Source organism: Banduia mediterranea (assembly GCF_031846245.1).
GTDB classification, from domain to species: domain Bacteria; phylum Pseudomonadota; class Gammaproteobacteria; order Nevskiales; family Nevskiaceae; genus Banduia; species Banduia mediterranea.
This window is the reverse complement of sequence record NZ_JAVRIC010000011.1, coordinates 57,672-113,306: the sequence shown is the minus strand read 5'-3', so window position 1 is coordinate 113,306 and position 55,635 is coordinate 57,672. Positions and strand designations below refer to the sequence as shown.

51 protein-coding genes and 1 pseudogene (1 of these 52 cut by a window edge) are annotated in these 55,635 nt (G+C 64.1%); 32 read left to right on the top strand and 20 right to left on the bottom strand.

Going from position 1 to position 55,635, the window contains the following annotated elements:
• Window positions 1-15 precede the first annotated feature (15 nt).
• The 7 genes from RM530_RS09575 to infC form a co-directional block, all read right to left on the bottom strand.
• Window positions 16-432, bottom strand: coding sequence for a MerR family transcriptional regulator (locus RM530_RS09575; protein ID WP_311365001.1), 417 nt, complete (start codon window positions 430-432; stop codon window positions 16-18).
• Window positions 416-712, bottom strand: a complete 297-nt coding sequence (locus tag RM530_RS09570; RefSeq protein ID WP_311365000.1) for an integration host factor subunit alpha — start codon at window positions 710-712, stop codon at window positions 416-418. The genes RM530_RS09575 and RM530_RS09570 overlap by 17 nt, the downstream gene beginning before the upstream one ends.
• Window positions 713-731: 19 nt before the next feature.
• Window positions 732-3,089 (bottom strand): phenylalanine--tRNA ligase subunit beta, encoded by a 2,358-nt coding sequence (gene pheT / locus RM530_RS09565; protein ID WP_311364999.1) that lies wholly within the window; start codon window positions 3,087-3,089, stop codon window positions 732-734.
• Between the two features lie 33 nt (window positions 3,090-3,122).
• On the bottom strand, window positions 3,123-4,124 hold the full coding sequence (pheS, locus tag RM530_RS09560; protein WP_311364998.1) for a phenylalanine--tRNA ligase subunit alpha: 1,002 nt from the start codon (window positions 4,122-4,124) through the stop codon (window positions 3,123-3,125).
• 111 nt (window positions 4,125-4,235) lie between these two features.
• The gene (gene rplT, locus RM530_RS09555) at window positions 4,236-4,595 is read right to left on the bottom strand and encodes a 50S ribosomal protein L20 (protein ID WP_311364997.1); all 360 of its coding nucleotides are present in this window, start codon (window positions 4,593-4,595) and stop codon (window positions 4,236-4,238) included.
• Window positions 4,596-4,611: 16 nt separating this feature from the next.
• Window positions 4,612-4,809 carry a 50S ribosomal protein L35 gene (gene rpmI / locus RM530_RS09550; protein WP_311364996.1) on the bottom strand — a complete coding sequence of 66 codons (198 nt, stop codon included), beginning with the start codon at window positions 4,807-4,809 and terminating at the stop codon, window positions 4,612-4,614.
• Window positions 4,810-4,909: 100 nt separating this feature from the next.
• Window positions 4,910-5,443: a translation initiation factor IF-3 gene (infC, locus tag RM530_RS09545; RefSeq protein ID WP_349256208.1), complete on the bottom strand. Its 534-nt coding sequence runs from the start codon at window positions 5,441-5,443 to the stop codon at window positions 4,910-4,912.
• Between the two features lie 414 nt (window positions 5,444-5,857).
• On the opposite strand from infC, the gene RM530_RS09540 reads away from it, so the two are divergent.
• The 5 genes from RM530_RS09540 (at window position 5,858) to yedA (ending at window position 10,362) form a co-directional block, all read left to right on the top strand.
• On the top strand, window positions 5,858-7,201 hold the full coding sequence (locus RM530_RS09540; protein WP_311364995.1) for an arylsulfotransferase family protein: 1,344 nt from the start codon (window positions 5,858-5,860) through the stop codon (window positions 7,199-7,201).
• 3 nt (window positions 7,202-7,204) lie between these two features.
• Window positions 7,205-7,477, top strand: coding sequence for a hypothetical protein (locus tag RM530_RS09535; RefSeq protein ID WP_311364994.1), 273 nt, complete (start codon window positions 7,205-7,207; stop codon window positions 7,475-7,477).
• 4 nt (window positions 7,478-7,481) lie between these two features.
• On the top strand, window positions 7,482-8,219 hold the full coding sequence (locus RM530_RS09530) for a hypothetical protein (protein ID WP_311364993.1): 738 nt from the start codon (window positions 7,482-7,484) through the stop codon (window positions 8,217-8,219).
• A gap of 19 nt (window positions 8,220-8,238) precedes the next feature.
• A complete protein-coding gene (locus RM530_RS09525; RefSeq protein WP_311364992.1) occupies window positions 8,239-9,375 on the top strand; it encodes a sulfotransferase family protein in 1,137 nt (378 codons plus the stop codon).
• A 93-nt stretch (window positions 9,376-9,468) separates the two neighbouring features.
• Window positions 9,469-10,362: a drug/metabolite exporter YedA gene (yedA, locus tag RM530_RS09520; RefSeq protein WP_311364991.1), complete on the top strand. Its 894-nt coding sequence runs from the start codon at window positions 9,469-9,471 to the stop codon at window positions 10,360-10,362.
• Window position 10,363: 1 nt separating this feature from the next.
• Here the strand turns inward: yedA and RM530_RS09515 are convergent, their stop codons facing one another.
• Entirely contained in the window at window positions 10,364-11,722 is a 1,359-nt protein-coding gene (locus RM530_RS09515) for a class II 3-deoxy-7-phosphoheptulonate synthase (RefSeq protein WP_311364990.1), read from the bottom strand.
• Between the two features lie 155 nt (window positions 11,723-11,877).
• Here RM530_RS09515 and RM530_RS09510 point away from each other — a divergent pair, with 155 nt between their 5' ends.
• On the top strand, window positions 11,878-12,312 hold the full coding sequence (locus RM530_RS09510; RefSeq protein WP_311364989.1) for an Hsp20/alpha crystallin family protein: 435 nt from the start codon (window positions 11,878-11,880) through the stop codon (window positions 12,310-12,312).
• 66 nt (window positions 12,313-12,378) lie between these two features.
• Window positions 12,379-13,293 carry a DnaJ C-terminal domain-containing protein gene (locus RM530_RS09505; protein WP_311364988.1) on the top strand — a complete coding sequence of 305 codons (915 nt, stop codon included), beginning with the start codon at window positions 12,379-12,381 and terminating at the stop codon, window positions 13,291-13,293.
• A gap of 25 nt (window positions 13,294-13,318) precedes the next feature.
• On the opposite strand, the gene RM530_RS09500 is transcribed toward RM530_RS09505, so the two are convergent.
• Together RM530_RS09500 and RM530_RS09495 are read right to left on the bottom strand one after the other, a co-directional pair.
• On the bottom strand, window positions 13,319-15,367 hold the full coding sequence (locus RM530_RS09500) for an oxidoreductase (protein ID WP_311364987.1): 2,049 nt from the start codon (window positions 15,365-15,367) through the stop codon (window positions 13,319-13,321).
• 32 nt (window positions 15,368-15,399) lie between these two features.
• Window positions 15,400-15,921 carry a thioesterase family protein gene (locus RM530_RS09495; protein ID WP_311364986.1) on the bottom strand — a complete coding sequence of 174 codons (522 nt, stop codon included), beginning with the start codon at window positions 15,919-15,921 and terminating at the stop codon, window positions 15,400-15,402.
• A gap of 145 nt (window positions 15,922-16,066) precedes the next feature.
• Between RM530_RS09495 and RM530_RS18980 the strand changes: the two genes are divergently transcribed.
• The 11 genes from RM530_RS18980 to RM530_RS09435 all read left to right on the top strand — a co-directional run bounded on the left by RM530_RS18980 (window position 16,067) and on the right by RM530_RS09435 (window position 27,600).
• On the top strand, window positions 16,067-16,561 hold the full coding sequence (locus RM530_RS18980; protein WP_311364985.1) for a hypothetical protein: 495 nt from the start codon (window positions 16,067-16,069) through the stop codon (window positions 16,559-16,561).
• A gap of 58 nt (window positions 16,562-16,619) precedes the next feature.
• Window positions 16,620-17,255 (top strand): 50S ribosomal protein L25/general stress protein Ctc, encoded by a 636-nt coding sequence (locus tag RM530_RS09485; protein WP_311364984.1) that lies wholly within the window; start codon window positions 16,620-16,622, stop codon window positions 17,253-17,255.
• Window positions 17,256-17,262: 7 nt separating this feature from the next.
• Window positions 17,263-17,844 (top strand): aminoacyl-tRNA hydrolase, encoded by a 582-nt coding sequence (gene pth, locus RM530_RS09480; RefSeq protein ID WP_311364983.1) that lies wholly within the window; start codon window positions 17,263-17,265, stop codon window positions 17,842-17,844.
• A 122-nt stretch (window positions 17,845-17,966) separates the two neighbouring features.
• Window positions 17,967-19,061, top strand: coding sequence for a redox-regulated ATPase YchF (ychF, locus tag RM530_RS09475; protein WP_311364982.1), 1,095 nt, complete (start codon window positions 17,967-17,969; stop codon window positions 19,059-19,061).
• Between the two features lie 447 nt (window positions 19,062-19,508).
• The gene (locus RM530_RS09465) at window positions 19,509-19,697 is read left to right on the top strand and encodes a hypothetical protein (RefSeq protein ID WP_311364981.1); all 189 of its coding nucleotides are present in this window, start codon (window positions 19,509-19,511) and stop codon (window positions 19,695-19,697) included.
• A gap of 113 nt (window positions 19,698-19,810) precedes the next feature.
• Window positions 19,811-21,016: a class I SAM-dependent methyltransferase gene (locus RM530_RS09460; RefSeq protein ID WP_311364980.1), complete on the top strand. Its 1,206-nt coding sequence runs from the start codon at window positions 19,811-19,813 to the stop codon at window positions 21,014-21,016.
• Window positions 21,017-21,101: 85 nt separating this feature from the next.
• Entirely contained in the window at window positions 21,102-22,457 is a 1,356-nt protein-coding gene (locus tag RM530_RS09455; RefSeq protein WP_311364979.1) for a TolC family outer membrane protein, read from the top strand.
• 11 nt (window positions 22,458-22,468) lie between these two features.
• On the top strand, window positions 22,469-24,814 hold the full coding sequence (locus RM530_RS09450) for an HlyD family secretion protein (RefSeq protein ID WP_311364978.1): 2,346 nt from the start codon (window positions 22,469-22,471) through the stop codon (window positions 24,812-24,814).
• The gene (locus tag RM530_RS09445; RefSeq protein WP_311364977.1) at window positions 24,802-26,292 is read left to right on the top strand and encodes a hypothetical protein; all 1,491 of its coding nucleotides are present in this window, start codon (window positions 24,802-24,804) and stop codon (window positions 26,290-26,292) included. The genes RM530_RS09450 and RM530_RS09445 overlap by 13 nt, the downstream gene beginning before the upstream one ends.
• Window positions 26,285-27,181 (top strand): sulfotransferase, encoded by an 897-nt coding sequence (locus tag RM530_RS09440; protein ID WP_311364976.1) that lies wholly within the window; start codon window positions 26,285-26,287, stop codon window positions 27,179-27,181. Before RM530_RS09445 ends, RM530_RS09440 begins: the two co-directional genes overlap by 8 nt.
• A gap of 56 nt (window positions 27,182-27,237) precedes the next feature.
• Window positions 27,238-27,600 (top strand): DUF924 family protein, encoded by a 363-nt coding sequence (locus RM530_RS09435; protein ID WP_311364975.1) that lies wholly within the window; start codon window positions 27,238-27,240, stop codon window positions 27,598-27,600.
• A gap of 106 nt (window positions 27,601-27,706) precedes the next feature.
• Here the strand turns inward: RM530_RS09435 and treF are convergent, their stop codons facing one another.
• Window positions 27,707-29,257, bottom strand: a complete 1,551-nt coding sequence (gene treF, locus RM530_RS09430) for an alpha,alpha-trehalase TreF (protein WP_311364974.1) — start codon at window positions 29,255-29,257, stop codon at window positions 27,707-27,709.
• Between the two features lie 184 nt (window positions 29,258-29,441).
• Here treF and yjgA point away from each other — a divergent pair, with 184 nt between their 5' ends.
• From yjgA to RM530_RS09405, 5 genes are all read left to right on the top strand, one after another.
• Window positions 29,442-29,981 carry a ribosome biogenesis factor YjgA gene (yjgA, locus tag RM530_RS09425; RefSeq protein ID WP_311364973.1) on the top strand — a complete coding sequence of 180 codons (540 nt, stop codon included), beginning with the start codon at window positions 29,442-29,444 and terminating at the stop codon, window positions 29,979-29,981.
• A gap of 268 nt (window positions 29,982-30,249) precedes the next feature.
• Window positions 30,250-30,663: a hypothetical protein gene (locus RM530_RS09420; RefSeq protein WP_311364972.1), complete on the top strand. Its 414-nt coding sequence runs from the start codon at window positions 30,250-30,252 to the stop codon at window positions 30,661-30,663.
• A gap of 125 nt (window positions 30,664-30,788) precedes the next feature.
• Window positions 30,789-32,063 (top strand): TolC family protein, encoded by a 1,275-nt coding sequence (locus RM530_RS09415; RefSeq protein ID WP_311364971.1) that lies wholly within the window; start codon window positions 30,789-30,791, stop codon window positions 32,061-32,063.
• Window positions 32,064-32,095: 32 nt separating this feature from the next.
• Window positions 32,096-33,028, top strand: a complete 933-nt coding sequence (locus tag RM530_RS09410; RefSeq protein ID WP_311364970.1) for an efflux RND transporter periplasmic adaptor subunit — start codon at window positions 32,096-32,098, stop codon at window positions 33,026-33,028.
• A gap of 3 nt (window positions 33,029-33,031) precedes the next feature.
• Complete coding sequence (locus tag RM530_RS09405) at window positions 33,032-36,145, top strand: efflux RND transporter permease subunit (protein ID WP_311364969.1); 3,114 nt, start codon at window positions 33,032-33,034, stop codon at window positions 36,143-36,145.
• A 186-nt stretch (window positions 36,146-36,331) separates the two neighbouring features.
• Here RM530_RS09405 and RM530_RS19135 read toward each other — a convergent pair whose 3' ends face one another.
• Window positions 36,332-36,466 carry an ISAzo13-like element transposase-related protein gene (locus RM530_RS19135; RefSeq protein WP_311365002.1) on the bottom strand — a complete coding sequence of 45 codons (135 nt, stop codon included), beginning with the start codon at window positions 36,464-36,466 and terminating at the stop codon, window positions 36,332-36,334.
• 101 nt (window positions 36,467-36,567) lie between these two features.
• Window positions 36,568-37,407 (bottom strand): annotated as a pseudogene (locus tag RM530_RS09395) (IS3 family transposase); the annotation flags it as partial.
• Window positions 37,408-37,752: 345 nt separating this feature from the next.
• Here RM530_RS09395 and RM530_RS09390 point away from each other — a divergent pair.
• A complete protein-coding gene (locus RM530_RS09390) occupies window positions 37,753-38,073 on the top strand; it encodes a 2Fe-2S iron-sulfur cluster-binding protein (protein ID WP_311364968.1) in 321 nt (106 codons plus the stop codon).
• A gap of 45 nt (window positions 38,074-38,118) precedes the next feature.
• A complete protein-coding gene (locus tag RM530_RS09385; RefSeq protein WP_311364967.1) occupies window positions 38,119-39,501 on the top strand; it encodes a cytochrome P450 in 1,383 nt (460 codons plus the stop codon).
• Between the two features lie 184 nt (window positions 39,502-39,685).
• Here RM530_RS09385 and RM530_RS09380 read toward each other — a convergent pair whose 3' ends face one another.
• Genes RM530_RS09380 through lptF form a run of 3 tightly spaced genes read right to left on the bottom strand, consistent with a single transcriptional unit; the run spans window position 39,686 to window position 42,313 of the window.
• The gene (locus RM530_RS09380; RefSeq protein ID WP_311364966.1) at window positions 39,686-40,156 is read right to left on the bottom strand and encodes a CYTH domain-containing protein; all 471 of its coding nucleotides are present in this window, start codon (window positions 40,154-40,156) and stop codon (window positions 39,686-39,688) included.
• Window positions 40,157-40,163: 7 nt separating this feature from the next.
• Window positions 40,164-41,228: an LPS export ABC transporter permease LptG gene (lptG, locus tag RM530_RS09375; protein ID WP_311364965.1), complete on the bottom strand. Its 1,065-nt coding sequence runs from the start codon at window positions 41,226-41,228 to the stop codon at window positions 40,164-40,166.
• Window positions 41,225-42,313 carry an LPS export ABC transporter permease LptF gene (lptF, locus tag RM530_RS09370; RefSeq protein WP_311364964.1) on the bottom strand — a complete coding sequence of 363 codons (1,089 nt, stop codon included), beginning with the start codon at window positions 42,311-42,313 and terminating at the stop codon, window positions 41,225-41,227. The genes lptG and lptF overlap by 4 nt, the downstream gene beginning before the upstream one ends.
• A 274-nt stretch (window positions 42,314-42,587) precedes the next feature.
• Here lptF and RM530_RS09365 point away from each other — a divergent pair, with 274 nt between their 5' ends.
• From RM530_RS09365 to RM530_RS09340, 6 genes are all read left to right on the top strand, one after another.
• On the top strand, window positions 42,588-44,099 hold the full coding sequence (locus RM530_RS09365) for a leucyl aminopeptidase (RefSeq protein WP_311364963.1): 1,512 nt from the start codon (window positions 42,588-42,590) through the stop codon (window positions 44,097-44,099).
• A gap of 49 nt (window positions 44,100-44,148) precedes the next feature.
• Complete coding sequence (locus tag RM530_RS09360; protein ID WP_311364962.1) at window positions 44,149-44,592, top strand: DNA polymerase III subunit chi; 444 nt, start codon at window positions 44,149-44,151, stop codon at window positions 44,590-44,592.
• Window positions 44,589-44,960, top strand: coding sequence for a hypothetical protein (locus RM530_RS09355; RefSeq protein WP_311364961.1), 372 nt, complete (start codon window positions 44,589-44,591; stop codon window positions 44,958-44,960). The genes RM530_RS09360 and RM530_RS09355 overlap by 4 nt, the downstream gene beginning before the upstream one ends.
• A 214-nt stretch (window positions 44,961-45,174) precedes the next feature.
• Window positions 45,175-46,728, top strand: a complete 1,554-nt coding sequence (locus RM530_RS09350) for a DHA2 family efflux MFS transporter permease subunit (RefSeq protein WP_311364960.1) — start codon at window positions 45,175-45,177, stop codon at window positions 46,726-46,728.
• 43 nt (window positions 46,729-46,771) lie between these two features.
• Window positions 46,772-47,956, top strand: coding sequence for an HlyD family secretion protein (locus tag RM530_RS09345; protein WP_311364959.1), 1,185 nt, complete (start codon window positions 46,772-46,774; stop codon window positions 47,954-47,956).
• A gap of 161 nt (window positions 47,957-48,117) precedes the next feature.
• On the top strand, window positions 48,118-50,925 hold the full coding sequence (locus RM530_RS09340) for a valine--tRNA ligase (protein WP_311364958.1): 2,808 nt from the start codon (window positions 48,118-48,120) through the stop codon (window positions 50,923-50,925).
• An 8-nt stretch (window positions 50,926-50,933) separates the two neighbouring features.
• Here the strand turns inward: RM530_RS09340 and RM530_RS09335 are convergent, their stop codons facing one another.
• Window positions 50,934-52,421, bottom strand: a complete 1,488-nt coding sequence (locus tag RM530_RS09335; RefSeq protein ID WP_311364957.1) for an amidase — start codon at window positions 52,419-52,421, stop codon at window positions 50,934-50,936.
• 34 nt (window positions 52,422-52,455) lie between these two features.
• A complete protein-coding gene (locus tag RM530_RS09330; protein WP_311364956.1) occupies window positions 52,456-53,085 on the bottom strand; it encodes a hypothetical protein in 630 nt (209 codons plus the stop codon).
• Window positions 53,086-53,541: 456 nt separating this feature from the next.
• Here RM530_RS09330 and RM530_RS09325 point away from each other — a divergent pair, with 456 nt between their 5' ends.
• On the top strand, window positions 53,542-54,396 hold the full coding sequence (locus tag RM530_RS09325; protein WP_311364955.1) for a helix-turn-helix transcriptional regulator: 855 nt from the start codon (window positions 53,542-53,544) through the stop codon (window positions 54,394-54,396).
• 11 nt (window positions 54,397-54,407) lie between these two features.
• Here RM530_RS09325 and RM530_RS09320 read toward each other — a convergent pair whose 3' ends face one another.
• Entirely contained in the window at window positions 54,408-55,412 is a 1,005-nt protein-coding gene (locus RM530_RS09320; protein WP_311364954.1) for a diguanylate cyclase domain-containing protein, read from the bottom strand.
• A gap of 8 nt (window positions 55,413-55,420) precedes the next feature.
• Window positions 55,421-55,635 carry the 3' end of a chemotaxis protein CheB gene (locus RM530_RS09315; RefSeq protein WP_311364953.1) on the bottom strand. It continues 367 nt past the right edge of the window, so only the last 215 of its 582 coding nucleotides appear in the window; its start codon lies off the right edge, out of view; the stop codon is at window positions 55,421-55,423.

Sequence of the window (55,635 nt, the reverse complement as noted above, 5' to 3'; positions counted from 1 at the left end):
GCCGTGCGGCTTGCTTCAGTGGTCGAGCAGCTTGAGGATGTTTTCGAGTTCGCTGCGAATCTGGCGAATTTCACGACCGCGCGGAGCCGTTGGCTTGCTCCCGCTCATGGCGCCGTCCGGGCCCAGGGTTTCATCGTTGACCGGCTTGGGCATTTCACGCAGGCGCTGACGCGCACCACCGATGGTGAAACCCTGTTCGTAGAGCAGGCTGCGAATGCGGCGCACCATCAGCACATCGTCAATCTGGTAGTAACGGCGGTTACCGCGACGCTTGACCGGCTTGAGCTGTGGAAATTCCTGCTCCCAATAGCGCAGCACATGCGGTTTGACGGCGCACAATTCACTGACCTCGCCGATCGCGAAATACCGTTTCTGCGGGATTTCGGGCAGGGGTTCGTGTAGACGCTCGGCTCTGTCAGCCGTCGGTGCCATCGGATTCGACTCTCAGCCTCAGTTTCTGCCCGGGACGGAACGTAACCACTCGACGTGCCGAAATTGGTATTTCCTCGCCGGTTTTGGGATTCCGGCCAGGACGCTGGTTCTTGTCTCGCAGCTCGAAATTTCCGAACCCGGACAGCTTGACCTGATCACCTGACTCAAGCGCAGCCCGGACATCCTCGAAGAACAGATCGACGAACTCCTTGGCTTCGCGTTTGTTCAAGCCCAGCTGCGCGAACAGCGCTTCGGCCAGTTCCGCTTTGGTCAACGCCACTTTCTAATCACCCCCAAGATCAACCCCTGACGGAGGCCCCCAAAATCCTGCCGAGATGAGAGACGATCAAGGCAACGGATTCGTCGACATCATGTTCGGTTAGCGTGCGCGAATAGTCCTGAAAAATCAAGCTTAAAGCGACGCTTTTACATCCTTCGGGTAAGCCTGGCCCAACGTAAACATCAAACACCTTGACCGCTTCCAGCGCGGCCGCCCCGGCGGCGCGCGCCTCGGCTACCAGCCTTGCGGACGGAAGGTCCGTCCTCACGCTTAATGCCAAGTCACGGCGTGACGACGGATATTCCGACATTTTCGGTCGGTTCGGCAATGCCCGTGGACTGATTCCGGCCCAGTCGAGTTCGAACAGGATTGGTGCGGACGGCAGATCGAAGTGCGCGACCAGGCGCGGGTGCAGGCTGCCCATCCAGCCTAGCGGGTGGCCGCCGCGCAACACGCGAGCGGTCTGGCCGGGATGCAGCGCGGCATGCTCGTCGCGCTCCCACTCCAGTTCGCCCAGCACGGCGTCGATATCGCCCTTGGCATCGAAGAAGTCGACCAAGCGGCCCGGCGATCCCCATTGCTCGGGCAAAGCCTCGCCCCAGATCAGGCCCGACAGTGACTGGGTTTCGACGATCTCGCCGTCGCGAAGCTCGTAGCGGGCACCGATCTCGAACAGGCGGACGCGCCGCGCCTGACGCTGCAGGTTGTACTGCAAGGCCGGCAGCAGGCCGCTCCAGAGCGTGGTGCGCATCACCGACATGGTCTCGGCAATCGGGTTGTCGAGTTCGATCTCGGCGCCCATCGGCGCCAACAGCGACTGCACGGCGGGATCGACAAAACTGTAGCTCACGGCCTCGTGATAGCCGCGCGCCGCCAGGGCGTGCTTGACGCCGGATTCGCTGCGCCGGGTATCGGTGCTGGCGATCGGCATCAGTTCGGCCGCATAGGGCCGCGCCTCGATCCGGTCGTAGCCGTAGAGGCGAGCGACTTCCTCGATCAGATCGGCCTCGATCTCCAGGTCGTAGCGCCAGCTCGGAATCTGCGCGTTCCAGAGGCCCGGTTCGGATTGGCGGGCTTCGATGCCGAGCCGGCCCAAGGACGACTCCACGGTGGCGGCGTCGATCTCGACGCCGCTGATCATTTCCAGCCGGGACTGTCGCAGCGACACGCGGCGCAAGCCGGGCGCTTCCGAGCCCGCCACCACCACCGCGCCGGCGCGGCCACCGGCCACCTCGATGATCAAACGGCTGGCACGTTCCAGTGCCAGGCGCTGCAAGGCCGGGTCGACGCCGCGCTCGTAGCGGTAGGCGGCATCGGTATGCAGCTTGTGGCGACGCCCGGTTCCGGCAACGGCAGCCGGCGTGAAGCAGGCACTTTCCAGGAACACCCGCGTGGTCGATTCCGAAACTTCCGAATCGCCGCCGCCCATGACCCCGGCCAGCGCCAGCGGCGCCTTGGCATCTGCAATCAACAACTCACTCGATTTCGGCTCGATGGTCTGGCCGTTGAGCAGGCTCAGCTTCTCGCCGGAGCGACCACGCCGCACCGACACCGGCGCCGCCAGGCGATCCGCGTCGAAGGCGTGCATCGGCTGGCCGAGTTCGAACAGCACGTAGTTGGTCACGTCCACCAGCAGGCCCAGACTGCGCACGCCGGTACGACGCAGCCGTTCACGCATCCATTGCGGCGTCTGCGCGTTCGGGTCGATCTCCTCGATGATCCGCCCGGCATAACAGGGACATGCCTGGATATCCTCGATTTCGACCGAGATGCTCGCTTCGCTACCGCTTTCGACCGGCTCGATCGCGGGTCGGGTGTAGCCGATGCCGTAGATCGCCGCCAGTTCCCGCGCCAGGCCGAGAACGCTGAGTGCATCGCCCCGGTTGGGCGTGAATTCGAGTTCGAGTATCCAGTCGTCGAGTTGCAAGGCCGACTCGATCGGCTGACCGGGTTCGAGCGAAGCATCGAGTTCGAACAGGCCGTCGGACTGTTCCGACAGGCTCAGCTCCTTGGCCGAGCACAACATGCCGCCGGATTCTACGCCCCGCAGCCTGGCGCGACCGATCTTCATGCCGCCCGGCAGCACCGCACCGGGCAGCGCCAGCGGTGCCAGCAGGCCCGCGCGTGCATTCGATGCACCGCACACGATCTGGTGCGACCCGCCATCGCCGGCATCGACCCGGCAAACCCGAAGCCGGTCGGCGTCGGGATGCTGTACGGCTTCGACGATGCGGCCCACGACCACGCCGTGCAGCGGTTCGGCCAGCAGCGGCACGGCTTCACATTCGATGCCCGCCATCGTCAGGCGGTGCGCGATATCGTGCGCGTGGTCGGGCAGGTCCACCCATTCGCGCAGCCAATTGAGGCTGATTTTCATGATTCAGGTTCCAGATTTCAGGTGCACGGGCGTTCAGGCGAACTGACGCAGAAAGCGCAGATCGTTGTTGAAGAACAGACGCAGATCGTCGATGCCGTAACGCCGCATCGCGAGCCGCTCCACACCCATACCAAAGGCATAGCCGGTATAGCGTTCGGAATCGATACCGACGGCTTCGAGCACCTTGGGGTTGACGATGCCGCAGCCCAGAACCTCCAGCCAGCGGTCGCCGAGTCGCACGTGCATGTCCGCGCCCGGTTCCACGAACGGAAAATACGAGGGCCGGAACATCACCTCCACATCGGACTCGAACAGGCCGCGCGCAAAGTTCATGAGGTCGTACTTGAGATCGGCCAGCGATACCCGCTCGGCCACATACAGGCCCTCCACCTGATGAAACATCGGGCTGTGCGTGCGATCGAAATCGACGCGGTAAACACGGCCCGGACAGATCATGCGAATCGGCGGCTTGCCGCCGGCGGCCACCAGATGCTTCATCGTCCTGATCTGGACCGGCGAGGTGTGGGTGCGCAGCAGCCGTTCGCCGCCCTGGACGTAGAAGGTGTCCTGCATCGCGCGCGCCGGATGCGCTGGCGGAATATTGAGGGCCTCGAAATTGTGGTAATCGTCCTCGATTTCCGGACCGGCCACGGATTCAAAGCCCATGTCGGCGAACAGGCGCTCGATGCGCTCGATGGTCAAGGAGATCGGATGCAGACCACCGCTGCCCTCACCGCGTCCCGGCAGACTGACATCGATCGTCTCCTCGGCCAGACGGCGCGACATCTCGATGTCCTCCAGCGTGCGACGGCGCGTATCGAGCTGCGCCTGCACGGCTTCCTTGGCACGATTGACCCGGTCGCCGAAGGCCTTGCGCTGTTCCGGCGGCATGCCGCCGAGCTGCTTGAGCAGGCCGGTCAGGCTGCCCTTCTTGCCCAGCAACTCCACGCGCAGGGCATCGAGGGCACGCAGCTCCGTGCAGGCGGCGATGTCGGTTTGGGCCTGTAGGGCCAGGTCTTCTGGGCTGTCGCTCATGATGATTTGTCTTGGCAAATGAAAAAGGGACCGGCATCCGCCAGTCCCTTTGAATGAAGCTACGTCTGCGACGTGCTGGCCCCGTGAACCAGGACCGGTACGCCGGCTTGCTCAGGCGGCGAGCTGGGCTTGTGCCTGGACCGCCAGAGCAGCGAACGCAGCCTTGTCATGAATCGCCAGGTCAGCCAGCACCTTGCGATCAAGGACCACGCCGGCCTTGGCGAGTCCGTTGATAAATCGGCTGTAGTTGAGGCCATGTTCACGCGCGCCGGCGTTGATGCGCTGAATCCACAAGGCGCGGATTTCACGCTTTTTGACGCGACGGTCGCGGTAGGCGTACTGCCCGGCCTTGATCGTGGCCTGCTTGGCGGCGCGGAATACCCGGCTCTTGCCGCCGTAGTAACCCTTGGCCTTCTTCAGGACTTTCTTGTGCTTGGCGTGTGCGGTAACGCCGCGCTTGACTCGTGCCATCGTTCAGCCCTCCCTTTCAGGCGTACGGCAGGAGCTGACGCACTTCACGCACGTCGGACTCATGCACCATGGTCGGGCCACGCAGCTGACGAATGCGCTTCGCCGGCTTCTTGGTCAGGATGTGGCGCTTGTGCGAGAACGAGCGCTTGAAACCACCCTTGCCGGTGCGCGAAAAACGCTTCGCGGCACCGCGGTTGGTCTTGATCTTCGGCATTGAAAACTCCTTTCACTTCTCTTTAATGCTCCATCCGGCAGCGTCATGGACGCATTTTGAAGGCCGTATGCAGCTTGTTGGAAAATCCACCTGCGCAAGCTCAGTGCTTGCGCGGCGTCACCACCATCACCATCTGGCGGCCTTCCATCTTCGGGAACTGCTCGACCTGTCCGATTTCGTCCAGATCGGCGCGGATGCGTTCCAGCAGATCGCGCCCGAGTTCCTGATGCGCCATTTCGCGACCGCGGAAGCGAACCGTGATCTTGGCCTTGTCACCTTCTTCGATGAATCGCTGCAGATTGCGAAGTTTGACCTGGTAGTCACCAACATCGGTGCCGGGCCGAAATTTCACTTCCTTGATCTGCACCTGCTTCTGCTTGCGCCGCGCCGCCTGCTGGGCCTTGTCCTTCTGAAAAACGTACTTGCCGTAATCCATGATCTTGCAGACTGGAGGATCTGCATTCGGCGACACTTCCACCAGATCCAATCCCAGCTCTTCGGCCTTCGCGAGTGCGTCGCGAGTCATCATGACTCCGACCTGATCTCCCTCGGGGCCAACCACACGTACACGTGGCACGGTGATCTGTTCGTTACGGCGGTCACTCTTTTCCTGCGCGATGCTGAATTCCTCCAAGTTTCATCGATCCGTCGTCGTCACGACGGCCCTGCCAACGCCACGCGATTCCGGTGAGGACGCGAAGCCCGCGAATTCTATAGACCTCACCGCCCGGACTCAAGCGGGACGCCAGCAACAGCGTCCCGACATGGCGACAATGACCCCATGCGACAAGGGAAAATGTTAACAGTCGGTTCAGGCATTCAAGCTTAACGTACGATCCACATTCAGGTTCCGCCACGGGCCGCTTGCATTTTGCGAACGGCTCGGGCGCCCCGGAAGCCGCGGCTCCCACGCCGGTCTGAAGCACAGATACTCAAAATTTCAAGAATTTAAAATTTACATTTCGCTACACGGGGCAGTCGGAAGGGCGCAGTCGCTTGTCGTCGACCACTCTCCGCAGTACACCCCATGCCTATGAGGAGCTCAGGGATGCTGGACCGTGTTGGTGATGCGCTCTACAAACTTGTACTGATCCTGTGTGTCGCCTTCCTGGCGTTTTGCGCCGGTAGCTTCGTGGTGCTCGGCAAGGTCTTTCCTTACGAGCTTTTCCGGGACGCCTACCTCGCCGGCAACGCGCTGATCCACCAGCGCACCGACTATATCGATCCGGTCAAGACCGACCTCTACGGGAAAGCCAGCACGCCGCAACGTGGTGTCGTGAGTTTTGACCCGGACCTGGTCCAGAGCGGCCTGACCCTATACACCTCCGGCCATACCCAGAAAGCGTTCCTGATCGACTTCCAGGGCAATGTGGTTCACGAGTGGTACATGCCCTACAGCAAGGTGTGGGACAAGAGTTCGGCCGTCACCGATCCGGTCGACGACGTCAACACCTATTTCCGCAAGGCGCTGATGTATCCGAATGGTGACCTGCTGGTGGTCTACGACGGTGTCGGCGACACCCCGCACGGCTATGGCCTGGTCAAGATGGATCGCGATTCCAAGCTGATCTGGAAGTACCTGGAACGCGGCCACCACGATATCGACATCGCACCGGACGGTCGGGTGTTCACCCTGACCCATGCGATCACGCACCACGTGATCGAAAAAGCGACCTTCCTGCAGCCGCCACGCATCGACGACTATCTGGTGGAACTGTCGCCCGAAGGCAAGCAGCTCAAGAAGATTCCGCTGCTGGAGACCTTCGTCAATTCGCCGTTCCGCGGCATGCTCGACATCGTGCCCTGGTACCTGCTCGACGCCGGCGATTTCCTGCACACCAACGGCGTGGACTACGTTACCGCCGAGATGGCCGCAGTCTTCGACTTCGCCAAGGAAGGTCAGGTGCTGATCTCCATGCGCGAACCGGGCGCACTTGCCCTGATCGATCTCGAACAGGAAAAGATGAGTTGGGCGATCCGTGGCCCGTGGATCGGCCAGCACGATCCCGACATGCTGCCGAACGGCCACTTCCTGCTGTTCGACAACAACGGGCACTTCGGTCCCGGCGGCCGTTCCAAGATCCTGGAGTTCGACCCCAAGACCTATGAAGTGAGCTGGAGCTATACCGGCACCGAGGACAAGCCGTTCCACAGCGTCATTCGCGGTGTACAGGAACGTCTCGCCAACGGCAACACCCTGATCAGCGACGCCCAGAATGGGCGCATGCTCGAAGTCACCCCGGACAATCGCATCGCCTGGGAGTACATGAATCCCGAACGGCGCGGCGACAAGGATGCCTATATCCCGATCATCTCCGGCGCCCATCGGGTAGACCCGACGATGCTGGATGCCGATTTCCGGAATACCCTGAAGACCCCCCAAGGAGGCTAGATCATGAAAGCCCAAAATCCGAACCTGAGCCGTCGTGTCGCCCAACTCGCCCCGCTGGCCCTGGCCCTCGCCGTGGTTGCCGTTCCGGCCCAGGCCTACGTCGGCCCCGGCGCCGGCCTGAGCCTGCTCAGCGCCCTGTGGGCGTTGGTCGCCGCGATCTTCGCGGCCGTGGCGTTCATCGTGATGTGGCCGGTGCGCAAGATGCTCAAGCAGCGCAAGGCGGCCGCCAACAACGGCAAGGACAACAGCGCCACCAACGACAAACAGGCGCCGTAAGCCGGTGAGCATGGGCCTTCTCGACCTGCCGGCACCGCTGTTCTACTGGATCGATGGCGCCAGCAGTGGTGCCGTTCCGGCCACGCTCCGACTCTGGATCTGGGGCGTGGTCGGCGGTGTCGCCTCGATGGGACTGTACTGGTTGCTGTCTCCGCAGAAGCGTATTTCCGCGACCAAACGCGAGCTGGCCGAAGCGCAGCGGGCGCTGAACAGCTTCGACGGCGAATTCTCCGAAGCCACGCCGATGATGCGGCGCATGCTCGGGCTCGCGTTCAAGCAGGCCGGCATCGTGGTGATACCGGCCGTGATCGCGATGGCACCGGTGCTGTGCCTGCTGGCCTGGATGAGCACGGCCTACGGCTATTCGTGGCCGGCGCCCGGCGCCACCGTCGAAACCCGCACGCACCCGCAACAGGGCTACAGCGCGCAATGGGCCTCGGTGCCGGGTTCGGACAAGACGGCCCATGTCCTGATCACCGACGAATCCGGCAGCACGCTGGAAGACCATGCCATGGACAAGCCCGTGCCGGTGCTGCACAAACGTGCCTGGTGGAATGCCCTGATCGGTAATCCGGCCGGCTATCTGCCAGAGGATCTGGCCGTGGATGCCGTCGAGATCGAATTGCCGGAAAGGCACTACCTCGGCTTCGGTCCGGGCTGGCTGCGCGGCTGGGAGTTCAGCTTCATCCTGGCGGTCACCATCGGCGCGCTCGGGCTCAAGCTCGGCTTCCGCATCGAATAAAACACGCGAGGGCGATCGCATGAGCGAAGCCGGCAGGACATCCGAATTCGAAGTTCCGGGCTGGGTCGACTGGCTCGGAAAATCGGTCAACCAGCACCCGGGTTTCTGGGTGCGCATGGGCAATCTCGAAAGCTCGGTACTCGACGACAGGATTTCCGGCATCAAGGCCGAGGCGCCGATCTACGTCAGCGGACTGGCCCGCTCCGGCAGCACCATCCTTCTGGAAATCCTGGCCGAACACGAACAGTGTGCGACGCACGCCTACAAGGACTTCCCGCTGGTGCTGACGCCGTTCTTCTGGAACTGGTTTCTCGACCGCTCGCGCAGCGGACAGGAGCAGAAGATCGAGCGTGCCCATGGCGACGGCATCGAGGTCTCGCCGGACAGCCCCGAGGCGGTGGAAGAACCGGTGTGGATGGCCTTCTTCCCGGAGCTGCACAGCGCGCTGCGCAGCAATGTGCTGGATGCCAGCACCGAGGCACCGAAGTTCGAGCACTTCTACCGCAACCATCTGCGCAAGATGCTGTGGCTGCGTCGAGGTTCACGCTATCTGGCCAAGGGCAACTACAACATCACGCGCCTGGAATACCTGCTCAGGCTGTTTCCGGACGCGCGCTTCGTGATTCCGGTGCGCGAGCCGGCAGCGCATATCGCCTCGCTCAAAAGTCAGCACACACGCTTCTGCAAACTGCACCGCGAAGACCCGCGCGCCCTGCGCTACATGCAGCGTGTCGGTCACTACGAATTCGGGCTTGATCGCCGCCCCGTCAACATCGGTGAAGGCTCACAGGCCGCGTCCATCCTGCAGGCCTGGGTCGAAGGGCGTGAGGTCGAAGGTCTGGCGCGTCTGTGGGACGACGTACACCGCTTCATCGCACAACGGCTGGACGCCTCACCGGCCCTGCGTGAGGCCTGCATCGTGGTCCGTCACGAGGACCTCTGCGCAGCGCCGCGCGAAACCCTGGGCAAACTGTTTTCGCACTGCCGGCTCGATCCCGGCAGCAAGCTGCTGGAGAGCGCCGCGGCGCGCCTGCGGCCCTCGTCCTCGGCCACGCCGCTGGCGGACGAGGACATGCAGACCGTCGCCCGGCTCACCGGCGAAACGGCCGGTCATTTCGGCTACGGCGACCACGCGCGGACGCAACAAGCGGTGTAGAAATTCCCGAGCGCCGCTCGGCGCGCGTAGCTGCGGGCCGTATACAAGGCTCCGCTACAATGCGCCGCCTTTCCGCCGCGCAGAGCCTCATCCATGAGCACGCAGGCACCGTCGCGCCGCAATGAGCCGAGCGCCACCGCCATCCTGGCGATGGCGACCGTCTACTTCGTCTGGGGCTCGACCTATCTCGCGATCCACTTCGCGCTGCAAGGCTTTCCGCCCCTGTTTTTCCCGGGCCTGCGCTTTTCGATCGCCGGCGCGATTCTCTACACGGTGCTGCGCCTGCGCGGCCGTCCCGCTCCGAGCGCCCGACAATGGGCCGGCACTGCCTTGATCGGCCTGCTGATGCTGTGCTTCGGCAATGGCGGGGTGGTGCTGGCACAGCAGTCCGTGGGCTCCGGCCTGGCCGCCACGGCGGTGGCCACCGTGCCGCTGTGGGCCAGCCTGATCGCCGGCCTGGGGGGCGAATGGCCCGGTCGGTTTCAATGGATCGGGCTGGCGCTGGGCTTCGGCGGCATCGTGCTGCTCAACCTGGGCGGCGACTTCGCCGCCAATCCGGTATCGGCCGGCCTGCTGATGTTTGCCTCGGTGAGCTGGGCCTTCGGTACGGTCTATTCCCGTCGCCTGGCGCTGCCGGGCGGACTGATGAACAGCGCCTGCCAGATGCTGTGCGCCGGCCTGCTGTTCTTCATCGGCAGCGCCGCACGCGGCGAAAGCTGGCGCCTGGACGTGTCGCCGCAGGCCTTGCTCGCGCTTGCCTATCTGACGGTGTTCGGCAGCCTCGTCGCCTACAGCGCCTACGTCTATCTGATGCAGAATGTGGCGCCGGCACTGACCACCAGCTACGCTTACGTCAATCCGGTGGTTGCAGTGCTGTTGGGCGTGAGCTTCGCTGGCGAAGTGATCCTGCCGAACGAATGGATCGCGATCGGCTGCGTGCTGTCCGGCGTGGTGATGATCGTGCTCGGGTGGCGGCGCAGCACCTGACTCAGGTACCGCAGCGGTCCACGATCGTCAGCGCCATTTCCAGGGCCTGTTCGTAGTTGAGCCGTGGATCGACATTCGAGCGGTAGGCGCGTTCCAGATCGGTTTCCGATAACTGCCGAGCACCGCCGGTGCATTCGGTCACGTCTTCTCCGGTCAGCTCCAGATGCACACCGCCGAGACGCGAGCCGTGCGCCTGATGCACCTCGAAGGCCGACAGCAACTCGGCCTGTATGCGCTCGAACGGACGCGTCTTGAGACCGTTTCCGGTTGAGATCGTGTTGCCGTGCATGGGGTCGGCCATCCACAGCACCGGGCGATCGCGCACCGCCTCGATCAGCGGTGGCAGGCCTTCGGCGATCTTGTCGGAACCCATGCGGCTGATCAGCGTGAGTCGACCCGGTTCGTGCGTCGGATCGAGGCGATCGCACAGCGCGCGCAACCCGTCCGGCGACACGCCCGGGCCGACCTTGACGCCCACGGGGTTGCGGATGCCGCGCATGTATTCGACATGCGCACCGTCCAGATCGGCGGTACGCAGTCCGATCCAGGGAAAATGCGTGGACAGGTTGTAATGGCCCGGCTTGCGCGGCACCAGCCGGGTCTGCGCCTGTTCGTAGTAGAGCAGCAGCGCCTCGTGTGAAGTGTAGAAATCCACCCGATTGAATTCGTGAATCTCCTGTCCGGCCAGGGTCTCCATGAAGCGCAGCGAACGGCCGATGGACTCCACGCGTTCGCGATAGGCCTTGGCCAGCGGCGAATGCGGCATCCACGACAGGTTCCAGTATTCCGGGTGGTGCAGGTCGGCAAAGCCGCCGTCGACCAGACCGCGCACGAAGTTGATCGTCATCGCCGAATTGGCGTGACCTTCGATCAGTCGCCGCGGATCAGGTATGCGTGCTTCCGGCGTGAACTCGGGCGCGTTGACCAGATCGCCGCGATAGGACGGCAAGGTGACGCCGTCGCGGGTTTCCAGATCGGCCGAGCGCGGCTTGGCGTACTGGCCGGCGAATCGTCCCAGTCGAACCACACGCGTCGACAGTCCATGCACCAGCACCAGGGACATCTGCAGCAAGACCTTGAGACGGTTGGTGATGATGTCCGGCGTGCAATCGGCGAAGGACTCGGCGCAGTCGCCGCCCTGCAGCACGAAGGCGCGCCCGGCCTGGGCATCGGCGAGATGCGTGCGCAGGGCGTCGACTTCCCAGGACGTGACCAGCGGCGGCAGCCGGCTCAGCTTGCCCAGCGTCGCCTGGAGGGCGGAGGCATCCGGATAGTTCGGCTGCTGCGTGGCGACACGCGACTGCCACGAATCAATGCGCCAATCGGCGGCTTCGGACCTGCGCGGGGCGTCAGTAGTCACGGCGGGGCGGGCAAAAACAAAAAAGGGGCGCAAGTATAGCGACAAGCGCCAGCCAGACCGGCACGCCGGCTCTTGAAAAAGATGCCCTCAGCCCCATCTTCTGTGACGTAATCAACCGCTGCTTCGATTGGCAGCATCAATTGGAGGCAACAGCCATGAACGTCGCACGATATGAACCCTGGTCCCTGCACCGTGACCTGTGGCAGGAAGTGAACAAAATGTTTGACCGTGCCGCCACCAACGACACCAGTGGCGCCACCGCCGACTGGGTTCCGCCGGTCGACATCGAGGAATATGCCGACCGTTTTGCGCTGTACATCGACGTGCCCGGCGTGGACCCGACCAGCATCGAAGTGACCCTTGAGAAGGGTGTACTGACGATTGCCGGCTCGCGCGCCGAAGCTGAGAAACCCGAAGGCGCGGAACGTCGCCGCATGGAACGTGCATCGGGCCGCTTCCACCGCCGATTCACCTTGCCGGACACGGCCGACGCCGAAGGCGTCACCGCCAACGGCCGGAACGGTGTGCTGGAGATCGGCATTCCCAAGCGCGCCGCCTCCCAGCCCCGCCGGATTGCGGTCAGCGCCTGAGCAAGGGAAGATGGTGTGATTAAGCGGGGCGCGTGAAGCGCCCCGCTTTTTTTGGAGAGCGTGTCTGTGGAGTACAAGGATTACTACAAGATTCTCGGCGTGGAACGCGGCGCGCCAGCCGGCGAGATCAAGCGTGCCTATCGAAAGCTCGCGGGCGAATTCCACCCTGACAAGAACAAGGCCGCCGGCGCCGAAAACCGGTTCAAGGAAGTCAGCGAAGCCTACGAAGTCCTGTCGGATGACAAGAAACGTCGCGCCTACGATCAGCTCGGTCCAAACTGGAAGGCCGGCCAGAACTTCACGCCCCCGCCAGGCTGGCAACCCAATTTCGGCGGCGGTGCCGGCCGCGCCCGGCCTGAAGACATGGGCGGATTCTCGGACTTCTTCTCGGACCTGTTCGGCGGCGGCATGGGCGGCGGCATGGGCGGCGGCGCCGGCTTCGGCGGTTCACGCAGTTTCGAGGACTTCGGCGGTGGCTTCGCCGGCCGTGAGGATCAACGCGCCAAGGTCCAGATTCAGCTGGAAGATTCGTTCAACGGCGCGCAGAAGAGCATCGGCGTCAACGGCAAGACCTTGTCGGTGCGGATACCCAAGGGCGTGACCGCCGGCCAGACGATCCGCCTGAATGGCCAGGGTCTGCGCGGCGGCGACCTGCTGCTTGAAATCGACTTCAGGGCCGATCCGCAGTTCAGTGCACAGGGACGAGACATCCACGTCACCGTACCGATCGCGCCCTGGGAAGCGGCCCTGGGTCAGAGCGTGCCTGTGCCCACGCTGGGCGGCAGTGTGCAACTCAAGATTCCCGCCAACGCCCAGAACGGGCGCAAGCTGCGCCTCAAGGGACGAGGCCTGCCCGGCACGCCGGCCGGCGACCAGATCGTGACGCTGTCGGTGGTATTGCCGCCGGCCGAACTCGACGAACAAAAACAGTTCTATCGGGACATGGCCGAACGCTTCAAGGACTTCGATCCGCGCGCCTGAGCAACGCCACGGCGACACGTAAGCCTCACAAGCGCGCGGCGAGCCGGCTGCCCTGATCGATCGCACGCTTGGCGTCGAGTTCGGCGGCGACATCGGCCCCGCCGATGCGATGCAGCTTGATGCCGGCCTGCATCAGCGGCGTCTCCAGTTCGCGCAGTGGCTCCTGCCCTGCGCAGATCACCACGGTATCCACGTCCAGGCGCTTCAGGCCCTCGCGGCTTTCGCCGAAGCTGATCCACAGGCCGTCCTCGTCGACCTTCTCGTAGTTGACGCCAACGATGGTTTCGACACGCTTCATCTTGATCGAGGCGCGATGTATCCAGCCGGTGGTCTTGCCCAGCCCGCCGCCCGCCTTGCCGGTCTTGCGTTGCAGCAGAAACACCTGCCGCGCCGGCGCACCGGGGTTCGGTGCGACCACGCCACCGACCGCCTGTGCCGGATCCATCACACCCCATTCGCGCCGCCAGGCCTCGGGGTCCAAGGCCGGCGAATGCCCTTCGTCGACCAGGAACTCCGCCATGTCGAAACCAATGCCACCGGCGCCGATGATGGCCGCGCGCGGCCCCACCGGCGCGTTCTTCGACAGCACATCCAGATAGGACACGACGCGACCGGGCGGCAACGACTCGGCGCCCGGCAGATGCACCTCGCGGGGCGTCACGCCGCTGGCCAGCACCACATCGTCGAAATTGCCGCCGACCAGTTCCTCGACGCTGACGCGGTGCTGCAAATGCAGGCGAACATCGGTGGCGACGATGCGCCGCTTAAAGTAGCGCAAGGTTTCATGGAACTCTTCCTTGCCCGGTATGCGCTTGGCCATGTTGAACTGCCCGCCGATCTCGGACGCGGACTCGAACAGATCGACCTGATGCCCACGTTCCGCCAGCACCGTGGCACAGGCCAGGCCGGCCGGACCGGCCCCGACCACGGCGATGCGCCTGGCCTGCGCCGTCGGCGCATAAACCAGTTCGGTTTCATGGCCGGCGCGCGGATTCACCAGACAGGAAATCCGCTTGGCCTTGAACACATGATCCAGGCAGGCCTGATTGCAGGCAATACAGGTGTTGATGTCCCGTGGCTGCCCGGCCGCACTCTTGTTGACGAAGGCCGCGTCCGCGAGCAGCGGCCGCGCCATCGACACCAGATCGATCCCGTCGGCCAGCACCTGCTCCGCGACCTCGGGCGTATTGATGCGGTTGGCCGCGCAGATCGGAATCGCCACGTGTTCACGAAGCTTCTGCGTGACCCAGACAAACGCGGCGCGCGGCACGCTGGTGGCGATCGTCGGCACTCGGGCCTCGTGCCAGCCGATGCCGCTGTTGATGATGCTGGCGCCCGCCGCCTCGATCGCCTGGGCCAGCATCACCACCTGCTCCCAGCTCTGACCGTCCGGAACCAGATCGATCAGTGACAAACGGTAGATGATGATGAAGTCCGGCCCCACCGCTTCCCGGATACGGCGCACGATCTCCACCGGAAAGCGCATGCGGTTTTCGAAGGCTCCGCCCCATTCGTCGGTGCGCGGATTGGTGTGCTCGGCCAGGAACTGATTGATCAGATAACCTTCCGAACCCATCACCTCCACGCCGTCATAACCCGCTTCGCGGGCATATTTCGCGCAGCGCACGAAGGCCGCGATCTGGCGTTCCACGCCGCGTGACGACAATGCGTGCGGCGTGAAGCGCGAGATCGGCGAGCGCAGACGCGCGGCACTCACCGCGAACGGGTGATGCGCATAACGCCCGGCGTGCAGAATCTGCAGGGCGATCTTGCCGCCTTCGGCATGCACCGCCCCGGTGATCTTGTGATGACGGCGCGCCGCCGAAGGCGTGGCCAGCATGCCGCTGAATGGATAGACCCAGCCCGCCACGTTCGGCGAGAAGCCGCCGGTGACGATCAGGCCCACGCCACCGGCCGCACGCTCGGCGTAGAAGGCCGCCAGCTTCGAAAAATCCCGCGAGCTTTCGAGCCCGCTGTGCATCGATCCCATGATCACGCGGTTGCGCAGCGTGGTGTGGCCGAGATCGAGCGGCGCGAGCAAACGCGGATAGGGAAGGGTTTCAGCCTGGGTCATGGAACACCTGGGTCATTTTGGCAGGAATGGGCTCAACGCGAGCGGATGCTGCGGGTCAGGCGCGTCTGGGCATCGTCCCAGAGCTGTATCCAGTCCGGCAGCGCTGGCGATGGCTCGGTGTGCCCGACCAGGGCCAGCACCTCGGCCGGCGTGGGTCGCGGCCCCTTGGCCACGAACAGGTAGCGCACATTGATCACCGCCCAGACCTGCCCCTTGCACACGAAGCGATGCTCGGCGAAGAACCATTTGTCGTTCCAGCCCAGCATCCGCGTCTGCAAGCGGTACGCCTGGAACGGTTGCAGGGATTTGAGAAAGCGAGCGTCCGCGCCGCCGGCCACCGGCCGCCAGCCACGCCGGATCGCTGGCCACCACACACCGGTCTCCAGCCACCAGTCGAGCCGGCCGAGATCGGCCACCCTGAAGTAGCGGCCGTTGTTCATGTGCAGGTTGAGATCGATCTCCTGCGGCCAGACCCGCATCCGCAGTTCGGATGTGCCGCCGACCGGCATGTGCACGCGCCGTGGTCGCGCCCACAGCTTCAGGGTTCTCAGCATCGGTGGTCCGTGATTGACTCGCGGGACGGCGTCAATACCGTCGCGTATGGTGCAAGCTTGCCGCGCCCGGCCGCCGCCGTCCATGCTCGGCGCCGATCCCCATCCTGATCGCGATCCCGCCAATCTTCCAAAAGGCACAGTCAAGATGAGTGATTCGACGCCGGTCACCTTCGGCGCCCTGGCGCGGCAGAGCCTGCGCATCCTGCCGGAATGGCCGCAACTGCGGCGCGGTGCCAGGAATCTCGCCACGCTGAGCCGCGACCAGCACCGGTCGGTGGGCGCGAGGCTGGCATCCCTCGCCCGTTCCCAGCCGCAGCGGCCGTTCCTGCGTTTCGAGGACCGCGCATGGACCTATGCCGAGTTCGCGCGCCTGCCCAAGTACGCCGTGCCACTGTTCATCCGTCTGCGCACGGAACAGGAAGTCACATCCACCTTCAAGTACCGCAAGGTCGATCTCAAGCGCCAGGGCTTCGACCCGGCCGAGGTCGGCGAACCGCTGAACGCGCTGTTCGACCGTGAGCGCGGCTACGAACCACTCGATGGCGCCGCTCATATCGGCATCCTCCAGCCTCCAGGGACAACGGCGCCCGGCCTGATCGGGAAGGCACCGCAATCCAAGCAAAGTCCGCGATTCGTGTAGAATCCCGCGCCCCCGTGGCTGGTCGCGGCCGCGGGCACTATCCAACAGGAGTTTTTCCATGTCAGAAAATTTCATCGTGAACGCCGAAGTTCGCGACGCGCAGGGCACGAGTGCGAGCCGCCGCCTGCGTCGCGCAGGCCGTGTCCCGGCCATCATCTATGGTGGCGATCTCAGCGTACAACAGCTGTCCGTCGAGCATCGTGAGCTTGCCAAGCACCTCGAGACCGAAGCCTTTTACTCACACGTCCTGACCATCAAGGTCGGCGACAAGGAAGAGCAGGCGGTCCTCAAGGATCTGCAGCGTCACCCCGCCAAGCCGATCATCATGCACGCTGACTTCCTGCGCGTGCGCAACGACCAGACGATCCGCATGCACGTGCCGGTTCACTTCAAGGGTGCCGAGATTGCAGTGGGCGTCAAGACCGGTGGCGGTCTGCTTGAGCATCTGGTCAACGAAATCGAAGTCGAATGCCTGCCACAGAACCTGCCGGAATTCATCGAGATCGACGTGACCCAGCTCAACGTGGGCGAATCGGTCCACATGTCCGAGCTGACGCTGCCCGAAGGTGTGGAACTGGTTGAACTCAAGCACGGCAACGATGCCGCCGTGGCCGCCATCCACCTGCCGCGCATCAGCGCCGCCGATGACGCGGGCGATCCCGCCGAAGGCGGTGAAGAAGGCGAGGCCAGCTGATTCCGGCGTGTCTTCGGATATCCGGCTGATCGCCGGTCTCGGCAACCCCGGGGCCGGCTATGCGCAGACCCGGCACAACGCCGGATTCTGGTTTGCGGACCGACTGGCCGCCGTCTTCGGCGGCCAGTTCCGTTCCGAATCGCGCTATCACGGCGAAGTCGCGCAACTCGACATCGCCGGCAATCGCCTGTGGGTGATCAAGCCGGATACCTTCATGAACCGCAGCGGGCTCGCGGTTCAGGCATTGGCCGCGTTTTACAAGCTGGCGCCGCAACAGGTTCTGGTTGCGCATGACGAACTCGATCTGCCGGCCGGCACCGTGCGCCTCAAGCGCGGTGGCGGGCATGGTGGACACAACGGTCTGCGCGACCTGCACCGCTGCCTCGGCCCCGACTATGCCCGCCTGCGCATCGGTATCGGCCACCCCGGACACAAGGACATGGTGCTCGACTACGTGCTCGGCAAGCCGATCGCCGCCGACGCACGCGCCATCGAGGATGCGATCGAAGACAGCGTTGCGGCCATGCGTGTGCTCTACGACGGCGGCTGGGATCGTGCCACCCAGGGACTGCACCGGCGCGGCACCTGAGACCGCGACATTGCTCCGCACAGCCCAGGCGCATGTGAGAAAATGCGCGCCCCGTGCCGCCCCGGCCCCGCGCCCGAGCTGCACGATTTCCAGACCTTCCACCCCTCTCGCGGATTCACGCCATGGGCATCAAATGCGGCATCGTCGGCCTGCCGAACGTCGGCAAGTCCACCCTGTTCAACGCCTTGACCAAGGCCCAGATCGCGGCTGAGAACTATCCGTTCTGCACGATCGACCCGAACGTCGGCGTGGTCGGCGTACCCGATCCGCGCCTTGATGCGCTGGCCGAGATCGTCAAACCGCAGAAGATCCTGCCGACCACGGTGGAGTTCGTGGATATCGCCGGCCTCGTCGCCGGCGCCTCCAAGGGTGAGGGTCTCGGCAATCAGTTTCTCGCGCACATCCGCGAAACCGATGCCATCGTCCAGGTCGCACGCTGCTTCGTCAATGACGATGTGATTCACGTATCCGGCTCGGTCGACCCGCTGCGCGACATCGAGGTGATCAACACCGAACTCGCGCTTGCTGACATGGACACCGTCTCCAAGGCCCTGGAGCGGACCGCGCGCCAGACCAAGTCCGGCGACAAGGCGGCCGTTGCCCGCCAGACCGTGCTGCAGAAGGTCTTCGCCCAGCTCGACCAGGGCAAGCCGGTGCGCAGCCTGGAGCTGGACGCCGAAGAAAAGCTGGCGATCCGCGAACTGCATCTGATCACCGCCAAGCCGGCGCTGTACATCGCCAACGTCGACGAAGACGGGCTCAAGAACGGCAACCAATTGGTCGACCGGGTTCGGGCCTTTGCCGCCGCCGACAATGCTGAAGTCGTCCCTGTGTGCGCCGGCATCGAAGCCGAACTGGCCCTGCTGGACGAAGAAGACAAGGAAATGTTCCTGGCCGATCTCGGTCTGGAAGAACCGGGACTCAATCGCGTGATCCGCGGCGCCTACAGCCTGCTCGGCCTGATGACCTATTTCACCGCCGGCGAAAAGGAAGTGCGCGCCTGGACCGTACGCGCCGGCTCCACCGCCCCGCAGGCAGCCGGCGTGATCCACACCGATTTCGAACGCGGCTTCATTCGCGCCGAGGTCATCGGTTACGACGACTACATCCAGTACAAGGGCGAGTCCGGCGCGCGCGAAGCCGGCAAGTGGCGGCTCGAAGGCAAGGAATACCTCGTGCAGGAAGGCGATGTGATGCACTTCCGCTTCAACGTCTGACGGTTTTTTCTGATCTCAGGATCGTTCAGTAGCGCTCGGTGGACTGTGCGATTCTTTTGAAATCAATGGCTTGATGAACAATACGGTCTACTGAGCGTTCCTTATTGTTCATCGGGGTCTGAAAATTTCGCGGGCTGCGTCGAGGGTACTCGTGTTCAACCGTGAGGGTACTTCCCCGCAGTGGAGTCCAACGATGCCCGAGAATCCACTCACTGACGCCAAGCTCAAGTCGGTCAAACCTGCTGGTCGAGACTGCGGTGCGTGTCAAGATAGTTGTCGCCTGAATCAGGCAGCGATTTGAGTGTTGATCGCCGGCGCCGAAGCACGCTGGCGGGCTGCGGCGGTGGGACGTTCGGGATGGAGCGTCACGGCACTGATCGGCGTCCAGTTACGCGTATGTCGTGTCCATCGTCGCGGGTTTTGCGCTCGGGCTTCGACGTAGAGCGCATGGCGCTGCGCGAGGACGCGGTGATCGTCAACGCCATCCGCTCTGAACTACCGGCTGCCATTACACGCGAGCAGGATATCTGGGCCGACTTCGACGCTTTCCGCAACGATCCGCTATCCATCTGGGTGGAATTGAACCTGGGCATCGAGCTATCCGCTGACGAGCCCCCCGCCGCGCGCGGCCCATGATGTTGGGAGAAACCAGCCGCCACCTTGCCGAAGACGCGGGTTGCCAGCCTGAATCTGCCCGAGCCGCTCTACGCAGACATTGCCTGCACAAAGCTTGACGCTATACTCAATGCATGCAAGCACTGCTTGATCTATTGGGGCGCGGTCTGCAGAACGCGCAGCTTGAGTTCGTCGCTCCCGAAGGAAAGCGCTGGCATCTTGGCTATGGCGAGCCCAAGGCCAGCGTCTGGCTGAAGGATTCCGACGCGCTGCGCTGGATGCTGCGCAATCCCGGTCTGCGCTTCGGTGAAGCGTACGTCGACGGACGCTGGGAGCCCGCAGACGACGATCTGCTGGCGGTGCTCGGCGCCGGCCTGCGCATCACCGGGCATTGGGAATCACGTCCCATCAGCCGGCGGCTCAAAGGCCTGCGCTCGCGCCTGCACGAGTTCAACGACGTGCGCAGCGCGCAGCGCAATATCCATCACCACTACGACCTGCAACCGGACTTCTACGCGAGCTTTCTCGACGAGGATCTGCACTATTCCTGCGCCTACTTCGCCAAGGACAGTTTCACGCTGGAGCAGGCACAACAGGCCAAATGCGAAATCATCGCACGCAAGCTCAGGCTGCAGCCGGGTGCACGCGTGCTCGATATCGGTTGCGGATTCGGCAGCATGGCGCTGTATCTGGCGGAGCACCATGGCGCCCAGATCACCGGCATCACGTTGGCCGAGGAACAGCTGCGTGTGGCGCGCCGGCGCGCGACCGAACGCGGGCTCAAAGGGCAGGTCGAGTTCCGGCTGGAGGATTACCGCAAGACGCTGGGCAGCTTCGACGCCATCGTCAGCGTCGGCATGTTCGAGCATGTCGGCCGACCCAACTACGGAACCTATTTCCGGCGCATTCATGAACTGCTGCGACCGGGCGGTCATGCGCTGGTCCATACCATCGGACGCTCCACACCGCCCGGCGGAACCAACCGCTGGATCCAGAAGTACATCTTTCCCGGCGGGGCGATTCCGGCCGCGTCCGAAATGATCGCGGCCATCGAACCGACCGGCTTGGTATTGAGCGACTTCGAAGTCTGGCGACAGCACTATGCGAAGACGCTGGCCGTCTGGCACACGCGATTCCAGCGCGAACAGCGGCGCTGGTCCGAACACTTCGACGAGGCCTTCTGTCGCATGTGGCGCTTCTACCTGCAGGCGTCCGAAGCGAGTTTCCGCTGGGGTGATCTGGTGGTGTTTCACGCCCAGCTGGCCAAGCCGCCGGTCGACCTGCCGCTGACGCGCGATTATCTGCTGCGCGCAGCTGCAAGACGACGCAAATCGTCATGATCAGTGGTCCCGCATGACGGTATGATGCGGCAACATCCGTGGCGGGGCGCGGATTCATTCATAGAAAGCGGAAGGAGCCGGTCGTATGGGGGTCATGAGGCTGCGGCACACGATGCGCCGCACCTGCGTGTTGGGTGCCTTGCTACTTTGTGGTGTCTCGAACGCACAGTCGCAAGCTGCGGATCTGGTGACGGTCTACGTCAACGCGATCGAGAACAATGCCGCCTACCGTTCCGCGGTGATGCAATACAACGCAGCGCTGGAAGCGCGGCCGGCCGCTCGTGGCAAGCTCCTGCCACAGCTTGGCGTGCAGGCAGACTACGACTGGATTCGCCAGGAAGTGGACGGCACCTACTACGGCTTCCCGGCCATCAACAGCAGTGACAATTTCGAGCGCTATCTCTACGGTGCGGCGCTGTCACAGACGATTTTCAGGATGGATCAGTTCATTGACCTGAAGAAGGCCGACAGCCAGATCGGCCAGGCGCGGCTTGCGCTCGCCACAGCCAAGGACGAACTGCAGGTTGGCGTCGCCAAGGCCTATTTCGCGCTCCTGGGTGCCCAGGAGACGCTGATTTCGGTACGTGCCGAAAAAGAGGCCGTGGGACGTCAGCTCGACCAGATGCAGGGCCGTTTCGATTCCGGCATGGTCGCAGACGCCGACCTCAAGGCGGCGCAATCGCGCCAGGATCTGGTCCTGGCACAGGAGATCTCCGCCGAGAACGAGGTCGAGATCGCCAGAACGCAGATCGAACTGGTTTCGGGCCGTCTGTTCGCCGACGTCGAAACGCTTCCGGCCGATGTCCCGCTGCCGGCGCTGGAATACGACCGTGTCGAGAACTGGATCGATCGCGCGATGCAGCACAATCTGCCGCTGCTCGAGCAGACCCTGGTCGCTCACATCGCCGGGCTGGAATACGATAAGGCACGTTCCAAACGCTTGCCGCAAATCGATCTGCTTGGCACGTATGCCTTCTTCGACCAGGACGGCAGCATCTCCGGCGCCCGTGAGGACCTCGACGAGCGCATCGGCGTCAGCGTGACCCTGCCGATCTACAGCGGCGGACAAATCTCCACCGGCATTCGTTACGCCGACAAGTTGTGGAAAAGCGAGCAGGCGCTGCTGGAAAATGCGCGCGCGCAAGCGCTCCAGAGCACGCGCAGCGGATTCCTCAATGCCCGCTCCGCGCTGGCCCGTTCCCATGCGCTCGAAAACGCCGTGCAATCCGCGATCGCCGCCGAGGAAGCGGCCCAGGTCGGTTTCGACGTGGGCACGCGCACGCAGGCTGAACTGCTGAACGCGGTTCGTGAGCGCTACGCCGCGCAGCGAGACTTCGCCCTGGCCCGCTACGCCTATCTGCTGTCGACACTCGAACTCAAGCAGGCCGCAGGCAAACTGACCGCCGCCGATCTCGACGAGATCAACAGCATGCTGCGCTGATCGTCCGGCGCATGAGCTCCGACACCGCCAAGCCGGACCGCCGGCCGCGTCCGCCGTTTCGCCGTCTCGCGGCGGCCGGCGTCGAGCGCAAGCTCAAGGGAAAACACGAACTCGTGGTGCTGCGCAACGAAGCTGGCGCCGAACTGCGTCTGAATGCTTCGGAGTTCGCGCTGGCACAGCTGTTTGACGGACAGCGCAATGCCGCGGCTCGGGTCGATGCGAGCAATGGCCGCGCCGACGAAGCTGCAATGGAGTGGCTGGCGCTGCGCCTGGCCGAAGCCGGACTGCTCAAATCGGGGCGCCGCGAACCACTGCCGGTGCCACCACAGACCGATGCGGAAGCCGCCTGGGCGCACGGCGGCGGCGCCAGCGCACCGTCCGGCTTCCCGCCGTCCACCGCTGCCGGCTCTTTGGCTTCACCCGGTGGGCCGGGCGCGATCTCCGGTCTAATCGGCGTGCGCGGCGCGGCCAATCCGCTGAAGATCGAACTCGATCCCAGACCGTGGATGCCGATCGGCGCGGCCGTGAACCTCACACTGACCCATCCGACACTGCGCTGGATCATGTGGGTGCTGGCGGTGATCGCGCTGTTCGCGTTCTGGAGCCACCGAAACGAAGCCACGCTGGACGCGTTGCCATTGCTGGGCCCGTTCCGGCTGCTGATCCTCGGCCTATTCTGCAGCACTGTGGTCAACGTGCTGGGCCAGAGCGCCCGAGCCCACGCGGTGCGGCGCAGTACCCATGAGACACCCCGCTTCGGTCTCAATTTTCGCTGGGGCTTCCTGCCGCAGCTGTACTGCGACACCGAAGGCCCGGCCGAACGGGCCCCGACACGGGCGCGCGTGCGCATCATCGGCAGCGCGCTCAATGCCAGCCTGGTGGTGTTCGTGGTGGCGATCTACGGCTGGCTGATTCTGCGCCGACACCCCAGCGCCCTGCCAACGGTGATGCTGGGTTTGGCCGGTATCTCAATGATCTCGCTGCTGTTCCGTGCCAATCCATTGGCGAGCCACGAAGGCTACTACCTGCTGGCCCACCGACTCGGTATGCCTGACCTGCGCGACCGCGCACGCGCCGCGCTGCTCGGCTACGGCAAGCCGTGGGATGACCGGCCCAAAGTCGCGCGCGCACCTCTAATCCTCTATCTGGCGACCGTTGTGCTGTATTGGGCGGCCGTACTGACACTTTTGGTGATATATCCAGCGGCTTGGCTGGAACGCCTGTTCGGCGGCACCGGTGTATTGATTTTCCTTGGGGTCATGGCATATGTCTTTTTTGAGCAATACCGACGCAACCGGTCGGGACGGGGACGGATCGGATCAATGAAACTGAGTAAATTCCTGCCATCCAGGACCGGATGGATCGTCATCGGCATCGTGATCGTGGTGGGGCTGATTCCGTATCCGTACGAGCCCAGCGGCTCGCTCGTCATCCTGCCGAAGGACCGTGCCGACACGCGGGCGCTGATCGCCGGCGACGTACGCGAAGTGTTCGTGTCCGAAGGTGTGCATGTCGACAAAGGCCAGGAAATCGCGCGTCTCAGCGATGCCGCGCAGAAGGCACTGGTCGCGACCTCCGAGGCCAAGCTCAAGCGGCTCGAAGCCGAGCTGGCATTGGCACACCTCGGCGCGCGCGGCGAGGAAATCGCGCTCGCCGAGCAGCACGTCAAGACCGCGCGCGTGCGTGCGAACTTCGCCGATGCCGAAGAGCGGCGCATGAACTCCGCCTACCAGCGCAGGGCCGTAGCGATCCAGGACTACGAGCGCGCCAAGGGCACGGCCGACGTGCAGCAGGAAGAGCTGGCGGAGGCCCAGAGCAACCTGACATTGGTCAAGGCGCCGACGCGCGAGGAATCGATCACCGCGCTCGAAGCGGAGATCGAGGCCGAGAAGGCGCAGCTCGAATACGCCCGGCTGCAGCTTGAGTACACCCGCATCCGCGCACCGATCGCGGGCACCGTGGTGTCGGACGAATTGATGTTCGCGATTGGTCAGTACTATGAAGTGGGCGGTTTGATCGCGACCATCGAGGAGACCGGCACACTGATGGCCGAGGTGAGATTGCCGGAATCCTCGGTCGGTTCGATCGAGACCGACACCTCGGCCGAGGTCAAGGTCTGGGCCTTTCCGGGCACCACGTTCAAGGGCACGGTCACGGCCATTGCGCCGAACGCCGAACAGGGCGAATACGGCAAGGTTGTACGCGTGCTGATGACTCTGGACGATCCGGACCATCGCCTGCGCCCGGAAATGACCGGCCAGGCCAAGATCTATAGTGGCTGGTACCCCTCGGCCTACGTGTTCACGCGGGCGATTGTCCGCTTCCTGTTGATCGAAGTGTGGTCGTGGCTGCCGTAATCGGCCCGCATCGTGGCACCTCTGGCTATGGTCTCTCAGAAGACGACTTCTGGCTGACCAACGAAAGCGGCTTCGGCGACGGACTGAACAACTACGCCCATTCGATGGCGTGGTTCGAAGACAGGCTCTACGTCGGTACCACGCGCGGCACCTTCGCAATGATTAAATCGGTCAAGCCGCTGCCGAATCTCGTGCCGTGGCCCGTCGAGTGCCCGGACGATCTTTACGACCTGGACCGGCGCGCCGAGATCTGGCGCTACGATCCACCCCTGGACCAATGGGTGCGCGTTTACCAGGCGGCCTGGGTACCGGGCAGCAACAATCGCGAGGTGCCGCGCTACGTCGGCTTTCGCGGAATGACGGTGTTCCGGGGCAAGGGCGACAGCAAGCCTTGCCTGTATGTCTCGACCTGGGCGCCGGCGATGGCCGAGCCACCGGACATCCTGCGTTGCGAGAACGGCAGCGACTTCGAATCGATGCCGCGTCCGCCCTGGGACGCCTCGGTTCGCAGCTTCCGCAGCCTGCAGGTGTTCAAGGGCCGGGTCCACACCTCGCCAACGGGTTCCAGAAGCGCGAGCGGGCAGGCTCAGGAAGTCGTCGGCTCGGAAGCCACGATCTACTGTACCGACGATGTCCACAGCGCACAGTGGACGGCGGCCGGACCGGAGGGTTTCGGCCAGCGTGGCAACGTCACGGTTTTCGAGATGGCCGAGTTCAACGGCCATCTCTACGCCGCGACGGTCAACCCGACCGGCATGCAGATATGGAAGACCGATGGCGAAGGCGGACCACCCTATCATTGGCGCAAGGTCATCGATCGCGGCGCCTGGCGCGGCCCGTACAACGAAGTCGGCGCATCCATGTACGAATTCCGTGGAGCGCTCTACATCGGCACCGGAATCGCCAATGGCGGCTATCACCGGGCCTTTCAAATCGGCCCCGCGTCCTGCGAATTGATCCGTCTCTGGCCGGACGATAGCTGGGATCTTTGCATGGGGTCATCGAGGCTCACGCCGGATGGCGCCAAGGTGCCGCTGTCCGGCTACTCTCCCGGTTTCGACAACCTGTTCAACGGCTATCTGTGGCGGCTGATGGCGCACGACGGCCATCTTTACGCTGGCACGCTGTGCTGGGCCAACATGCTGCCCTACCTGCCGATCAACGGCTGGCCCGACGAAGTGCTGGTGATGATGCGGCGCTGGGGCAAGGAAGAACTGAACAGTCGCTACGGCGGCTTCAACCTGTGGCGCAGTCCCGACGGAGTCCGCTGGGACTGCGTCACCCGATCCGGTTTCGGCAACAAGTACAACTGGGGCGTGCGCAACATGGCGTCCACGCCATACGGTCTGTTCGTGGGCTCGGCCAATGTGTTCGGACCCAAGGTCGCGATTCAGCGCGAGGGTCGGTGGCAGTATGTGCACAATCCGCGCGGCGGCACCGAAATCTTCCTCGGCAGCCCGCCCGAAGCCGATGCCTGATCCGGTCGTCATACTGGCGATGCCGCACTGTGGCGCAGCGCGCGTCGCCGCCATGCTGGGCATGCATACCCAGGCCTATGCGCTACCGGAACTGAACCTGTTCATGACCGACCGGCTCGGCGATCTGCTGTCCACGTTCCGCCGGTCGGAATCGCGGCTGGAGGACGGCTTGCTGCGGCTGGTCGCACAACTGCAGTTCGGCGGCCAGACGCGGAACACGGTCGAGCAGGCGCGCCAGTGGCTGGAATCGCGCGGCCAGATTCCGGTGGCCACTCTGACGCGGGAACTACTGCAGAAAGTGGCACCCCTACACCCCGTACTGCCGGACACCTCGGCCGGCTGGCGCCCGCAGGAGCTGGACGCGCTGCTGGAACGGCATCCGCAAGCCCGATACATTCACCTGGTGCGCCATCCGCGCGCGCACGGGGACGCCGCCATCGAGGCCCTGGCCGGTCGCCTGTTCATCGCCCCGGACTGGAAGGACCATTTCGGCGGTGTTTCACGGGTGGACCCGCAACTGGCCTGGCTACGTGTACAGGCCAATCTGCAGGGGCTGGCAGCGATGGGCGAGCAGCGCTATCACCTGCTGCGCCTCGAAGACCTGCGCATCGATACGCAGCAGACCCTGGCGAATCTGTGTGACTGGCTCGGCTGGTCCACGGACGAGGCCGAGATCGAGGCGATGCAGCATCCCGAGAGCAGCGACTATGCGGGATTCGGCCCGGACAACGCCCCCTTTGGCGCCGAGCCGGAAGTCCTGGAACGCCCTCGTTTCATTCAGGATCTCGAGGAAGTTCCGCCGCTGAGCGAACCGCCGCCCTGGCGCGCCGACGCCCGTCCCTTCGCCGTGGAGGTGGTCGCCCTGGCGCAGGCATTCGGTTATGACTGAGCCTGCGGTGAATATTCGGGCACAGGATGTCCTCGAATTCTGGTTCGGCCGCTCGAATGACGACACCGAAATCCTGCGGATACAGGCTCCGATGTGGTTTCGCAAGAGCGCCTCTGTGGACGCTCGAGATCGCCAGCCGTTTCGGCCGCGCGGTCGAAGAAGCCAGCCGCGGCGGGCTCGCCGCCTGGGCCGCGACGGCACCGGGCGCGCTGGCGCGGATCATCCTGGTGGATCAGTTTCGACGCAATATTCTCCGCGACAGCTCGGCGGCGTTCGGCGCCGATGCCCTGGCCCGGCAGTGGGCGCTGGACGGCCTCGCACCCGGGGGCTCGACCAGCAATTGCGTCCGATCGAACGTGCGTTCTTCTATCTTCCGCTGGACCAAGCCGAGGACCGTAGCCTGCAGGCGCGCAGCGTGAACCCGTTCGAGCGCTGCCCGGTCGCGGCTCCACGCCCGAAGAAATCGCGTTCCTGAAGCAGCCCGGCTCCTCGTTCTGATCCGGCACCGATACCGCGCCACGATTCTCAGCGCGCGCGACGATCCGGCGGCGAGTGCTCGGCCGATGTCTCATCGGCGCCGTATTTTCCGTAGAGATCAAGCAAGCGTCGCGTCACACCGTTGGTCCAACCGAAACCGTCCTGCAGGGGATACTCGCCGCCTCCCCCGCCGCCGCCTTCGGATTCAGCGCCGATGTCATATTTCTCGACCAGCTTCGCCTCATGGCGATAGTGGCGGGACACCGTGCGCAACCAGCGCGATGCGATGGATTCCGCCAACTCGATCTCGCCATAGCGGCTGAAACCCATCACCGCCATCCACTGCAGTGGCGCCCAGCCATTGGGTACGTCCCACTGCTGGCCGCTGCGCACCATCGTGGTGGCCAGACCACCGGGTTCGAGCAGGGATTCACGCACCGTCACGGCCACGTCGCGCGCCTGCGGCACCGTGGCAAAGCGCAGGTACAGCGGTACCACGGTGGCCGCCGTCAGGCATTCACGCGGCCGATCGAGCTGCCAGTCGAAGTCGAAGAAGGCCTTGCGCTGGACGTTCCACATGCGCTGCTGAATCGCCTTCTTGCGGGCGTGCGCATTGACGACATAGCGATGCGCCTCGTCGCTGTCTCCACCGAGATCTTCGAGCTTCGCGATCGTGATTTCCAGCCGATAGAGCAGGCAGTTCAGGTCGACCGGCAAGATCGCGGTAGTGCGGATGCTGGACAATGTGTCCGGCTGTTCCAGCCAGCGCGAGCTGAAATCCCAGCCCGACTCGGCGCCGGCGCGAAGGTCGCGATACACCGCCTGGGCCGGTCGCGGGGACTGGCTCGCGGTGTGGAGATCCTCGGCATAAGCCTCCTCGCGCGGCGTGTCGCGATCATCCCAGTAACGGTTCAGGCAGCTTCCGTCTTCCAGCCGCACGACGCGGCGATTCGCCTCGCCCGGCGCCAGCGACTCGACACCTTCCATCCAGTACGCGTATTCCTTCTTCAGCTGCGGCAGATAATGCAGGGCATGATGGACCTCGTGCTCCTCGAACTGCTCGACCATCAGCGCGAACACCGGCGGCTGTGAACGGCTCAGGTAGTAGCTGCGATTCCCGTTCGGCACGTGGCCGTAGGTATCGATCAGATACGCGAAGTTGGTGGCCATCGCGCGCAGCAGGTCGGGACGGCGCTGGCCCGAGAAGCCCAGCATCGTAAAGAAGGAATCCCAGTAGTACAGTTCGCCGAAACGCCCACCCGGAACCACATAGGACATCGGCAGCGGCAGATACGAGGAATGGCGCGGGTGCTCTCGCGGATGGCGCGTCAGCGCCGGCCACAGCGAATCAATGTGGTCAGCCAGCGTTCGGCTCGGATCCGACACGTAGTCGCTGCGATGGACCACCGGCGGATCGAACCAGCGATGAACGAAGGCAGGCAGATCGAAGCCCGGCTCCCCCCGTTCATCGCGATACGCCTTCAGAATCTGCGCATCATCGGACTTGGGAAAGCAGTCGACGAAGGTCTTGCTGTCCGCAAACACCTGGGTGGTCTGCACCGCCACGAACAGCTCCTGGTAGCGGTCCGCCGGTGTCATGCGCGCTTCCGGCGACGCGGGCGTCGCGCTTCCGGTTTGGAGAGACTGAGAGATCACCATTCCCTATCTTCCCACCGACGGCCGGACACGAACAGCCGCGGTGGGCTTGGTCGAACCTGCGGGCGGCACGCAGGCCACGTATCATTCGCGACCCAGCGCCTTCGCCGCCCTGCCCCAGACCACCATGCCCCGCCGATTCGGTCAGGATTTTGATTCACCCGAGGACGACGGCCCCAGCCGTTCCGAACTCAAACGCGCCGCGCAGGCACAGCAGGCGCTCGGCGAGGCGTTTTGCGCGCTGCCCAATGCGGCGATCGAAGCGGCCGGCATCGATGAATGGCTGCTCGAAGCGGTGCTCGAATACAAACGTCTCAAGAACTTCGAGGCACGCCGACGCCAGATGCAGCGGATCGGAAAACTGCTGCGCGATGGCGACACCACGCCGGTCCGTAGCGCGGTCGATCGGCACCATCAGGGTAAATCGATCGATCCGAAGATCCAGAATCTCGCTGAGCAATGGCGCAATCGACTGTTGAGCGATGACGGTGCCCTGGCGGAATGGACCGAGCGGTATCCTCAATGCAACAACCCCGCATTTCGTGGCCTGTTGCGTCAGGCGCGACGCGAAATGACGCACGTCGCCGAAACGGACGGCAAGACCGGTCGCGCGCAGCGCCGCGCCTATCGCGCCCTGTTCCAGCAAATTCGCGACGCCTTGGTCTAGTCCCGGAAGCGCGTCGAGCTGACCCGTCGCTCAAAAGCCGGTAGCCCGGATTCCGCTACGCTTCATCCGGGCTACGGCTTGCTGATTACAATAAGCGTTATTTTTCAAAATGATACGCCCATGGCACAAATCAAAATCTACGGCCTCAAATCGACCCTGACATCGAAGGCATAATGAGAATTGCTGCATTGACCGTCGTTTTCTTGAAAAAGTCTGCGCAGGCACCATAATGAATTAGGGGCAAACGTGCCCGTCATGGCTAGGTCCGATGGCATCCGTCCGTCAATATTCGTTTCGCAGCGCCGCGATCTTATGGGTTGTGGTAGCGATGTCGCTGCTGCGAATCGTGGATCTGCATTGGCACCGACACCTCGCACCGCCGTGCCCATCTGAAGCCTGCGCCGGTATCACGGTGCAGTACATTGCCGATGTCGGAACACCTCACACGGCGCAAGATCAGGACATCGACATCTCTCTGGTCAGCGATGGCTTGATCGCGGCGGCATTGGCTTGGGCCGATAGCCCCCCCGTTTTCCTCGCCTTGCTGCCGTTGCTGGCAACACTGGTGCTGCTCGGCGGCCCCGACGTCTTTCCACGCCTGCGATCGCGCTGGATTGTACCCGCTCCTCCTCGAAGAACCTTGCGGCCGCCGTTGCGCGCGCCGCCTCTCCTGATCTCCTGACGCCGCGGCAGGCGGTCTGAGCCTGCCTCCGCAGCGGCCCTGTGCCGCCTGCGGGACGCCGTTCGCAGCCATCAGTGATGGCTGCGCGTTCGGGCCGGTTCCGGTCCGTATCGATGGAGAGAGCAATGAGCCGTTATTTTCGGCGTGCCCTGTGGCATGCCTGCCTGTTGTGTTGTACCTCGCCGGCCTGGGCGGTGACGCTGCCGGCGCCCGAGCCGCCGCACCCGCTCGGCATGCTGACGCTGGGCGATGCGGTGGCTGCGGCCCTGCGCGGGCACCCGGACCTGGAAGTCATGGCCTGGGAGCGCCGTGCCGCCGAAGCGCGTCGTCTGCAAGCGGGCTTGCGGCCCAACCCCGAATTGATCGCCACCCTGGAGAATGGTCCTGGCACTGGCGAGCACCGCGGGCTGTCCCAACTGGAGACCACGATCCAACTGGCGCTGCCGCTGGAACCCGGCGCCCGTCGCGATGCCCGCCTGGGCATTTCCGGCGCCGAACTCGCCGGGGTCGATGCGCGCGAGGTTCTGCTGCGGCTGGATGTTGCGGCGACCACCTCGCGCATGTTCATCGACGTGGTGGAGCAACAGCAGAACTTGAAGCTGGCCGGGCAGGCGGTACAGGACGCCGAGGCGATGCTGGAGGCGGTGCGCCGCCGGGTTCGCGCAGGTGCGGCCAGCGAGCTGGAAATCAACCGGGCCGCCGTCGCGCTGGAGCGTTCGCGGCTGCAGGAGGAGCACTACGAGCATTTGCTGCTGGTGCAGCGGCGCTTGCTTGCGGCGCAATGGGGTGAGCACGAACCGGCCTTTGAACAGGCCGAGGCCGATCTGCTGCCGCTGCCTGGGTTGCCCGACGGTCCGGCTTTGCTGGCACAGCTCCGATTGAGTCCCGACTTTGCGCTCTACGACGTTGAGGGCCGGCTGCATCAGGCGCAGGCCGCCCATGCCATCACGCAGAGCCGCATGCAGCCATTGGTTGGCATCGGCCTGCGCCGCTTCGAGGCCACGGACGATGTGGCGCTGCTCGCCACACTGACGCTGCCGCTGCCCTGGCGTAACCGTCAGCAAGGCGCAATCGCTGAGGCCGAGGCCCTGAGCGTGCGCAGCGAAGCCGCGCGTGCTGCCGCCGAGCTCACCGCCGAAGCCGCGCTGTTCGATCTGTTGCAGGAACTCAAGCACGCCGCGACGGTGCTGGAGCGGCTGGACATCGAGCTGATACCCCAGGCCGAGCGCGCGCAGAGCCTGCTGCGGCAAGGCTACAAAAGCGGGCGTTATACGCAGCTGGACTGGCTGGATGCGCGCCGCACGCGGCTGGAGCTGGAGCAGGAACGGCTCAGTACGGCTGCCGACTTCCATCGCTTTCGCGTCGCCGTCGAACGCATGACTGCGCTGTCCGCGCCCTGACACCGCGCCCGAACCAGACGAGAAATATCACGATGAAAACCTTCATTTTCGCGGGCGCGATGCCGCCTGTGCTGTTGCTGGCCGCGCTGTCACTGGCGGCTTGTTCTTCCACCGAACCCGATTCCACCGCCACGGCCGATGCCGCAGCGGAGCACCAGGCGATTGTCATTAGCGCCGAACACCGGGCCGAAGCCGGTCTGGACGTCGCCGAGGTCGGTCCTGGCGAGCTGCAGAACCGGCTTGCGCTCTACGGCTCACTGGAAATCCCGCCCAGCCACTATCTGGAACTAATGCCGCGCTATGCCGGAACGGTGCGCTCGGTCTCGGTCTCGCTGGGCGAGTCGGTCAAGGCCGGCCAGGCGCTCGCGCGCATCGACTCCAACGACAGCCTGGTGTCTTACACACTGACGAGCCCGATGGCCGGCCGCGTGCTGATGCTGGACGCGCGTGGCGGTAGCGCCGCCGCCCCCGATCGCGCGCTGTTCGTGATCGCTGACGCCTCCACGCTGTGGGCCAGGCTTGCGGTGCCTTCGGTGGACGCCGGCAAGGTTCGCGTCGGCCAGCCACTGGCCTTGCTGGACAGCAATGGCCAGCTGCTGGCACACACCACGCTGGCGCAGCTGCTGCCGCTCATCGACCGGGAGCGCCAGACCGTACAGGCCTATGCCAAGCTGCCGAACCCCGAAGGGCGCTTGGCGCCGGGCCAGTTCGTGCGCGCCGAGGTGGTGATCGAAAGCCGCAGGGCCGCTGTGGTGGTGCCCGGCGAAGCAATCCAATCGCTGGACGCAGGTCCGGTGGTGTTCGTCGAAACCGCCGCCGGCTTCATGCCGCAGCCGGTCACCCTGGGGCTGGACGACGGTCGCGAGGTGGAGATTCTCGAAGGCCTGCAGCCGGGCCAGCGCATCGCCGTGAGCCGCAGCTACCTGCTCAAGTCGGAATGGCTGACGCAGGGCGAGGAGGGCTGAGCCATGGTCAACGCCCTCTTACATTTTGCCGTCACGCGGCGCTGGCTGGTGCTGGTGCTCGCGCTGGGCATCGGCGCCGTCGGCGTACGTGCCTGGCAGCTGCTGCCGGTGGACGCAGTGCCGGACATCACCAACGTGCAGGTCATGATCGCCGCGCGCGCGCCCGGGTATTCGCCGCTGGAAGTCGAAAACCGCGTCACCTTCCCAATCGAAACCGCGCTGGGCGGTCTGCCCCGCCTCAAGCTGACGCGCTCAATCTCCAAGTACGGGCTCGCGCAGATCACCACCGTGTTCGAGGACGGTACCGACCTCTGGTTCGCGCGCCAGGTGGTCAACGAGCGCCTGCAGGAAGTTCGCGCCAATCTGCCGGCGGACGTGGAACCCGCACTCGGCCCGGTCGCGACCGGCTTGGGCGAAATCTACATGTACGCCGTCACCGCCGAGGCCGGCGCGCGCCAGCCCGACGGCAGCGCCTACGACGCCACCGCGCTGCGCACCCTGCAGGACTGGGTGATCCGCCCACAGCTGCGGCAGACGCCGGGTGTAACCGAAGTGGACTCGATCGGCGGCGTGCTCAAGCAGATTCACGTACTGCCCGATCCCGCGCGGCTGCTCGCACGCGAACTCACCTTTGCCGATCTGGTTGCCGCGCTGGAAGCCAACAACGCCAACCGTGGCGCGGGCTACGTGGAACGCGCCGGCGAGCAGTTGCTGGTGCGCGTGCCGGGCCAGCTGCGGGACATGGCGGATCTGCGCCAGGTGGTCGTTGCCCGCCGCGACGGCGTGCCGGTGACCGTCACCGACGTGGCCCAGGTCAGCGTCGGCGGCCCGCTGCGCACCGGCGCCGCCCAGCTCGGCACCGAGGAAACGGTGCTGTCCACGGCATTCATGCTTATCGGTGAGAACAGCCGCATCGTCGCCAAGGCGGTGGACCAGAAGCTGCAGGAAATCCGGCGCCAGCTGCCCCAGGGCGTGCAGGCGCTCACGGTGTACGACCGCACCGCGCTGGTCGAAAAAACCGTGGCGACGGTGCAGAAAAACCTCATCGAGGGCGCCGTGCTGGTGGTCACCGTACTGTTTCTGATGCTCGGCAATCTGCGTGCGGCGCTACTGACCGCGCTGGTGATCCCGCTGTCGCTGCTGATGACGTTTTCCGGCATGGTCGCCGGCAAGGTCAGCGGCAATCTCATGAGCCTGGGCGCGCTGGACTTCGGCCTGATCGTCGACGGTTCCGTGATCATCGTGGAAAACTGTCTGCTGCGGCTCGGCCAGGAACAGCATCGGCGCGGCGGCCTGCTGCCGCTCACGCACCGCTTGTCCGTGGTACGCGAAGCCACCGAGGAAGTGTTCCGCCCCAGCTTCATCAGCGTGCTGGTGGTGGTGCTGGTGAATCTGCCGATTTTTGCGCTCACCGGCGTGGAAGGAAAGATGTTCCATCCCATGGCCATGACCGTAGTGATGGCCCTGCTCGCAGCGCTGCTGCTGTCGGTGACGCTGGTGCCCGCGCTCGTGGCGGTACTGCTCACCGGGCCGGTCAGCGAAAAGGACAATGCCCTGGTGCGCATCGCCAAGCGCGCTTATGCGCCGGTGCTGGCGTTCACGCTCCGCTTTCCGCTGCCGATTGTGGGCGCCGCGGTGCTGCTGGTGGTTGCGAGTGGCTGGCTTTCGACGCAGCTGGGCACCGAATTCATGCCCAACCTCGACGAAGGGGACGTGATCATTCAGCCCATGCGCGCGCCCGGCATCGGTATTGAAGAAGCGCAGCTGCAGCAGAAATCCGTCAACGCCGCGCTGATGACGCTGCCCGAAGTGCAGCGCGTGTTCGCGCGCACCGGCACCAACGAAGCGGCGACCGATCCCATGTCACCTTCGGAAACCGACACTTTCGTAATGCTCAAGCCGCACGCGGATTGGCCGGACCCGCACAAACCCAAGGCGCAGCTGATCGAAGAAATGGCGGCGGCGGTGGATGCGGTGCCGGGGGCCGCCTATGGCTTTACACAACCAATTCAGATGCGCTTCAACGAGCTGATCTCCGGCGTGCGCTCCGACGTGGCGGTGAAGGTACATGGCGACGATCTGGAGCAGCTCGCCCTGGTGGCCGATCGTATCGCCGCGGTAATGTCACAGGTTCCGGGCGCTGCCGACGTCAAGGTCGAGCCGGTCGACGGCCTACCGATGCTGACGGTGATTCCCGACCGCGCAAGGCTCGCACGCTACGGCTTGAGCCTCGCCGAGGTGCAGGATCTGGTCGCCACTGCGGTCGGCGGCACGCCTGCCGGACTGATGATGGACGGCGACGCGCGCTTCGACATCGTCGTGCGGCTGCCGGAAGCCATCCGTTCCGATCCCGCCCAGATGGCGCGCCTGCCGGTAGCTTTGCCCGCCGGCGGCTTCGTGCCGCTGGCGGAAGTCGCCCGCATACAGCGCACGACCGGCCCCAACCAGATCTCGCGCGACAACGGCAAGCGCCGCGTCGTCGTCACCGCCAACGTGCGCGGACGCGATCTCGGCAGCTTCGTCGGCGAGGCACAGTCCGTGGTGGAGGCCTCGGTGAAACTGCCGCCGGCTTACTACCTGGTCTGGGGCGGCACGTTCGAGCAGATGGTGTCCGCAGCCAACCGCCTGACCCAGGTCGTGCCGCTGTCGTTGCTGCTGATCTTCGGCGTGCTGGTGATGAACTTCGGCTCGGTCAAGGATGCCGCGCTCGTCTTCTCCGGCGTACCGCTGGCGCTCACCGGCGGCATTCTGGCGCTGTGGCTGCGCGGCATTCCGCTGTCGATCACCGCTGGCGTGGGCTTCATCACCCTGTCCGGCGTCGCCGTACTCACCGGCGTGGTCATGGTCTCGATGTTCCGCGAGCGACTGTCGGAAGGCCGTAGTCTGGAGCAGTCGGTGCTCGAAGGTGCGATGACCCGCTTACGGCCCATCCTCATGATCGCGTTGGTCGCGGCGCTGGGGTTTGTGCCCATGGCGCTCAACACCGGCACCGGCGCCGAAGTGCAACGGCCGCTGGCAACCGTGGTGATCGGTGGCATCATCTCGGCTACGCTGTTGAGCCTGCTGGTGCTGCCCAGCCTCTACGCTTGGGCGCATCGGCGCGACGCGACCGCCTGACGGCCGCAGCGGTCACCGGCGCGTGAGGGCTTTTGGAGCCTCGCGCGCCGAATTTTGCTCGGCTTTGCTGCTTGGGGTGAGCTTGCGAATCCCACCATTACGCTCGAACTTCGCGCCCTCAGGTACTCAGCGCTGCCGGAGTCGTTCGGCAGCGGCCCACTGATTCAGGATTCGAGGCATGACTACTTATGCGCGACGCCTCTTCGGCAGGATCGCGTAGTTCCACTCGTCATGGAAGTCCGTACGACGGAGGTTGACGGCATTGATCTCGGCGTCGCTCACTGCGATTCCTGTCGGGTAGAATACCGGTGTCGAGCTCAGCGTGAATCTTGAGGCCCGCCTTCGCGGTTACGGTGGCAGAGATCTGGCCCTGATCGTCTGTGCAGCGGGCCTGAATTTATAAGTGGATTCTCTGCGTGGGTTTAAGCTGCCATGGCCAATGACAGTGCTGCGAAGTAGACCTGATCTGGCGTCTTGCGATCAAGACTGCTGTGAGGTCGCCGGGCGTTGTAGAAATCGAGGTAGCACCCAAGCGCGGTCTTGGCATGCAATACCGAGTCGTAGGCGTGCAGGTAGACCTCCTCGTACTTGACCGACTTCCAGAGCCGCTCGACGAAGACGTTATCGCGCCAGCAGCCGCGGCCGTCCATGCTGATCGCGATGTCGTTGCGCTTGAGCAGGTCGGTGAAGGCCAGGCTGGTGAATTGGCTGCCCTGATCGGTGTTGAAGATCTCCGGCTTGCCGTAGCGATGCAGCGCGTCCTCGACGGCCTCGATGCAGAAGTCCGTCTCCATTGAAATCGACACGCGCCAGGCCAGCACGCGGCGCGTGTGCCAGTCGATCACGGCGGCGAGGTAGACGAAACCCTTGGCCATTGGGATGTACGTGATATCCATGGCCCAGACCTGGTTCGGCCGATCGATCTTCAGATGTCGCAGCAGGTACGGGTAGATCGGGTGCTTGGGATGGCGCCGGCTCGTGTTGGGCTTGCGGTAGATCGCCTCGATGCCCATGCGCCGCATCAGCGTGGCGATGTGCTTGCGGCCGACGGCGACGCCCGCCAGCGCCAGCAGATCGCGCAGCATGCGGGCGCCGGCGAAGGGATATTCGAGGTGCAGCTCGTCGATCCGGCGCATCAGCGCCAGATCGGCGGCGCTGACCGGATGCGACCGGTAGTACACGCTGCCACGGCTGATGCCGACGGCGCGCGCCTGCTTCGTCAACGACAGGCTGTGGGTGCGGTCGATCATCATCTTCTGCTCCTGATTCAAGGCGAATCTTCGCCTCATTGAGCAGAAAATCCACCTATGTCACTGTGCAGATGCTCGGGGCCAGCTCTCAGAACGGAGTCGGAGTGACAGCTTGCGGATTCCCGGCCGCCCTCTGGCCTTTCGGGTCCACGGATTCGGGTTACGTCATACGGAGAGAAGCGACAAGTTCGCACCGATCATGGTGTCACAATATGACTGCTTCTTGTCAATAATTGACCTTCCTGGATCGCTTGGAATTGCCTAGCCTAGCATTCACTGAATCGAACAATTATTATTTGTACCGGCCAGCTGCCACTCAGGCAACCGGTAAATCAGGCAATATTTGCGGAGCAAGTCATGGGCACGATTACCTTTATCGAGTACGACGGCACAGAACACAAGGTGGATATAGAACCGGGCCAATCGCTAATGCGAACCGCTGTGAATAACAACGTGCCGGGCATAGATGGGGATTGCGGCGGCGAGTGTGCCTGTGGTACCTGCCATGTCATTCTCGAAGGCGATTGGATCAAGATCGCCGGCAGTGCCAACAGCGAGGAATTGCAGATGCTGGACATGACCCCGGAGCGGGCCGAAAACTCACGCTTGGCTTGCCAGATCACTACCTCTGAAGATATGGACGGCATGGTTGCGCGGATGCCTGAATTTCAGATGTAGATCACTTGCTTCAGTAGTCGTCTCAGCCATCAAGGTGGAATCGTAATGAATATCGTTAATAGAATAACTGAAAAAGGCGCGGCCATGGTGCCGATGCCCCTGCAAATCAAGGCCGGGCATTTAATCTACAGGGCCAAGACCAAGGCTGGCATTTACAAGAAATTCCCCGAGTTCGTCGAGACGCCCGTGCCCGATGTGGATACGCTGGCGCTAGAAGACATTGATCTTAGCAACCCGTTTCTGTTCCGGCAAAACAAGTGGGAATCCTACTTCAAACGCTTGCGCGACGAGTGCCCGGTACATTTTCAGAAAAACAGCCTGTTCGGCCCTTTCTGGTCAATTACCCGCTATGAAGACATCCAGTTTGTGGACAAGCACCACGAACTGTTTTCTTCCGCGCCCTTTATCGTCATCGGCCAGACACCGAAAGAACTCTCGCTTGACATGTTCATTGCCATGGATCCGCCCAAGCATGACTTGCAGAGACGTGCCGTACAAGAGGTCGTGGCACCGAAGAACCTCCACGAGATGGAAGGGCTGATTCGTACTCGTGCGCAGGAGGTACTGGATAATCTACCACTGGATAAGCCCTTTAACTGGGTGGATGAAGTCTCCGTAGAACTCACCGCAAGAATGTTGGCGACACTGCTCGACTTTCCTTACGAGCAACGCCGCAAACTGGTTTACTGGTCCGATCTGGCAGGCAGTGGTGCCGAGACAATTGGCGGGTCGAACGATACGGATGAACTGTTCCGTGGTATGGCGAACATGGCCAGAGAGTTTTCACTGCTTTGGCGCGAGAAGGAAGCCAGAGCAGCCGCTGGCGAAGCGCCGGGCTATGACCTGATCAGCCTGCTGCAAAGCAATGAAGATACCAAGGATCTAATCAACAAACCGTTTGAGTTTTTGGGCAATTTAATACTGCTGATTGTCGGTGGCAACGATACTACCCGCAATTCCATGTCTGGCGGCGTCTATGCCTTGAACCAGTTCCCGGACGAGTTCGCCAAACTCAAGAACAATCCCGGCCTGATTCCGAACATGGTGTCCGAAATCATTCGCTGGCAAACACCACTGGCACATATGCGCCGCATTGCCACGCAGGATGTGGAGGTTAACGGCCAATTGATTAAAAAAGGCGACAAAGTCGTCATGTGGTATGCCTCCGGCAACCGCGACGAACGCGTCATCGACGAGCCCGAGAAGCTCATCATTGATCGCAAGGGCGCGCGTAACCATCTGTCTTTCGGATTCGGGGTTCACCGCTGCATGGGTAATCGTCTGGCAGAGTTGCAGCTACGCATCCTGTGGGAGGAATTACTGGCACGTTTCGAAAAGATTGAAGTCGTCGGTGAGCCAGAGTATGTCCAGTCCAACTTCGTCAAAGGTTATTCAAAGATGATGGTCAAGCTGACCGCGAAGAAGTAGTTTCCGAAAAGACTAGGGGGCTGTAACGAATGGCACTTGGCGGTTTCAAGATCCTGAGTCCGTGTCCCTGAATTGAATTCAGTCAAATACCCCCGCAAAGCCGGGGGTATTTGACTGGCCAATGGCTCGCCACGGGCGCCGAGCAGCCGCAAACGCTGTACGGCGATATCGACCAGCAGGCGGTTCACGGCCAACGGGTGTATGGAGTCTGCGCCAGCGCGTGGTTGTAGTAGCGCGCGTCATCGGTCACTTCATCGCCGACCCAGGCCGGACGCGTGAACGACGCTTCCTCGTCTTCGAGTTCGATCTCCGCGACCACCAGGCCGGCGTTGTCGCCTTCGAAGACATCGATCTCCCAGGTTCTGCCATCGTGCTCAAGGTAGTGGCGTACCTTGTCGACACGACCGATGCACAAGCTCGCCAACATCGGTTCGGCGTCCGCCAGGGGAATCTCGTATTCGTATTCTGCGCGCGCGCTGCCGACGATCGCGGCCTTGATGTTGAGATGGGCGTGCTCGCCGACGACGCGCACCCGGACCGAGGCGCGACCGCCCGGTTCCACCAGATAACCCTGACGCATCGGCTGCGCGCGGTACGCCTGAGCGCGCCAGCTGTCGCCCCGCACCAGAAACTTTCTTTCGATCTCGATCGCCATATTTTCCTCAGCGAAAGCGTGCCATGCGCCAGACGGCGAGCACCGCCACCAGGGCGGTCGGCAGTCCGGCGCTGAGCATCGGCGGCCAACCGTAGATCTGACCGGTGCTGGCAACAACCTCGTTGACGATCCAGTAGCCGAGCCCGAACAGGATGCCGATCAGCAGACGCTGGCCGGCACCGGAATCGCGCAGTGGCCCGAGCACGAAGGGAATCGCCAGCAGCATCATCACCACCACGCTGATCGGCGAGATCAGCTTGCGCCACAGCGAAAGCCGATAGCCGCCGGAGTCGAGGCCGTTGTCATCCATGTAGTGGATCAGACGCACCAGGCCGCCCATCGACAGACTTTCCGCCTCCAGCACGAACAGATGCAGCACATCGGGCGGCAAGTCCTCGTTCGTCCAGTCCGCATGTTCGATGGAATTGGCGGTGGTGCGGTCGTCGCCGAATTCGGTGCGCTCGATACCCGAAAGGCGCCAGCGCCCATCCTGATAAAGGCCATCGTCGATCTGGCTCACGGCGGCCAGCGACAGGTCGTCGTTGAGGGTGTAGGCAGTGACGTCGGCCACATGATCTTCACCGAGCAGACTGCGGATGTGGATCACATTGTTGCCCTGCCGCAGCCACACCGGTCCGGCCGCCGCGTTCGGGTCGACGCCGTGCTTGGCGACATCACGCAAGGTATCCGCCGCACGCTGCCCGGCCGGCGCCACCCAGTCGCCCAGCATGAACGCGCCCATGCCGAGCAGCACGCCGGCCAGCGTGGTGGCGCGCCCCAGTCTCAACACCGACACCCCGACCGCGCGCATCGCCACCAGTTCACCCTGGCTGGCCAGTGCGCCCAGCCCCAGCAGGGTGCCCAGCAGTGCGATCATCGGCAGCATCGTCAGCAGGCCTGAGGGCACCAGCAGCACGATGTAAAGGCCCAGTTCGACAAAGCCGAAATCACCCCCCAGTTCGCCGGCTTCGGAAACGAAAGCGATGAAAGTCTGGATCGCGGTGAGCCCCAGCGCGGTCACCGCCGTCAGGCCCAGCACGTTGGCGATGATGTAGCGGTCGAGACGATTCATGAGGCGCGCCTGCGTGCGAACCAACCGGCGCGTTGCGCGATCAGCGCCAGCGCCAGCGCCAGGAAGATCGCGTGCACCCACCACAGGCCCAGCGCCGAGGGAATCTTGCCGTCGGCAATGCCCACCTGGCCCAGCGCCAACAGGTTGGAGTACACCAGATACACCAGGATGCCGAGCACGATCTTGCCGTAGCGGCCCGAACGCGGCGAGGCATGCGACAACGGCACCGCCAGCAGCACCAGGATCAGCACCGCGATCGGCGCCGAAATGCGCCAGTGCAGTTCCGCCAAGTCTTCCGGTTCGCCGGAGGCCAGCAGCGCCGAAGTCGTCGCGAGCTTGTGTTTGCCCGCCACGTACAGGACATCGGGAGGCTGCACACGCATGCCGAAGCGCTTGAAGCGCATGATTTCGTAGTCGGCGCGCCCGGGCGTGCCAACGTAGCGCTGGCCGTCCGTGAGCGTGATCTTACGCTCACCGCTTTCGCTGTCGATGGCCTGCTCGCCGGCATGTGCGGTGATCACACCCGAGTATTCGGGATCGTCGACCCGCACGAAAATGTTCTCGAGCTCGCCGGCATCGCCGCTCATCGACTGCGTATAGAACGTCGCGCGGCCATCCCCGAGATCCTTGAAGGCCCCGGGTTCGAACGGTGCGAATTGAACCAGGCGACGCGAATCCTTGACCAGTTGATCGACGATGCGCCCAGACCAGGGACCAATCTGAAATGAAAGCAGCGCGGTCAGGCCCGCCAGCGCCAGCGCCAGACCGATGAACGGCCGGTACAGACCGCCCAGACCGACGCCGCAAGCGGTCATCGCGGAAATCTCCTGGTCCCTGTAGAGCCGCCCCAGCGCGAGCATCACACCCAACAGCAGCGACACCGGAATCAGGATCAACAGATAGTGCAAAGCCGACAGGCCAACGACCTTGAGCAGCAGCTGGCGCGGCAGTTCGCCGGCCGCGGCCATTGACAGAAAGCGGATGAAGCGCGTGGACAGCATGATCGCCAGCAATACGCCGGTGACCGCCAGCCAGGACGCTGCCCCTTCCCGCATCAGGTAACGATTGAGTACACCGCCGGTCAAGTCACACTCCAGAAGTTCTGAATTCGGAGATCAAAAATCCCCCATTCCCGACCATGGACGACCCACGACAAATTGAGCAGTTCGCACAATGCCTGGGACACCGCTTGGTGATTCTTGAGTCGCTCATTACAATGCGGGCTCAAAATCCGGTGCGGATTCGAAAAATGCACTGGAAAAGCCGAGACTTCGCGGCGTCCGCGCGACACCCCCGCTTCCGCCGGCGGCGCCCTCAAAGTCCAAAAATCGAAACCGGTCAGATTCAACGGAGCCCTTCGTGGAATATTTTGTCAAAAGCGGAAATCCAGAAAAACAACGCGTCGGTTGCGTCGTGGTTGGCATCTTCGACCGGCGCAAGCCGACCGAAGCCGCCGCCGTGCTCGACGCCGTCAGCGAAGGCGCTATCGGCTCGGCGCTGCGCCGCGGCGATATGGACGGCAAGGCCGGCTCCACGCTGGTCCTGCACAATCTGCCCAACATGTTCGGCGACCGCGTGCTGCTTGTCGGCCTGGGGCGCGAGCGCGATTTCAACGAGGCGGCCTATCGCAAGGCGATCCAAACCTCCGTGCGCGCCGTCCGCCAGACCGGCGCAATCGACGCGGCATCTTACCTCACGCACCTGCCGGTCAAGGGGCGCGATTTCCACTGGAACGTACTCCAGGCGATGCTCAGTACGCTGGACAGCTACTACCGTTTCGATGAATGCCGCGGCACCGCAGCGCGTCGCACGCTTCCGGTCTACAAGCTGGAGCGGCTGACCTTCGACGTGCCGCGCCGCTCCGACCTGCCGGCCGCCGAACGCGGGCTCAGCGAAGCCATGGCGATCGGCGCCGGTGTCGATCTGGCCAAGAATCTCGGCAATCTTCCCGGAAACTACTGCACGCCGAGCTATCTCGCCGAAGTCGCCCAGGGTCTCGCCAAGCAGTACAAGTCGGTCAAGGCCAAGGTGCTCGAACAGGCGGACATGGAAAAACTCGGCATGGGTGCGCTGCTGTCGGTGTCGCGCGGCAGCCGTCAGCCGCCGAAGCTGATCGTGCTTGAATACAACGGTGGCGCCAAGGGCGAGAAGCCGATCGCACTGGTCGGCAAGGGCCTGACCTTCGACGCTGGCGGCATCTCGATCAAGCCGGCGGCGGCGATGGACGAAATGAAGTACGACATGTGCGGTGGCGGCAGCGTGCTCGGCACGTTCAAGGCGCTGGCCGAACTCGGTCCGGCGATCAACGTGATCGGCGTGGTGCCGGCCTCCGAGAATCTGCCGGACGGCCAGGCGCTCAAGCCGGGCGACATCGTCACCAGCATGTCGGGCCTCACCATCGAAGTGCTCAACACCGATGCCGAAGGCCGCCTGATTCTTTGCGACGCTCTGAGCTATGTCGAGAAGAACTACGATCCGGAATACGTGGTCGACATGGCGACGCTGACCGGCGCCTGCGTGGTCGCATTGGGTCAGCACGCCACCGGCCTGTTCAGCAACCAGCCGGGGCTGGCGCGACGCCTGCTCAACGCCGGCGACTTCATCGGCGACCGCGCCTGGGAACTGCCGCTGTGGGAGGAATACCAGACACAGCTGCGCTCGCCGTTTGCGGATGTGGCCAATGTCGGCGGACGTGACGCCGGCGCCATCACCGCCGCCAGTTTCCTGCACCGCTTCACGCGCAAGCTGCGTTGGGCGCACCTGGACATCGCCGGCAGCGCCTGGAAGTCCAGCCCCAAGGGCGCGACCGGTCGACCGGTAGGGCTTTTGATGCAGTTCCTGCTGGATTTCGCGGCGAAGAAAGAAGGGTGAAGCCCGCAGCGAGCCGCACCCCCGGCCCCCCGGTCCCGGCTTTTCCGGCATGACCCGCGTCGACTTCTATGTGCTGCCCGAAACCGAGGATATCGGTCCGGTGCTGACGGCCTGCCGGCTGTGTGAGCGGGCGGCAGGCGAACGGCTTCGAATCTATGCCTATGTGCCCAACCCGGCGCTGGCGGACGACATCGACGCGGCACTCTGGACCTTCAAGCAGGGCAGCTTCGTCTCGCATGAGCGCGTCGAGGCCAAGGGCGAGGACATGGCGCTGGCGTCGGTGCTGATCGGTGCCGGCGATCCGCCTTCCAGCCATCACGACGTGCTGCTGAATCTGGGCGATGAGGTTCCCGCTTTCTTCAGCCGCTTCCAACGCGTGCTGGAAATCGTCCACGGCGACGCCGAAACCCGCGCGCGGTCGCGCGCACGGTTCAAGTTCTATCGTGATCGCGGCTACGATCTGGCCTCACACAAGCTCGGAGCCCGCGCATGATGCGACGACCCGCAGACATCGCCTTCACCCTCACGCTCATTCTGTCACTGAGCGCCTGCAGCCTGTTCAGCACCGAGGTCGACCAGGCCACGCGGCAATCGCTGACGAACGCCGTGCCCAAGGGCTCCACGGTCGCCGAAGCCCGGTCCGCGATGAGCGGCGCGGGCTTCTCCTGCGTGATCCACAAGGGCCCGTATCTGGACTCGGACGGCCGCGAACACGCCGCCGACCGCATCCTCGCCTGCACGCGCCGGCCGGGCCGGATCAGCATGAACTGCGCAAACCGCGATCAGGTTTTCATCCTGATCCAGGGCGAAACCACCGGCCGCAGCTTCATCACGCACGGTCCGTCCTGCGGCGACGCCTGAGCCGCGTCGGCAGATCTCTGACAGCATTTCACGCGCATTTCCATTAGAATGCCGCGCAATACGTTGCCTAGTCAGCAATTTGCCTGCCGTCGAGTTCCTGCTCTTTCGTGACGGTCGGCCCGCCCGGGAATGACGTATCGGCAGATCTCTTGATGCCGTCGTGGCGATCGCCGCGGCAGGCTGCGAGCATGCTGTCCCGTCGCAACGAATACGCATGAGTCCACTGGAAGAACTGTTCGAACGATATGGTCCACGCTACCGGCTCTGGGTCACCCTGACGGTGATGCTGGGGCTGGTCGGCCTGGGCATGTCGATCACCATCGTCAACGTCGCGATTCCCTACATCAAGGGCGCTTTCGGCATGAGTGACGCGCAGGTGCAGTGGCTGTCGACCGGCTTCCTCGCCTCCACCACGGTGTCGCTGCTGATCTCGCCCTGGTTGATCTCCGCCGTAGGCCAGCGCGCAACATTCATGGGCTTGCTGCTGGTATTCATCGCCGCCTCGATCCTCGGCGGCTTGGGCGAAGGCATGGCCGCGCTGGTGGCGGCACGGGTACTGCAGGGCGCAATGACCGGCCTGATCCGGCCGGTGGCGATGGAGGCGCTGTTCGCGGTCTACCCGCCGCAGTCGCGCGGCATGGCAACCGCAATGTACGGCATGAGCCTGAGCCTGCCGCTGACGCTGGCGACCGTGGTCGGCGGCTGGCTGGTGGAGAACTACTCCTGGCGCTATGTGTTCTTCATCGTCTTGCCGGTGTGCGTGGTCGGCATGGTCATGGGCTACTTCTTCCTGCCCGGACGCGAACACCGCGGCGAGCGCCCGCCGTTCGACTGGCGTGGCGCGGTGCTGGCCTTTGTCGCGATCTTCGCGGTACTGGCCGCGCTGTCCAACGGTCAGCGCTGGGGCTGGAACGATCCGCGCGTGCTGGAGCTGTTCGGCCTGGGGGCGCTGTGCACCGCGGCGTTCCTCGTCTGGCAGCAGCGCGCGGTACGTCCATTGCTGGATCTGGAGGTCTTCTCCAACCGTGTATTCCTGGCCGGCGCGATCGCGATGTTCCTGTTCGGCGGCACCTTCTACGGAATCATGTACCTGCTGCCGCAGTTCGTGCAGTCCATCCTGCATTACAGCCCGGTCAGCGCCGGAAAGATCTTCCTGCCGTCCACGATCGTGCTCGCCGTGCTGGTGCCACTGGTCGGCCGCCTCAGCGACCGCGTTCCGAATCACTGGATCACGATGTCGGGCTTGGCCTGCGCAGTGTTCTCGGTCTGGCACATGGCGCAGATGGACTGGAACACTTCGTTCGCGGCACTGGCCACGGCGATGGCGGTTCTGTCCGTCGGCATGGCCTCGTTCCCACCGCCGATCCTGTCGCGCTCGATCGCGTCACTGTCGTCGGATCTGGCGAGCTACGGTACCGGCACGATCAATTTCGCCTTGCAGTTGGGCGGCGCGCTGGGCACCTCGGTACTGGTCATCATTCTCGACCGCCGCACCGCCTTGCACGGGCAGATCCTCAATGCCGGCGTCAACGCCGACAACAGCATGGCCAACCAGCAGCTTGGCCAGCTGGCGAGCCTGGCCGGACGATTGGGCGTACCCGAAACGCAGCAGCACGCCATGGCCGCCTACCTGACAGAACGAACCGAGGCGATCTGGGCCTCGATCCTGGCCTATCAGGACGGCTTCTGGCTGCTCGTGGCCAGCCTGGCGGTGGTCGCCGTTCCCGCCCTGCTGCTCAGCCGCTGGCAACACACGGCCCGCGCGTAACGCCGGAGCCGAAATCACGACATCCGATTCGAGGAAGCAACGCATGAATTCCCCAAATCCACGCCCTGAACCCGGCAGCCGCTACAAGCCGGTCAAACTGGCCGCCACCGGCTTGCTGGTTCTGCTGTGTTTGATCTGGGGTGGCCTGGCCATCCACCACGGGCTCACCCACGTCAGCGAGCAGGATGCGCGGGTGATGGCGGACCAGGTCACGGTGAGCAGCCGACTGCCGGGTTGGGTCGACGAATTCTCGATCATGGCCGGCGATCATCTCGCCAAGGGCAGCTCGGTGGCGAAACTCTACAGCGCCGCCGACGAACGCCAGCGCCGGACCCTGGAAGCGAACGTGGCCACGATGCAGGCACGCGTCGACTACGAGCAGGCCCGTCTGAAGCTGGCGCAGCGGCAATTCCAGGGCGGCGTCAATGTGAGCGGCCAGGAACTAGCGGCCAGCCGCGCCGCCGAACAGGCGGCCAAGGCGCGCAAGATTCAGGCGGAAAAGGATCTTGCGCGCTCCGAACGCCTGCTCGGGAATGACTCGATTTCGCAGCAGCAGCGCGACCGTGACTACTACGCTTTCCAGGCCGCGGAGGCCGAATACGAGCAGGCCCACCAGCAGGTCGAGGTCAGCCGCTCGGAGGCGGACAACGCACAGGTCGGCTATCTCATCAATGGCTCGCAGATGCCGCTGCCCAATCCGGATGTGCTGCGCGTCGAACTGCAGGTGGCGCGTCAGGAACTGGCGCATGCCGAGGCAGAGCTGGAGCAGGAGCTGCTGCGTCTGCACGATCTGGTGGTGCCCAGCCCGATCGACGGCGTGGTCAACAAGACCCTGGTGGACCAGGGCGAATACGTCGCCGCCGGCCAGCCGATCCTGATGATGCACAACCCGGACAAGCTGTGGGTGGACGCCAACATCAAGGAAACCGACATCGGCGAGCTGCGCCTCGGCCAAGCGGTCGCGATCACCGTGGACGCCTATCCGGACGAGAGCTTCTCGGGCAAGGTCCAGGTGATCGGCCGTGCCGCCACCAGCCAGTTCGCGCTGCTGCCGGACCCGAACCCTTCCGGCAATTTCACCAAGATCACGCAGCGCGTGCCGGTGCGCATCAGCCTGGACCAGGGGCCGACCGAGCTGATCGGGCCCGGCATGATGGTGGAAGTGGATATCGACGTGCGTGATCAGGGCCATAATGCCAAATCCGAGCGAACCACGGCCGGACTCTGATATCACGGAGTTATCCGGCATCCTGGGGCGCGCGGCCGGAACCCGTCCAATCCGGCTAAAATGCGCGACCTGCGCGCATTGCGGACGCTGCGCGACCCGATCCCGAGAGATCTCCATACTGGGTCCGGCCGTACTGGCCTGTGACCTTCATCTGAAAATCGATGGACAAGGCATTCGAACCGAAAACCGTGGAGGCGCGCTGGCGCCAGTCCTGGGAAGACAGCGGCGCCTTCGCGCCCAGCGGCAAGGGCGATCCGTACTCGATCGTGATTCCGCCGCCGAATGTCACCGGCACGCTGCACATGGGTCATGCCTTCCAGCACACCATCATGGACGCGCTGACGCGCTATCAGCGCATGGCCGGCCGCGATGCGCTGTGGGTGCCCGGCACCGATCACGCCGGCATCGCCACGCAGATGGTGGTGGAGCGCCAACTCGCCGCCAAGGGCGAATCGCGGCTGGACCTCGGCCGCGAAGCCTTCCTCGAACGCGTCTGGGCCTGGAAGGAGGAATCCGGCGGCACCATCACGCGCCAGATTCGCCGCATGGGCAATTCCGTGGACTGGTCGCGCGAGAACTTCACGATGAATCCGGCCTATTCCAGGGCCGTGACCGAACATTTCGTGCGCCTGCACGAGGACGGTCTGATCTATCGCGGCAAGCGCCTGGTCAACTGGGACCCGGTGCTGCAGACCGCGATCTCCGATCTGGAAGTCGAATCCAAAGACGTTGACGGCAAGCTGTGGCACTTGCGCTATCCGCTGACCGACGGCGGCGGCCATCTGGTGGTGGCAACCACGCGCCCGGAAACCCTGCTCGGCGATACCGCCGTGGCGGTGCATCCTGAGGACGAGCGCTACCAGTCGCTGGTCGGCAAGACCATTCGCCTGCCGCTGGCGGATCGCGAGATTCCGATCATCGCCGACGACTACGTGGACAAGGACTTCGGCACCGGTTGCGTCAAGATCACGCCGGCGCACGACTTCAACGACTACGCCATGGGCCAGCGCCACGGCCTGCCGTTGGTCAACATCCTGACGCCGACCGCGACGCTCAACGATGCGGTGCCGCAGGCCTATCGCGGCCTCGACCGCTTCGAGGCACGGCGCCGCATCGTCGCCGATCTCGAAGCCCTGGGTCTGCTCGAAAAGGTCGAGAACCACAAGCAGACCGTGCCGCACGGCGACCGCAGCGGCTCGGTGGTGGAGCCCTACCTGACCGATCAGTGGTACGTGGACCTCACGCGCGAAACCCAGGACGACGGCCGCCCCGGCGGCATGGCGCGCATCACCCGCCCGGCGCTGGAGGCCTTCGGCGAGAACGGCACGATCCGCTTCGTGCCCGAGAACTGGATCAATACCTATAACCAGTGGCTCGGCAACATCCAGGACTGGTGCATCAGCCGCCAGCTGTGGTGGGGCCACCGCATCCCGGCCTGGTACGACGAAGCCGGAAATGTCTACGTCGGCCGCAGCGAGGACGAAGTCCGCGAAAAATATGCCTCAGTCCTCACGCCTGACACCGCGCTCAAACAGGACGAGGACGTGTTCGACACCTGGTTCTCCTCGGACCTGTGGCCGCTGGCGACCCTGGGCTGGCCGGACGACACCGAAGACCTCGCGCGCTACTACCCCACCAGCGTGCTCGTCACCGGCTTCGACATCATCTTCTTCTGGATCGCGCGCATGGTGATGATGGGCCTGTACTTCACCGGCAAGCCGCCGTTTCGCGAGGTCTATGTCACCGGCCTGATCCGCGATGCGGAAGGCCAGAAGATGAGCAAGTCCAAGGGCAATGTGCTGGACCCGCTGGACCTGGTCGACGGCATCAGCCTCGAAGACCTCGTCGCCAAGCGCACCAGCGGCATGATGCAGCCGCAGCTCGCCCAGAAGATCGAAAAGACCACGCGCAGGCAGTTTCCGGACGGCATCCCGCCGCTGGGCGTGGACGCGCTGCGCTTCACCTTCGCCGCGCTCGCCAGCCCCGGCCGCGACATCCGCTTCGACGCCAGCCGCGCCGACGGCTACCGCAACTTCTGCAACAAGATCTGGAACGCCGCGCGTTTCGTGCTGATGAACTGCGAGGATCAGGACTGCGGCCAGGACGACACGCTGCAATTCGAGCTGTCGGTCGCCGACCGATGGATCGTGTCGCGTCTGCAGAAGCTCGAAACCGAAGTCGCCGCGCACTTCGAAAGCTATCGCTTCGATCTGCTGGCCCAGGCGCTCTACCAGTTCGTCTGGAACGAGTACTGCGACTGGTATCTGGAACTGGCGAAACCGGCGCTGCAATCCGGCAACGCGGTGCAGCAACGCGGCACGCGGCGTACCCTGGTGCGCGTGCTCGAAACGTCCTTGCGCCTGCTGCACCCGCTGATGCCGTTCATCACCGAGGAAGTGCGCGAGCGCATCGCCCCGCTGGCTGCGGCCGCAGGCGACACGATCATGCACCAGCCCTATCCGCGCGCCGACGCCAGCCGGATCGACGAAGCCGCCGAAGCCGATATCGAATGGCTGAAGGCCTTCATCCTCGGCATCCGCCAGATTCGCGGCGAAATGGACATCGCGCCCGGCAAGCCGCTGCCGCTGCTGTTGCAGAACGCCACGGACGCCGACGCCGCCCGCACCCAGCGCATGCGCGTGGCGATCGAATTCCTGGCCCGGGTCGAAGACCCGATGTTCCTGGAATCCGACGAAGTCGCACCCGAATCGGCGGTGGCCCTGCTCGGCCAGATGAAGCTGCTGGTGCCGATCAAGGGCCTGATCGACAAGGATGCCGAGCTGGCGCGTCTGGGCCGGCAGATCGCGAAGGTCGAAGCCGACCTCGCCAAGGGCGAAGTGCAAATCTCCAACCCCAATTTCGGCAAGGCCCCGGAACACGTCCAGGACGGTGCGCGGCAACGCGTCGCCAAGCAGCGCGCGGATCTGGAAGCGCTGCGGGTTCAGGAAGACCGGATCAAGGCGCTGTAGCCCCGCGCTCAGGCGACCTTGGAGTCGGTCGGCACGCGATCGAACCAGGGCTGCGCCCGCTCCAGCTGCCCGGCCAGTTGCAGCAGCCGATCCTCGCCGCCGAAGGCGGCGACAAACTGCACGCCAACCGGCATGCCCTCGCCGTCCCAGTGCAGCGGTACCGACATCGACGGCGTGCCGGTCAGATTGGACAGCTGCGTAAACGGCGTGCGTTGCAGGCTGTCCTGCGCAAGCTGCCGGACCATGCCGGACCTGAGCGCGAGGCGGCCGGCGCGCAAACCCAGCATCAGCAAGATCATCAGCCGCTTGCCGGATGAGAGTTCGAGTTCGCCGATGCGCGCGGCACGCATCGCCACGGTGGGCGTCATCAAGAGGTCGTAGCGCTGGTGGTAGTCACCAAGCGCCCGCGCGAAGACGTTCCAGCGACGTCGCGAAGCGACATATTCGCCCGCGTTCATCGATCGCCCCAGCGCCGCCAGCGCCCGCGTCTCCGCCTCGAAGTCATTGCGTCCGGTCAGCCTGCGCGCACGTTCGACATCGGCCGCCACCTGTCCGAAATACATGCGCAGATAGCTGTCGGCCAGCGCGGCGCCATCGATGTCCGGTTCGGCCCACTCGACGTGGTGCCCCAGCGATTCGAGCAGCGTCGCGGTCCGGTCCACGGCTTCGACGCAGGCCGCATCCACTGGCGTGCCGATCGGCGAACGCGTGAGGACACCAATGCGCAGCGGCGGCGGGTCGATCGCCGCCTCATCGAGATACGGTCGCTGCGGGGGCGCGATCACGAACGGCGCGCCGACGTCGGCGCCCTGTGCCAGATCAAGCGCCAAGGCGCTGTCGCGAACCGAGCGCGACACCACCAAATCGCTGCTCGCGCCCTCCCAGAGTTCGCCATAGGTGGGCCCCATCGGCACGCGGCCACGCGAGGGACGCAGACCGAACAGGCCGCAGTACGCCGCGGGAATCCGGATCGAACCGCCACCATCGTTGGCACCGGCCATCGGCACGATGCCGGCGGCGACCGCGGCCGCTGCGCCGCCACTGGAGCCACCCGGCGTCCGCGCCGGGTTCCAGGGATTGCGCGTCGCGCCATAGGCGTGGGCTTCAGTGATGCCCTTGAGGGCGAATTCCGGTGTCGCGGTCTTTCCGAAGACAATGAGACCGGCCTCCATCCAGCGCCGCACGGCCGTCACCGTCGCCGGCGCCACGGCGTCCATCAGCGCGCGGCTACCGGCCTGGGTAGGCACGCCCTCGATATCCTGCGACACATCCTTGACCAGGAATGGCACGCCTGCCAATGCACCAGCAGGCGCGCGCCGAGCCAACTGCGAGAGTGCCGCATCGCCAAGGTCGTGCACGATCGCGTTGATCCTGGGGCCGACTTCGCGGCTGCGCGCCAGGGCCAGTTCGAGCAGGGCCTCGGCCGACACTTCTCCGCGTGCGACCAGCGCCGCAAGGCCTACGGCGTCATATCGCCGGTATTCCTCGAAATCCACAGTAGTGTGTCTGTTGTCAAAGAGGGGCGCGACCTCAGCCTGAACCGAGCCGCTCGACCACGGCGCGGTGAACGTAGCCGATCACGCGTCCGTGTTCCAGCACCGGATGCCAGTCACCGGCCGTCAACGGACCCACCTCGGCTTCACTGCGAGTGGGCCTGACCTTGAGCGACTGCAACGAAGGCTCGCTGCGAATTCGTGCACCGGCGGTCAAGGCGACATGTGCCGACCCGGCCCGCCCGTCGGCCGAAACCGGCGAAATCGCGGTTCTGACGAGGCCCGAAGGTTCGATGTCGAAGGTCGTCAGATTGGCCCGCAGATCATCGGCCAGTCGTGCGCACGGCAGCGCATGGGCGGACCGCCAGATGCGCAGCGTCGCCGGCTGGCGGGCGCTGTGCTTGCGCAGGGTTTCGTAGTAGTGGCAGTCCTGATCGGAAACCTTGCCGGCACGGACGGTGACTTCCAGATTGCCACCGGCAACCGGCAGCTCGATCTCGTGCGCATCCCGCAGTTTGGCCACTTCCAGCAGATCCTGGAAACGGGCCAGGTCGGTAGCGGCCTGCCCTTCGAAATCCAGGGCCCACGCCGGCCCGATCTGTATGCACGACCATGCGCAAAGCATCGAAAACGCTGCGCGCCACCGGCTGATGGATCGATTCAACATCCCTGTTCTCCTGACGACAAGCATTCCTTTGCCGCCCCAGACGACCCGTTTGCTTCCCGTACGGGTTCCAACGCTCACCCTAGTCCGGACCTATCCAAAAGTCACATACCCAAGGCGCCAGCATGACTAGAGTCCGGAGCGAACACCCCATACGGGGGCTAGTGAAAAAGCGGTCAAGCGATTATCCAAGCAAAACATCGGGAATTGACTGGAATGCTTGCCATGACAGCAATCTTCGGCCGCCCGGTATCCCCTGGACTGGCCAGGGCAGAACTACCCCAAGAACGTTTAGGGAACTTCGGACAGGTTAGAATGGCGGCAATTCATCAACCGCTTTGCAGCTCGGGGGGGCTAAGAAATATGGACACCGCCAGTCTGGCGCGGCTCTTCTTCGAAGGAGCTATTTGCGTCGACGGAAGTACTTTTCGCGAATGGTTGCTCAAGGAGCTTTTGCAGATGATCCCGGCGACGGGGGCGATGTGGCGACGCGGTCACATCGTGTCAGAGATTACGCACAGCCAGACGCTGGTCAATCTGCCGCCGACCACTGCGGCGGTGCTGTCGCGCAATCGCGCCAACATCGCCGTGTACGCGGCGATCGGCGCCGAGCCCGGTGTTGCCGTGGCGCTCGAAGACCTGATCAGCGACGAACAACTGCGTGTTGAGTCCTTCAACCGAAGAGTGCTGGAGCCACTCGATCTGGGCCGTATCCTCGCCATTCGCGTGGAAGACAAGCTCACCGGGCTGTGTACCGAGATCGCGCTGTTCCGCAGCCTTGATGATCCACCGTTCGGCAGCGAGGCGAAGTACCTGCTGGCGCGCGCCGCGCCGCTGATGACCGCCGCCGCGACGCAGTCCTACTTCCTCAATGCCGCGCGCCCCACCGCCAGGCACTGGAACCGGCCGACCGCGCTGGTGGACAGCGAGGGCCGCGTTTACCACGCGCAGGATTCGTTCCTGTCGATGATCCAGAAGCATTTCCCAAGCTGGCGCGGCGGCCCCTTGCCGTTCGACATTCCGGACGACACCATGCGCAGCGAGATCACAGTGGGTCGGCTCACCGTGTTCGTGGAAGTCGACAAGGATCTGGCCTATGTCCGCATCTGGGAGCGTGGCGCGCTTGAACGCCTGACGGATCGGGAACGTGAGATCGCGGATGCGATCGCCTCGGGACGCAGCTACAAGTCCGTGGCACGCGATCTCGACATCTCTCCGTCCACGGTCTCCAACCACCTGCAGCGCATCTACACCAAGCTGGCCGTGTCCAGTCGCGACGAACTGGCGTCTTTGGTCAACTCCGGCGCCGACTGAGTCCGAAGAACTCAGTCGGCGACGACGCACCGGTTCTTGCCACCGCGCTTGGCGGCGTACATCGCCCGATCGGCCGCCCGTACCAAGCTGTCGGCATCTGCGGCGTTGATCGGGAACAGCGCAAGCCCGAGACTTGCACCGACCTCGACTTCGACCGAGTTTGCCGGTTCACCAGCGCTCAGGTGATATGGCTCGCGCAAAGACACGCAGATGTCCTCGGACAGACGCAAGGCCGCCGTCGTCTGGTCGACAAAGCCCTCCATGATCACCGCGAACTCGTCTCCGCCCAGACGAGCGACCGTGTCTTCTGTACGCGTCATCGTTCGCATTCTCTGCGCGATGCTCTTGAGCAATTCGTCGCCCGCATCGTGCCCGTGCTGATCATTGACCGGTTTGAACCCGTCGATGTCGATGTAGGCCAGTGCGAACATGTGTCCACTGCGGTGGCTGCGCTCGATCGCCGTCGCCAGCCGGTCGTGAAACAACATGCGGTTGGGTAGTCCGGTCAGTGGATCATGGCCGGCCTGATGGCGCGCCAGCGCTTCCAGCCGCCGACGTTCGGTGATCTCGATCTCCAACTGCTTGTTCTGCTCGGCGAGCCTCGCCAGCAGCACCTCCAGTTCGCGGCGACCACGAAACAGGTCGAGGAAAATATTGACCTTCGACAGCAGCACCATGTCGTTGATCGGCTTGGTGATGTAGTCGACAGCGCCGGACCGGTAGCCGCGCAGCCGGTTGAGTTCGTCGCTGCTGGCGGCGGTGACGAAGATCAACGGCGTGTCGCGCGTGCTTTCCTCCTCGGATAGCAGGCTGGCTACTTCGAAACCGTCGATATCGGGCATCTGTACGTCGAGCAGAATCAGTGCGAACTCGTGCTCCAGCGTGGCCGCCAGTGCCTCGTTGCCTCCATTCGCCTCCACCAGTTCGGCATCGACCTTGGACAGCAGCCGACGCATTGCGACCAGATTGGCCGGCGTGTCGTCGACGACCAGTATTTTCGGCCTGGTCCCTTTCATGTGCTGATTCATGCATCCAGTCCTGCAAGTCGATTGAGCTGCGGCCCGAGCTTCTCAAGGTCGAGCACATAGTCCGCGCCGGCGATATCCAGCGCGGCAGCCGGCATGCTGGGCGCTTCCGCGGTCGCGGGGTTCTGGACGATGGCCAGCCCGCCGCGTGAGCGGATCGCGGACAGCCCGCGGGCCCCGTCATCGTTGGCGCCTGTCAGCACGACTCCGATCA

Bases quoted from the DNA above. Each gene is read 5' to 3' on its own strand.
- RM530_RS09575 (WP_311365001.1), bottom strand. From the start codon at position 432: ATGGCACCGACGGCTGACAGAGCCGAGCGTCTACACGAACCCCTGCCC.
- pheT (WP_311364999.1), bottom strand. From the start codon at position 3,089: ATGAAAATCAGCCTCAATTGGCTGCGCGAATGGGTGGACCTGCCCGAC.
- pheS (WP_311364998.1), bottom strand. From the start codon at position 4,124: ATGAGCGACAGCCCAGAAGACCTGGCCCTACAGGCCCAAACCGACATC.
- rplT (WP_311364997.1), bottom strand. From the start codon at position 4,595: ATGGCACGAGTCAAGCGCGGCGTTACCGCACACGCCAAGCACAAGAAA.
- rpmI (WP_311364996.1), bottom strand. From the start codon at position 4,809: ATGCCGAAGATCAAGACCAACCGCGGTGCCGCGAAGCGTTTTTCGCGC.
- RM530_RS09540 (WP_311364995.1), top strand. From the start codon at position 5,858: ATGCTGGACCGTGTTGGTGATGCGCTCTACAAACTTGTACTGATCCTG.
- RM530_RS09535 (WP_311364994.1), top strand. From the start codon at position 7,205: ATGAAAGCCCAAAATCCGAACCTGAGCCGTCGTGTCGCCCAACTCGCC.
- RM530_RS09525 (WP_311364992.1), top strand. From the start codon at position 8,239: ATGAGCGAAGCCGGCAGGACATCCGAATTCGAAGTTCCGGGCTGGGTC.
- yedA (WP_311364991.1), top strand. From the start codon at position 9,469: ATGAGCACGCAGGCACCGTCGCGCCGCAATGAGCCGAGCGCCACCGCC.
- RM530_RS09510 (WP_311364989.1), top strand. From the start codon at position 11,878: ATGAACGTCGCACGATATGAACCCTGGTCCCTGCACCGTGACCTGTGG.
- RM530_RS09500 (WP_311364987.1), bottom strand. From the start codon at position 15,367: ATGACCCAGGCTGAAACCCTTCCCTATCCGCGTTTGCTCGCGCCGCTC.
- RM530_RS09495 (WP_311364986.1), bottom strand. From the start codon at position 15,921: ATGCTGAGAACCCTGAAGCTGTGGGCGCGACCACGGCGCGTGCACATG.
- RM530_RS18980 (WP_311364985.1), top strand. From the start codon at position 16,067: ATGAGTGATTCGACGCCGGTCACCTTCGGCGCCCTGGCGCGGCAGAGC.
- RM530_RS09485 (WP_311364984.1), top strand. From the start codon at position 16,620: ATGTCAGAAAATTTCATCGTGAACGCCGAAGTTCGCGACGCGCAGGGC.
- ychF (WP_311364982.1), top strand. From the start codon at position 17,967: ATGGGCATCAAATGCGGCATCGTCGGCCTGCCGAACGTCGGCAAGTCC.
- RM530_RS09465 (WP_311364981.1), top strand. From the start codon at position 19,509: ATGGCGCTGCGCGAGGACGCGGTGATCGTCAACGCCATCCGCTCTGAA.
- RM530_RS09460 (WP_311364980.1), top strand. From the start codon at position 19,811: ATGCAAGCACTGCTTGATCTATTGGGGCGCGGTCTGCAGAACGCGCAG.
- RM530_RS09455 (WP_311364979.1), top strand. From the start codon at position 21,102: ATGGGGGTCATGAGGCTGCGGCACACGATGCGCCGCACCTGCGTGTTG.
- RM530_RS09450 (WP_311364978.1), top strand. From the start codon at position 22,469: ATGAGCTCCGACACCGCCAAGCCGGACCGCCGGCCGCGTCCGCCGTTT.
- RM530_RS09440 (WP_311364976.1), top strand. From the start codon at position 26,285: ATGCCTGATCCGGTCGTCATACTGGCGATGCCGCACTGTGGCGCAGCG.
- RM530_RS09435 (WP_311364975.1), top strand. From the start codon at position 27,238: ATGACGACACCGAAATCCTGCGGATACAGGCTCCGATGTGGTTTCGCA.
- treF (WP_311364974.1), bottom strand. From the start codon at position 29,257: ATGACACCGGCGGACCGCTACCAGGAGCTGTTCGTGGCGGTGCAGACC.
- yjgA (WP_311364973.1), top strand. From the start codon at position 29,442: ATGCCCCGCCGATTCGGTCAGGATTTTGATTCACCCGAGGACGACGGC.
- RM530_RS09420 (WP_311364972.1), top strand. From the start codon at position 30,250: ATGGCATCCGTCCGTCAATATTCGTTTCGCAGCGCCGCGATCTTATGG.
- RM530_RS09415 (WP_311364971.1), top strand. From the start codon at position 30,789: ATGAGCCGTTATTTTCGGCGTGCCCTGTGGCATGCCTGCCTGTTGTGT.
- RM530_RS09410 (WP_311364970.1), top strand. From the start codon at position 32,096: ATGAAAACCTTCATTTTCGCGGGCGCGATGCCGCCTGTGCTGTTGCTG.
- RM530_RS09405 (WP_311364969.1), top strand. From the start codon at position 33,032: ATGGTCAACGCCCTCTTACATTTTGCCGTCACGCGGCGCTGGCTGGTG.
- RM530_RS09390 (WP_311364968.1), top strand. From the start codon at position 37,753: ATGGGCACGATTACCTTTATCGAGTACGACGGCACAGAACACAAGGTG.
- RM530_RS09385 (WP_311364967.1), top strand. From the start codon at position 38,119: ATGAATATCGTTAATAGAATAACTGAAAAAGGCGCGGCCATGGTGCCG.
- RM530_RS09380 (WP_311364966.1), bottom strand. From the start codon at position 40,156: ATGGCGATCGAGATCGAAAGAAAGTTTCTGGTGCGGGGCGACAGCTGG.
- lptG (WP_311364965.1), bottom strand. From the start codon at position 41,228: ATGAATCGTCTCGACCGCTACATCATCGCCAACGTGCTGGGCCTGACG.
- RM530_RS09360 (WP_311364962.1), top strand. From the start codon at position 44,149: ATGACCCGCGTCGACTTCTATGTGCTGCCCGAAACCGAGGATATCGGT.
- RM530_RS09355 (WP_311364961.1), top strand. From the start codon at position 44,589: ATGATGCGACGACCCGCAGACATCGCCTTCACCCTCACGCTCATTCTG.
- RM530_RS09350 (WP_311364960.1), top strand. From the start codon at position 45,175: ATGAGTCCACTGGAAGAACTGTTCGAACGATATGGTCCACGCTACCGG.
- RM530_RS09345 (WP_311364959.1), top strand. From the start codon at position 46,772: ATGAATTCCCCAAATCCACGCCCTGAACCCGGCAGCCGCTACAAGCCG.
- RM530_RS09340 (WP_311364958.1), top strand. From the start codon at position 48,118: ATGGACAAGGCATTCGAACCGAAAACCGTGGAGGCGCGCTGGCGCCAG.
- RM530_RS09330 (WP_311364956.1), bottom strand. From the start codon at position 53,085: ATGTTGAATCGATCCATCAGCCGGTGGCGCGCAGCGTTTTCGATGCTT.
- RM530_RS09325 (WP_311364955.1), top strand. From the start codon at position 53,542: ATGATCCCGGCGACGGGGGCGATGTGGCGACGCGGTCACATCGTGTCA.
- RM530_RS09320 (WP_311364954.1), bottom strand. From the start codon at position 55,412: ATGAAAGGGACCAGGCCGAAAATACTGGTCGTCGACGACACGCCGGCC.